We start from the raw sequence: 56,942 nt of genomic DNA on the forward strand, positions 1-56,942 counted from the left end.
GCTTCACGCGTCGCCCCTGTGCGGGGCGGCACCTACTTTTCTTTGCCGCCGCAAAGAAAAGTAGGCAAAAGAAAGCGGCTCACACCGCCAGTTCTTGTTCCTGCCTGAGGGCCCCCAACGGTTCTTACGCTTCAAACGGCGGCGTCTCCGTCCAGCGCACGTTGCCAACGCTCCGAATGAGCGCCTCACCCGCTTCAAATACCCGTACACGTGTTAGCGGCAGCGAATGGTATGTGCCGCCCAGGTGGCAAACTGTGTGCAGGTTGTCGCGGCGTATAGCTTGGCGCTCGTACAAGGTGGGACGCGTGTGCTATTGGTCCGAAGTGAGGCGTGTGGAGCACAAGGGGCCGACACACAGTTTGCCACCTGGGCGGCGGAGGAATATCTGGCGTGGCATACAGTACTGCGGGAGCTCGAAGCGGGTGAGGCGCCATTTAAGAGCGCTGGCAACGAGCATGAGTCATGTGGTTGCCGTGTGAAGCGTAAGAACCTTCGGGGGCCCTCAGGCAGGAAGAAGAATTGGCGGTGTTAGCCGCTTTCTTTTGCCTACTTTTCTTTGCGGCGGCAAAGAAAAGTAGGTGCCGCCCCGCACAGGGGCGACGCTTGAAGCAAGCTAACAAAACGCGGATGCCAGCGCAAAGGCAAAAACATCAAACCGCTTGCGCGGCAAACACAGCCACCCGGATGCCAGCGAAAACCCAAGCAAACCAAACCGCTCGCGCAGCAAAAACCCTCACCTTAACCCAGCCGCGACCCGCCCCATCTGCTCAATCCCACTCTCAAACAACCGGGCAAAGAAAGGCATCATATTAGGCAACATCAACTGAATCAGCAGCAACCCAGTAATAACGGTAACAGGCAGCCCAACCTGAAAAACCCCAATCTGCGGCGCAGCCCGATTAAGAATCCCAAGCGCAAGATTAGTGATAAGCAGCGCAGTGACAATCGGCAGAGACAGCAGCAGTGCTGCACTGATCACAGTGCTCCCCCACCCGGCGAGTACTCGCCATCCGTTAGCCCCAAGCACATTCGCCGACACAGGCAGCGCCTGAAACGTCTGAATCAACGCAGAGATAACCTGCAAATGCCCATCAAACGCGAGAAAAGTCAAAATCGCGAGCATATTCATGTAGCGCGACATGACATCCGTGGCCCCCGCAGCATGCGGATCGAAAAACGTCGCGAACCCGAGCCCCATGCTCATGCCCATAATGTCGCCGGCGGCCTGAATCGCACCAAACACGAGCTGCATCGTAAAACCAAGCGCCGCACCGATCAAAAACTGGTTGACGATGATCCACACGCCCTGCGCGGAAAACACAGTAACCTGCGGCAACGCACCGATAGTCGGCGCAACGATCAGCGTAATAAAACCCGCCAGAGCGACCTTCACGCGAGTCGGCAACGACTTGTCGCCGAACGCGGGCGCCGTCGCCATCAGCGCAAGAATCCGCACGAACGGCCACAGGAACGCGGTCAGCCAGACGTTCAGCTGTTCGTAGGTGACGGAGAACATCGCGCGTCGAAAGAAGGAAAGAGAAGGGCGCTCAGTTCGCGAGCGTCGGAATGCTGGTGAACATGTGACGCATGTAATCGAGCATCTTCGCGAGCATCCACGGACCGATCAGCACCAGCGTCACGGCGATCGCGAATAGCTTCGGAATGAACGACAGCGTCGCTTCGTTGATCTGCGTCGCGGCCTGAAACAGGCTCACGATCAGACCGACGACCAGCCCCACGAAAAGCGGCGGCGCAGCCAGCAGCAATGCAATGTACATCGCTTCGTGCGCGAGCGTGGTGACGGTTTCCGGCGTCATGGCGTGATTCTCCCTGCAGAATTCAGACGAAGCTCTGCGCAAGCGAGCCGATGATCAACTGCCAGCCATCGACCAGCACGAACAGCATCAGCTTGAACGGCAGCGATATGGTCGCGGGCGAAATCATCATCATGCCCATCGACATCAGCACGCTCGCCACCACCATGTCGATGATCACAAACGGAATGAACACGGTGAAGCCAATCTGAAAACCCGTCTTCAGTTCGCTCGTCACGAACGACGGCACCAGCAGCGACAGCGGCACGTCTTCCGGACCCTGCATCGGCGCCGCGTGCGAGATGCGCGCGAACAGTGCGAGATCGCTTTCGCGGGTCTGCTTCAGCATGAAGGCCTTGAAGGGCGCAACGCCGCGCTTCACCGCCTCGTCCATCTGGATCGTGCCTTCGGAGAAGGGCTTGTAGCCATCGGTGTAGGCCTTGTCGAGCACGGGCGTCATCACGAACAGCGTGAGAAACAGCGCGAGACCGACCATCACCTGGTTGGGCGGCGTGGTCGGCGTGCCGATCGCCTGACGCAACAGCGACAACACGATGATGATGCGCGTGAAGCTCGTCATCATCAACACCATCGCGGGCAGGAACGACAGCATCGTGAGCAGCAGCATCGTCTGCACGCTCAGCGAGTACGTCGTGCCGCCGTTCGGTCCGGGGCTCGTGTTGAAGGCGGGCAGACCGTTGGCCTGCGCATGCGACAGCGTCGGCAGCGCGAGCAGCAGCGCGGGCACGGCGAGCGGCGCAACCAGCGCGGCGCCCTTCAGGATGCGCTTTTTCATCGAAGCGGAAGCCTGCGAGGAAGGCTGGGTAAGGACGTGGGAAGTCACAGCGCAGCCGCGCTGCGCGTCAGATCGGTCGTACTGCATTACTGTTCTCCGCTCGCGCGTCGCTGGAAACGTTTGGCCGCTTCGTTTTTGAGCGCGTCGCGAAAGCGTTGTCCGAAGGTGCCGCTCAACTGGACCGGGCCGCCGGGATTGGATGCGCCGGGCACCGAAAAGGACGTGCCGGTGGGAAGGTTCGAGCCCGTGGCCGAGCCGGCGGGCATGGTATGCAACAGGCGCACGTTGCCGGGTGCAGCACCGAGCACGAGCCACGTATCGCCGATCTCGACGACGGCCACGCGTTCCTTGCCGCCAAGCGACGTGCCGCCGATCGTCTTCACGATCCCGCCGCGCTGGCCCGGTTGCAGGCCGAAGCGGCGCGCGAGCCATGCGAAGCCGAACACGAGGCCGATCACGACAGCAAGACCTACGATCGTCTGCAACACGGCGCCGACGCCGAGCGACGGCACTGCCGTTCCCGCGCCGACGCTCGAGGCGATCTTCGCGGCGTTGTTGACGGCATTCATGTCGGCGGCGTGGGCGAGATGGAATACGCTGGCGCAGAGCATGAGCCCAGCCACAACCACCGTCGACATGAAACGGGCGCGGCGCGGCAGCGGCATGCCGCTCCCGTGGGACGCGGCCCGGGTTACTGCGTGTTTCATCGGTTCAGCTTCCGGATACGCTCGGACGGCGTGATGATGTCGGTCAGGCGAATACCGAACTTGTCGTTCACGACCACCACTTCGCCCTGCGCGATCAGGCAGCCGTTGACGAGCACGTCCATCGGCTCGCCCGCGAGACCATCCAGCTCGACGACGGAACCCTGCGCGAGTTGCAGCAGGTTGCGAATCGCGATCTTCGTGCGGCCCAGCTCGACCGTCATCTGAACGGGAATGTCCAGAATCATGTCGATGTCGTTGCGCGTCGTGGACGGCTCGACCTTCGACAGCGGCTGGAACACGCCAGCCGTGGTTGCGCTGACCGACGTGTTGTCGTTCTGCTCGGCGAGCGCGCTCGCCCAATCGTCGAGGGCCGCTTCTTCGGCGCCCGAGCCGGGCAACGGATCATTCACCTTCGACTCTTCCGGCATGTCCATATCGGGTGTCGAGTTCAACTCAGTCATATCCCGCTTCCTTCATCTGTTCCGCTGCGCTGATCATCTTCTGCACGCGCAATGCGTATTGACCATTGAAAATTCCGTAGCCGCATTCCATCACCGGCACGCCGTCGACCTTCGCCGTGATGTGCTCGGGAATGTTGATGGGCAGCACGTCGCCCGCCTTCATGTTGAGAATGTCCTGGAACGTCACGGGGACCTGCGCGAGATCCGCCGTCAGTTCCACTTCGGCTGCCTGCACCTGCTGCGACAGCACGCGCACCCAGCGGCGGTCCACTTCGAGCGCTTCGCCCTGGATCGGCGAGGACAGCACGTCGCGGATCGGCTCGATCATCGAGTACGGCATGCAGATATGCAGCGTGCCGCCCGTCGGCCCGAATTCGATCGAGAACTGCGTGACGATCACGATTTCGTTCGGGGTCGCGACGTTGGCGAACTGCGTGTGCATTTCCGAGCGCACGTATTCGAACTGCATCGGCCGCACGCTCTTCCATGCCGTCGTGTAGTGCTCGAACACGAGGCCAAGCAGCTTGCTGATGATGCGCTGCTCGGTCTGCGTGAAGTCGCGGCCTTCGACGCGCGTATGGAAACGCCCGTCGCCGCCGAACAGGTTGTCGACCACGAAGAACACGAGGTTCGGATCGAACACGAACAGCGACGTGCCGCGCAGAGGCTTCACGTGGACGAGGTTCAGGTTCGTCGGGATCGGCAGGTTGCGCGTGAACTCGCTGTACTTCTGCACCTTCACCGGGCCGACGGAAATTTCCGCCGTGCGCCGCATGAAGTTGAATATGCCGACGCGCAACAGACGCGCGAACCGGTCGTTGATGATTTCGAGGCCGGGCATCCGGCCGCGAACGATGCGTTCCTGCGTCGCAATGTTGTACGGGCGGACGCCGGACCGATCGCCCTGATCGGATTGCGAGTCGGACTCGCCGGTGACGCCCTTCAGGAGGGCATCGACCTCCTCCTGGGACATGAACTCTTCGTGGCCCATTCCTATTCCTCGTACGTCCCTTCAATGGCGCGGTGGAAGATCAAATCAGTCGGCACAAGGCGCCGTTACTGGACGACGAATTCGGTGAACAGCACGTCGGAAACGTGCACGGGTTGACCGTTGGCCTCGGTCGGCTCTTCGATCAGTTTTTCGAGTTCCACGGCGAGTGCTTTCTTGCCGTCGAGCGTCGCGAGTTCTTCGGGATGCTTGTTCGACAGCGCGAGCAGCACGCGGCTGCGGACTTCGGGCATATGTTCGGTCAAATGTTCCTGCACCTTCTGGTCGTTCAGCTTCAGCGTCAGACCGATACGCAGGTAGTGCTGCTGGCCGTCGTCGGACTGCAGGTTCACCGTCATCGATTCGAGCGGAAAGAAGATGGGTGCAGGCGCGGGCGCCGGCGCTGCTGCCGTCGCGGCGGCGGGCGCACGCTTCGACATGAAGAACCAGGTGGCGGCGCCGGCTGCGCCTGCCGCGACCAGTACGATCAGCAGGATCACCAATATGCGCTTGACGAGGCCCGGAGAGGAGGGCTTCGCGTTGGCTTGCTGGTTTGCGGTCGTGGTTGCCATGGAATTGATTGCCTCAATGCTGTAGGTTGAATTTTCAGGTGTCCGACGCTGCTGCGATGGGTCGAAAAGAAGGGATATTCAGGGTTAGCTCGTGTGTTTGCCTGCTCGGGGGTGGTTTTGTTTTTTGCTGTGCAGGCGTCCTGCGGTTTGCCGTTGCGCTGGCATCCGGCGGTTTGTCGTTGCGCTGGCATCCGCGTGATGTTTTCGTTGTTCATGCGTTGCCCCTGTGCGGGGCGGCACCTACTTTTCTTTGCTGCTGCAAAGAAAAGTAGGCAAAAGAAAGCAGCTCACACCGAGCCGCTTGACGATTGCTCCAGAGCTTCCAGCGCCCTATTTGCGGCAAACTGTGTGTAGGCCGTCGTGCCGCACACGCGAGCACTCCGGACCTGGTCCGAAGTGCTCGCGCTTATGGCGAGAAAACCTACACACAGTTTGCCGCAGCTTGGGCCGTTCCTAGTCCCTGGCGATGGTCAAGCGGCTCGGTGTGAGCCGCTTTCTTTGGTTACTTTCTTTGCGGCGGCAAAGAAAGTGACTGCCGCCCCGCACAGGGGCAACGCATGAAAACCGAAAACATCACGCGGATGCCAGCGCTGCAACCCGCACAACATCACGCGAACGTGTCCACCAACCCAACCGTGCGTCGCACAGGCATGCTCACCGTCGTCGCGCCGCTATCCGCCATCTCGATCCCCGCATCGCCACGGCCGCTGCTGCGGCCACCGCGCGCGCCGCTGCCTTGTTCCTGGCCCTGCTGGCTGCTCTGGCGGGCAAAGCCGTCGGTGACGCTGGCGCTGCCCAGCCCAATGCCGCCTTGCTCCATCGCTTCACGCAGTTTCGGTAGCGCGGCTTCGACCGCCTCCCGCACCTGCTGATGCTGCGAAACAAAAAGGGCATGTGCATGGTTATCGGCAACCTGGAGGACGACCTGTAGCGGGCCGAGGTCGCGCGGATTGAGCGTGAGTTCCGCCGTCTGCTGATGCGCGTTGGTGAGGAACACAACCTTCTGGCTGAACGCGTCTTCCCAATCGTGCGCGCCGACTTGCGGCGCGATCGCGTTCGCCATCGCGGCCGTTGCCGGGTTGGAACCCTGCGTCACCGTCGTCGTCGCGCTCGCAGCCGCTGCCGCCGATGCGGCCTGGGTCGCGGCAAGCGCGGCGCTCGTGTCGGTATTCGCGGCGGGCACGGCGCTCGCCTGCGGGACGCTCGCGCTGGCAGCGGCAAGCGTTTCGGCGGGGCTCGGCTGCGCGGCGGCTGCAGCGGCCGGTGTCGTGGCGGCGGTGGCATTCGTACCGTTCGCCGTCGCGTCGCCCTTCATGTTGCGCAAGTCGCCGAGCGTCAGGCCCTTGCCGGCACCTGCGCCAGCGCCGCCGAGCGTCGCGTCGCCCGTGGCCGACGTGCCCGAGCCGGTGGATGCGTTCATGCCCGTCGCAGGCGTTGCGCCCTGGCCGTTCGCCATCGCGGCGAAGGCGGCCTGCAATGCGTCTTGAGTCGCTTTCGGATCGAGCGATGCGATCTTCTTCGACGGTGTCTGGATCACGGGCGTCGTCGTGTTGCCGGCGACCGGGGGCGAAGCGGGTGTCGACGGCTGTGCGTCGGCCGTCGCCGCATTCGCTGCATCGGCCGCGCCGCTCGCCTGTGCCTGAGCTTGCACCGCGGCGGCTGCGGCCGCAGCGGCTGCTGCCGTCTCTGCGGCTGCGGCGTCCTTGGTCGGCGCGCCGTCGTCCGGCTTCGAGGCCGTGTCGGTCTTGTCCTTGCCGTTCGCGCCATTCGTGCCGTCTGCACCGTTGGCGCCGTTCGACGCGCTGCTTTGCTGCGTGTTGTCGCTCTGGCTTGTGGACTTGGTGCTGTCGGTGTCGTTCGAACTGTCGGCGGCGCTCGTGTTGTTCGAGCTGTTATCGGCGGGCGGCACGTCATGCACGCTGGAACCATTCGATGCGGACGGCGCAGGCGTCGGTGCCGGCGCCGGCGCGGGAGCAGGCGAGGGCGCGACGATCTGGTTCTGCGCGGCGATGCTTTGCTGCAGCGTCGTCGAGAAAGGCAGCGTGCTGTTGTTGACGCCGTTCGACGCGCTGCTGCCCGATGTGCCGCTCGTCGAGCCGAGCAGCGAGTTGATCAGTGAAAGAGGCGACATGCTGGATCTCGTGTGGTCGTGTCAGTCCCGTTGCGCGCCGCAGCGCTTCGCGGCGTCAGGCGTCTTCATGCGCCTTCCGCGCGCATCCGGAGAATTCGTGCGCCGAACTCGTCGGCGTCCCGTTGCTCGCGGCGCGCCGCGACTTTTGCTTCAGCGGCGATGCCGCGTGCTTCCAGTACTTCGTATGAACCGAGCTTCTGCTTGCTGTGCTGCCATTCGGGCTTGGCGGCTTCGACACGCGCCGTCGCCGTGGCCAGCAAGCCGCGCTGCTGTTCGATGGCGGCGTCGAGCGTGTCGATGAACGCCTGAAAGTTGCGCATGTTGCCGGCGGGCATGCCCGCCTTGGCGGTTTCCGTGAAGCGGCGGTGATACTCGTCGCGGTATTCGATGAGCGCGGTCAGCTGCGCTTCGACATCGTTGCGCTCGCGCTGCACGCGGCCGAGCTTGCGCGCGGCGGCGTCGACGTCGTCCTGTGCGAGGCCAATCAGCGTCTTGATCGGAAAGTGCTTGCTCATTCAGTCTCTCCTGGCTTGCTAGCCGAACAGCGAATCGAGGTGCGCGATGCTGGCGTCGAAGCCGGCGCTCTCGCGAAAACCTTGCTGCAGGAACGCTTCCATCCGCGGATACAGCGCGATGGCCTTGTCGAGTACGGCGTCGCGTCCCGACGAATACGCGCCGACGTTGATCAGATCGCGGTTGCGCTGGTAGCGCGACAGCATCTGCTTGAACTGACGCGTGCGATCGAGATGCGCGTCGCTGATGAGCGAGGTCATCGCGCGGCTGATCGACGCTTCGATGTCGATGGCAGGGTAATGGCCCGCTTCGGCGAGCGCGCGCGACAGCACGATATGGCCGTCGAGAATCGCACGCGCCGAGTCGGCGATCGGGTCCTGCTGGTCGTCGCCTTCCGTCAGCACCGTATAGAACGCGGTAATCGAACCGCCGCCTTCCGGGCCGTTGCCCGTGCGCTCGACGAGCGCCGGCAGCTTCGCGAACACGGACGGCGGATAGCCCTTGGTCGCGGGCGGCTCGCCGATCGCCAGCGCGATCTCGCGCTGCGCCATCGCGTAACGCGTGAGCGAGTCCATCAGCAACAGCACGTGCTTGCCCTGATCGCGGAAATATTCGGCGAGCGAGGTCGTGTAGGCGGCGGCCTGCATCCGCAGCAGCGGCGACACGTCGGCGGGCGCGGCCACGACGACGGAGCGCGCGAGACCTTCCTCGCCGAGAATCTGCTCGATGAATTCCTTCACTTCGCGGCCACGTTCGCCGATCAGGCCGATCACGATCACTTCGGCGCTGGTGTAGCGCGCCATCGTGCCGAGCAGCACCGATTTACCGACGCCCGAACCGGCGAACAGGCCCATGCGCTGGCCGCGTCCGACGGTGAGCAACGCGTTGATCGCGCGCACGCCGACGTCGAGCACCTTGTGAATCGGCTCGCGATGCAGCGGGTTGATGGTCGGTGCCGTGAGCGGCGCGTCGTTGCGCGCGTTGAGCGGGCCGAAGCCGTCGAGCGGCTTGCCCGATGCATCGACCACGCGGCCGAGCAGTTCCCAGCCGACGGGCAGACGCTTCGCGCCCGCCATCGGATCGGCGATAGGCGCCACTTCCAGCGGGTAGACACGCGCACCGGGCAGCAAACCGGCAACTTCCGTCGTCGGCATCAGAAAGAGCTTGTCGCCGTGAAAACCGACCACTTCGGCTTCGGCCATCGTGCGCGAACTGCCGGGCGGCAGCTCGATCATCACTTCCGAGCCGACGGCCAGCCGCAGGCCGACGGCTTCGAGCACCAGCCCGGCGGCACGCGTCAGGCGGCCGCAGGCGCGCAGTGGGCGCGCTATCTGGTTGCGCTCGCGCAGGCCATTCAAACGATTGCGCCACGCTTGCAGATGCGGATTGGATGCGAGTGCGGGATCGGGCGCGCGCTTTTGCGCAGCCGCCGATTCGCGGCTCGCGGGCGCGGCAGCGGGATGTGCGCCGCTGGCGTTGTCGCGTGCGTCGTCGTGCGTTTCATCGCAGGATTGGCCCGCCGAATGCGCGTCAGAAATCGCGGACTCCAACGCGGCGAGCGACTCTTCCATCTGCGCGACGGTGAGCGCTTCCGCGCCGAACGACGCCAGCGCCAGCTCGCGCTCGAGCGGCGTGAGGTCGCTGTGCTGAATGTCTTCGATGGTCGGCTTTACCATGTGCTTGCCTTGCCGAGCGCAGCCGTCACGCGCTCCCAGCGCGTGCCGATGCCGGCGTCCACTTCGCCCGTGGTGGAGACCGCGCGGCAGCCGCCGCGTTCGATCGCGGGGTCGGTGCGCACGGTCCAGCCGCGCGTCTGCAGTTCTTCCAGCAGATACGCTTCGACAACGGGCAGATCGGCAGGACTCACGATCAGAGCCGGCGCGCCGACCAGCGCCGGTTCAGTCGCCATCACCTCACGCGCGGCGGCAAGCAGCGCCGTCGGATCGTGCTGGACATGCTGGCGAACCACTTGTTGCGCGATGTCGAGCGCGAGCGCGACGATCGTTTCGGACAATTCGTGCTGCACGTTGTCGAGCGCGGCCTTGAACGTTTCGGCGAGCGCGGCAAGCTGCGCGGCTTCCGAGTGCGCTTCCGCCTGTCCCTGCTCGAAGCCTTGCGCGCGGCCCTGTTCGTAGCCGGCCTGATAGCCGAGCGCCTGGCCGGCCACATGGCCGGACGCGACGCCCTGCGCATGCGCGGTGTCGCGCAGGCGTTGCAGTTCGGCTTCGAACGCGCCGTCGTCGTCGACCTCGGGTTCCGGCTCGGGCACCGGGTCGAACGAGGCCATCTCCCAGCGCTGGTAGGCCGAGAGGCTTTCCTTGCGCACGGGATCGTGGTCAGACATATGCATCTTCCGCCTTGCCGCCGATCACAATTGCACCAGACTCGGCGAGGTTGCGCACGACCTGAAGGATCTTGCGCTGTTGCGTTTCCACTTCCGACACACGGACCGGGCCGCGTGCGTCGAGGTCTTCCGCGAGCAGCTCGGCTGCACGCTGCGACATGTTCGACAGGAACTTCTGGCGCAGCGCGGGCTGCGCGCCCTTCAGCGAGATGATCAGCGTTTCCGACTCGACTTCCTTCAGCAGCAGCTGGATGCCGCGGTCTTCCAGGTCGAGCAGGTTGTCGAACACGAACATCTGGTCGATGATCTTCTGCGCCAGCTCCGCGTCGTACTGGCGAACGTTGTCGATGACCGACTCTTCGTGATTGCCCGGCAGGAAGTTGAGAATTTCCGCCGCCGTGCGGATGCCGCCCATCGGGCTGCGCTTCAGGTTGTCGCTGCCCGACAGCAGGCCCGTCAGCACGTCGTCGAGTTCGCGCAGCGCGGCGGGCTGAATCCCGTCGAGCGTCGCGATACGCAGCAGCACGTCGTTGCGCAGGCGCTCCGTGAAGCACGCGACGATTTCCGACGCCTGATCGCGGTCCAGGTGGACGAGAATCGTCGCGATGATCTGCGGGTGCTCGTTCTTGATGAGTTCCGCGACAGCCGCCGAATCCATCCACTTCAAGCCTTCGATGCCGCTCGTATCGCTGCCTTGCAGGATACGGTCGATGATCGCGCCCGCCTTGTCGTCGCCGAGCGCCTTGGTCAGCACGGAGCGGATGTAATCGTTCGAGTCGAGCGAGAGGGCAGTGTGCTTGTCCGCCTCGGAGACGAACTCGTGCAGCACCTCGTCGATCTGCTCGCGGGTGATGTTCTTCAGCGACGCCATCGCGACGCCGATCTTCTGGACCTCACGCGGCCCCAGAAACTTGAATACCTGTGCCGCCTCTTCCTCGCCGATCGACATCAGCAGGAGCGCGCTCTTCAATACGCCTTCAGTGCTCATCGGACACCCAGCTCTTCACGACGGTTGCAACGATCTTCGGATCCTGACGCGCGATCTGACGCGCATATTCGAGGTTCCGCTCATATTTGGCCTTGTCGCTTTCCAGCGACACCAGCGATCCTTCGACTTCCTCTTCGGCGGCGATGGCGGCTGCGCTCGGCAGACCGTCGAGCACCGGCTCGTCCGGCGACATCAGCGCGGCGACAGCGGGCTCCGGCGGCGGGAAGGCGCGGCGCAGCGCCGGCTTGACCATCACGAAGTAGAGGAACAGGGCGACTGCGCCGATGCCCACGTACGTCGCGATCTGCTTGTACATCGCGATCATGTCCTTGGTGCGCCACCACGGCAGATCGGCATCGGGGTCGACGATCTGCGTGAACGCGCTGGTCTCGACGTTGACCGAGTCGCCGCGTGCCTTGTCGTAGCCCATCGCGTCGCTGACCAGCAGCTTGACCTGCGCGAGCTTGTCGGCGGGAACCGGCTGCATCGTCGCGTGGCCCTTCGCGTCGACGACGCGCATGTAGTTCACCACCACGGCCACCGACAGACGCTTGATGCCGCCAACCGCCTGCTCCGTGTGGCTCACGGTCTTGCTCAGCTCGTAGTTGGTGGTCGCATCCTTGCGGTCGCTGATCGGCGTCGTCGTCACGCCGCTGGCGCCATTCGCGCTGGCGACGATGGGCGCGGACGCCGGCTGCGGCGGCTGGTTCGACAGCGCGCCCGGCACGCCCGAGGCGCCGCCCTGCGACATTTCCGTCGCGGTGCTGGTCTGCTGGCTGCGGACGGCGGCCTGCTGCGGGTCGTTGTTCGGGGCGTAGGCCTCCGAGGTCGACTCGTGCCGGGAGAAATCGATGTCCGCGCTCACCGACGAATGCGCGTTGCCGGCGCCGAACATCGGTCCAAGGATCGCGTCGATGCGTTGCTGTGTGTTGCGCTCGATCTGCTGCACATACTTCAGTTGCGTCGCGTCGAGGCCGCTGCCGCTGACGCCTGCCTGCGTGAGCAGGTTGCCGTCCTGGTCGATGATCGTCACGTTGCGCACGGGCAGGTCGGGCACGGCGGAGGCGACCATATGCGTGATCGCCACGACCTGGCCTTCGTCGAGCATGCGGCCCGGGTACAGGTTGACCATCACGGATGCCGACGGCGCCTCGCGGTCGCGCACGAACACGGTCGGCTTCGGAATCGCCAGATGGACACGCGCCGACTTGACCGTCGAGATGGATTCGATCGTGCGCTGCAGCTCGCCTTCGAGCGCGCGCTGATAGTTGATCTGCTCGGCGAACTGGCTGATGCCGAACTTCTGGTTGTCCATCAGTTCGAAGCCGACCGAGCCGCTCTTCGGCAGACCCTGCGACGCGAGGCGCAGACGCATTTCATGCACCTGATCGGCGGGGATCAGGATGGCGCCGCCCGCATCGGAAAACTTGTACGGCACGTTCGCCTGCTGGAGCGCGGCAACGATTGCGCCGCCGTCCTGATCGGAGACATTGCTATACAGGACCTTATAGTCCGGTGCGCGCGACCAGAGGATCAGCCCCGCGACCACGGCGACCAGCAACGCGACGGCGAAGATCAGCGGTGCGCGCGGGTTGCCGCGCATCTGCGACAGCGACGTCGGAAGGCCCGGGAAGCGCGTGGCGAAGCCACCGCCCGTGCCGCCGAGGTCGAGGCCTGCAGCGCCGCCGGCTGCTCCCGCTGTGCCCGGCTGCGCGCCGGCGAGGCCCATGCGGGCATCGGGGTTGATCAAAGAGTTGGCTGACGAATCCATGCGTCGGGTTTCTCCGGAATGCTTTTGCGTTCTGCGGCTTACGGCGCCTTACCTTGCCTGCCGACAGAGACTTTCACGCTAGGGATTATCCGCATGGGTAAGCAACCCGATGCGCCGAATAGCGGGGGGTTTCCCCCTTACTTTCACGGCTTTCGCAAAAGGGCCGCTGCTATGCTTCCTGTCCAATCGGTGTATGGCGCGAACGCTCGCCTGCATCTCACCCAGGAGAGAACATGACGGCACTCATCAATCCGATCCAGTCGGCCTTGCAGCAGATGCAGGAGATGGCGGCCCAGGCCACGGGCGGCAGCGCCCCGGTTGGGAACGACAATGGCGCGGCCACGGCAGGTGGCTTCGCGTCGGCCCTGAAAGCCTCGATCGACAAGATCAGCGGCGACCAGAAGAGCGCGATTGGCGAGGCCCATGCTTTCGAACTCGGCGCGCCGAACGTGTCGCTGAACGACGTGATGGTCGACATGCAGAAGGCCAACGTCGGCTTCCAGTTCGGACTGCAGGTGCGCAACAAGCTCGTGTCGGCCTACAACGACATCATGCAGATGGCCGTCTGAGACGCCTGCGACGCATGTCGCCTGCGACCGCGCCCAGCCGTCGGCCTCTGGGCGGCGGAGCGCAGTCTATGCAGGCGGCATCGCGTCTGTCGCAAGCGTGCGCAGCGTCCCGTCGCCCGCCTCGCCGGGCGGCCATGCGCGCCGGTTCCCTGCACCGTGCCGGTGCGGCGACCCGCCGTTCGCAGCCAACCCCGCGCCCGCGCGGCGCCCGGTGCCGTGCGGCGTATCTTTCCTGACGCTTCCTTCCAGCGGGCTAAAGCTTTATTCGTATGAACCGATAACCTTGATACAAGGGCTGGCGGGAGGCGTGCGGCAAGATCGCGCAGCGCTCCGGCGGGCCGTCCGCTGTCAGTCTGATCTGATTGTCATCTGTAATACAGGAGGAGCGCCGATGTTTTCCCCGGGACACTCTGGAGCCAATGCCTACGCTCGCGTCGGCGTGGAGACAGGGGTGATGGGCGCCAGTCCACATCGCCTGATCGTGATGCTCTACCAGGGGGCACGCAAGGCCGTTGCGCAGGCGCGCATGCATCTGCAACAGGGCGACATCGCGGCACGCGGCGAGGCGATCGGCAAGGCTATTCAGATCATCGGCGACGGGTTGCAGCAGGCGCTCAACGTCGAAGCCGGCGGTGAAATCGCGGAGCGTCTTCATGCGCTCTATAGCTATATGACTCGGCGACTGCTCGAGGCGAACCTCAAACAAAGCGATGCGATGCTCGTCGAAGTCGACGGCTTGCTGGCTACGCTCGAGGAAGCCTGGATTGGAATCGCGCCGGAGATTGCGCGGATGGCGATGCAGTCGTCCGCGGAAAGCATGAGATGAGTTCGAACGCAGAATATTTCGCCCGCTACGAGGCGATCGCAGCGATTTCGGTCCGGATGGTGATGGCAGCGCGAGACGCGCTCTGGAACGATCTCGTCCTGTTGCAGGACGAGTACCGGCATCTCGTCGACGCGCTGAAGCACGCGGAAGACGGCGTACGCCTGTCCGACGACGAACGCTCGCGCAAATTCGACCTGATCCGCCAGATCCTCGCGAACGACGCGACGGTCCGCGATCTCGCGAACCCGCGCATGGCCAAGCTGCAGGCGCTGTTTGCGCCGAGCCGCCCGGCCATCGTGCTGAAAGAACTTTACCAGGCGCGCTGAGCGCTTTTATAACGTCCAATACGAGCCGCTAGCGGCCACGCAGCGTCAATGCGCGAGAGGAAGCGGGGATGAACGGAATCGACACGGCGGTGGCCTCGCTGCTGGCTAGCCGCATCGACAGCCTGCTTCCCCTCGGCTCGCGATCCAGCGCGACGACCGCGCAGACCGACGCGTCCCTGAACGTCAGGCAGCCGCCCGGCGCGCCCATCGCGATGATGCCCGCGCCGTTGCCGGCGTCCGCGCAGACGGTGCTGTCGGCCGTCGCACTGACACTCGACGCGATCACGCGCTCCGGCGGCGAGGCGACGCCCGCACTGGTCGGGCAGCTCCCCGTTTGGCCCGCCGCGCCCGCCATCGACATCGCGCCTCTGCCGCTCTTCGACACGGGCGCGAACGCATCGCAGGCCGCGGCTTCCGGTAACGCCGCGGCGGGTGCCGCGACGGCGCAGAACACGGGCGGCGCGAATGCCGCGCACGGCGCGGACGCGGCGGCGAACATCGTCGCCGCGCCTCTGCCCGTCGCCGAGCTGGCGGCGGCGCTCAGGCGTACCGTCGACGAAAGCGGACTCTTCTACGAATCGCATCTCGCGCAGTGGCTGTCGGGGCAACGACCCGTCGAATCGCTTGCGGGCGAGCCACAGAATCGCCTTGCCGACGCGGCGTCGCAAACGCCGCTCGACTTGAGTCACGACGCCGACGAATCGAACTCATGGGCGCAAGGCCGCCCGTCGGGCAACACGGGTGCCGCGGCATTTGCGGCCGCCGTCGCCGCTGCGCGCGGTACACCTGAAGGCCCGCACACCCAGTCGGCGCGCTTCACGACCTTCGATCTGGCGACGCACGACATCATCGACACGCCCGATCAGCCCACGCAATCGACGCAGAACCCGGCGCCGGCCCATGCAGCAGCGGGCATGGACGATGCCAGCGCGCGCCAACAGCAATCAATGGCGGCGGCGTTGCATCCCGCGACGATTCCCCTCGTCCGCCAGCAACTCGACCTGCTCGCGACGGGGCAATTCCGCTGGACGGGCGAAGCGTGGCCGGGCGCCCGCCTCGACTGGACGATCGAGCAGGAAGGTGATGAATGGCGGCGCAGCGGCAACGGCGCCGCATCCGCCGACGACGAATACCCTTGGCGCACGCGCCTCACGCTGTCGCTGCCTTCGCTCGGCACCGTCGACGCCGACCTCACGCTGACGGGCTCGCGGCTCGTCGCGCGCGTGCAGGCGAGCCCCGGCGGCGCGGCGCGGCTCGCGGCGCAGGGCGAGACCTTCCGCCAGCGCCTCGCGCAGGCGGGCATCGAGCTGAGCGGCCTGTCGATCCTCGAAATCGGCGGAAGCACGCCGGCGGGCAACGCTGCGGCGGCTGCCGCTGCGGCATCGGCGTATGCGCGCACGACGGCGGACAAGTCCGCGCAGCACGACGCCGCCGACAACCTCGATTTCGACTGGGACATGCAATGAGCCGCACCAGTCGCAGGAGCGCAGCCGCGCTGGTCTACGATTCGCACGGTCACGACGACGCGCCGCGCATCGTCGCGAAAGGCTACGGGATCGTCGCCGAGATGATCGTGCAGCGCGCGAAGGAAGCGGGCCTGTACGTGCATCAATCGCCCGAAATGGTGTCGCTGCTGATGCAGGTCGACGTCGACTCGCGCATTCCGCCGCGCCTGTATCAGGCCGTCGCGGAATTGCTCGCGTGGCTGCATCGGCTGGAGAGCGGTGCTGGCGATGATTCACCCGTCATCGACGTGGTTGCCACCGACATTCCCCCCGACACGTCCAGCGAGCTTTGACGCCCGGCGTCAGAACCGCATCATCAGACTGAGCAGCGCCCGCACGCGTCTGCCGTACGGCGGCGCGATCAGGCCGCGCGCGTTGAAGCGCGCCTGCGTCAACACCGGCTTCATCTTCGAGAACGTGGCGAAGCCTTCGTACCCGTGATACGCGCCCATCCCGCTTGCGCCGACGCCGCCGAACGGCAAGCTTTCGCACGCAAGATGCATCAGCGTTTCGTTGACGGACATCCCGCCCGCGATGGTTTCATGCGTGACGCGCGCGATCGCCGCCTTGTCGTCGTCGTACAGATAGAGCGACAACGGACGAGGGCGCGCGTTGACATAGGCGATGGCGTCGTCGAGCGAATCGTAGGGAATCACGGGTAGTAACGGCCCGAAAATCTCCTCCTGCATCAGCGTGGATGTGTCGGGCGCTTGCGTCACGGCGACGAGCGGAAAGCGGCGCGCGCTCGCATCGGGTGCGGCATCGGTGAGCGCGTGCAGTTGTGCGCCCTGTTCGCGTGCTTCGTCGGCGAGACGCTGCAGGCGCTCAAAATGACGCGGCGAAATGATCGACGTGTAATCGGGGTTGCGCGCGAAATCCGGATACAGCCGCGCCATGCGCAAGCGTGCCCGCTCGATGAACGCCTGCTCCTTGCCGCGCGGCACGAGCACGTAGTCCGGCGCGATGCAGGTTTGTCCCGCGTTGAGCGTTTTGCCCGCGACGATGCTGTCGACGGCGTAGTCGAAGCGCGCCTGCGGCCCGACGATGGCGGGCGACTTGCCGCCGAGTTCGAGCGTCACGGGCGTCAGATGCGCGGCGGCGGCGCGCATCACTTCATGGCCGACCTTCGTCGAGCCCGTGAACAGCAGATGATCGAATGGCTGTGCGCTGAATGCGGCTGCGAGCGCGGCGTCGCCGTTCACGACGGCGACGTGATCGCGGGCGAAGGTCTGTGAGATGAGTTGCTCGAAGAGCAGCGACGTGCGCGGCGTGAGCTCCGACATCTTGATGATCGCGCGATTGCCGGCCGTGAGTGCGCTGATGAGCGGCCCGGCCGCCAGCAGCACCGGATAATTCCACGGCACGATAATCCCGACGACGCCGAGCGGCTGCGGTACGACCTTCGCGCGGGCAGGCAGGAGCCACTTGTTGGTCGCGCGACGCTGCGCTTTCATCCAGCGCTTGCCGTGACGCAGCGCGCCGTCGATTTCCTCTTTCACGAGCAGAAATTCGGCCAGCAGGATTTCTTCTTTCGCGCGATTGCCGAAGTCGGCGTGCATCGCATCGGCGAGCATGTCGCGATTGTCGAGCAGCACTTCGCGCAATGCCTTCAGATGCGCGGCGCGCTGATCCCATGTCGGATACGGGGCGCGCAGATACGCGGCGCGCTGTTCGCGCAAAAGCTCTTCCAGGGCCGCGATATCCGGCCGGTCGTTCTTCATTTCGTTGTGTCTCCCTATGTTGTTGTGTACTGCGTGAAGTCAGCCGGTGAACGCGCGATCGACGATCGCCTTGTGGTCGAACGAGGCGGGCAGCGTACCGTACACGCGGCCGCTTTCGCCGCAGCCATCGCCGAGCCGCGTCGCGATGAACGCATCGGCGACGAAGGCAGGCGCATGCTGCGCGAGCAGCACCGCTTGCGCGATCAGCACGATCTGTTGCGCGATGCGGCGCGCGGAAGCCTCGCGCGTTTCAGGTGCCGACGTCAGCGCGCGCATCAGACCTTCGAGCGCCGCGTTCAGCGCGGGATGGGTTTGCGCCACGTCGCGCCACGCGGCGAGCAAAGCCTGTGCGGCATCGGGCTCGCGTTCCATCGCGCGCAGCACGTCGAGACACATCACGTTGCCCGAGCCTTCCCAGATCGAGTTCACGGGCGCTTCGCGGTAAAAGCGCGCCATCGGCCCTTCTTCGACGTAGCCGTTGCCGCCCCAGACTTCCATCGCTTCGCCTGTGAATTCGAGCGTGCGCTTGCAAACCCAGTACTTCGCAGCGGGCGTGACCAGACGCCGCCACGCGCGTTCTTCGGGGGCGTTCGTGGTGTCTTCAAACGCGCGCGCGAGGCGCATGAACAACACCGTTGCCGCTTCCGTTTCGAGCGACAGATCGGCGAGCACGTTGCGCATCAACGGCTGATCGGCGAGATGCCGGCCGAATGCGCTGCGATGCCGCGCATGGTGGATCGCCTGCACAAGCGCCGCGCGCATCAGCGCCGCGCTGCCGATCACGCAGTCGAGCCGCGTGTAGTTCGCCATTTCGATGATGGTCGGCACGCCGCGCCCTTCGTCGCCGATCATCACGCCGTGGGCGTCGAAGAATTCGACTTCGCTGCTGGCGTTCGAACGGTTGCCGAGCTTGTCCTTCAGGCGCTGCACGCGCACGGCGTTCTTGCTGCCGTCAGGCGCGAAGCGCGGTACGAAGAAGCATGACAGCGCTTCCTGATCTTCGGTGCGTGCGAGCACCAGATGCGCGTCGCACTGCGGCGCGGAAAAGAACCACTTGTGGCCGACCAGCCGATACGCCGCGCCGCGTCCGCCGCCGTTCGCCGCGAACGCTTGCGTGCGGTTGCTTCGCACGTCGGAACCGCCTTGCTTCTCGGTCATGCCCATGCCGATCATCATCGAAATCTTCTGATCGAGCGGGACGTCGCGCGGATCGTACACGCGTGAATACAACTTGTCGCGAAGCGTCGCGAATAGTGCCGGCTCACGTTGCAGCACGGGAATGCTGGCGAAGGTCATCGTCAACGGACATAGCGAGCCGGATTCGAGTTGCGCGTGCAGAAAGTAGCCCGCGCAGCGCGCGACCATCGCGCCAGGCTGCGGATCGGAAAAGGGCAACGCGTGCAGTCCTTCGCGGCGCAGCAGGCTCAGCAACGTATGCCACGCAGGATGAAACTCGAGCGCGTCGATGCGCTCGCCGCGCGGGCTGAAGCTCGTGAGTTCGGGCGCGTGGCGATTCGCCAGATCCGCGAGCGCGAGCACATCAGGTTGTGTCAGCGCGGCGCCGTCGCGCGCGAGCGCCTCGCGATGCCACGTCGCGCCTTCGCGCTCGACGGCGGCGGCCAGCGCGGCATCGCTTGCAAACAGGTTGTAGTTCGCAAGCGGCGGGACCTGATTGGTCACTTCATGCGTGTTGCCGGGGCCGAACCGTTCCATCTGATGTCTCCATTCGATGCACGCGCGCCAGCCGTTGTGTAGTGCGCTGTTTTATTGGCGCGCGCAAGCCATATGCGTATAAGACGATGCGCGAAAGACCGTGTTTGAATGAGGTCCACACGCGGTGCCGGGCGCGGACAGCACCTTTCATCATAGGGGTGCGTCGCGGGTTCCGTTTAGAGTGATCGCTCTGACGCCGGCAACACGCGAACGTCTGGTGCTCCCTACAATGCGCAGACAAACGCACGTAGACAAGTGTGCATGAGACAGATGCCGCCAGCAATTCAGCGCGGTCGATAGGAGGAGCGGATGCAATACGACTACGTCATCGTCGGCGCAGGCTCGGGCGGCTGTTCGCTCGCCGGGCGTCTCGCGGAGCAATGTCCCGATGCGACCATCGCGCTCATCGAAGCCGGCCCGCACACCGAGCGGAATCTGTTCGTCAACATGCCGCTCGGCGTCGCGGCCGTCGTGCCGTTCCGGCGCAAGACCAACTACGGCTATCTGACGACGCCGCAACCCGGCCTCGGTGGCAGGCGCGGTTATCAGCCGCGCGGACGCGGCTTCGGCGGATCGAGCGCGATCAACGCGATGGTGTACACGCGCGGCCATCCGCTCGATTACGACGACTGGGCGCGTCTTGGCTGCGATGGCTGGGCGTTCGACGACGTGCTGCCGTATTTCCGCCGCGCCGAGGGCAACGAACGCGGCGCCGATGCGCTGCATGGCGCGGACGGTCCGCTCAACGTGTCGAACCTGCGTTTTCAGAATCCGTTTTCGCATCGCTTCGTGAGAGCCGCCGTCGAAGCGGGCTTCCCGCGCAACGACGACTTCAACGGTACGCAGCAGGAAGGCGTCGGCTTCTATCAGGTGACGCAGCGCGACGGGCAGCGCTGGAGCGTTGCGCGCGCTTATATCTACGGCCGCTCGCGTCCGAACCTGCACACGATCGCCGACGCGGCAGTGCTGCGCGTGGTGTTCGACGGCAAGCGCGCGAAGGGCGTCGAAGTGATCCGAGGCGGTGTCACGCAGACGATCGAGGCGCGCGCGGAAGTCGTGCTGTCGGCGGGGACGTTCAACTCGCCGCAACTGCTGATGTGCTCGGGCATTGGCCCCGCCGATCATCTGCGCGCGCTCGGCATTCCCGTACTGCACGACGCGCCCGAGGTCGGGCGCAATCTCACGGATCACGTCGATTTCACGATCAACAAGCGCGTGTCGTCGGCACAAACGATCGGCTTCTCGCTGCGCGGTTTCGCGAAGATGGTGCCGGGCTTTGTCTCGTATCTGCGCAGCGGGCGCGGCATGCTGACCAGCAACGTTGCGGAAGCGGGCGGCTTTCTAAAAAGCCGGCCGACGCTCGACCGGCCCGATCTGCAACTGCACTTCTGCACCGCGCTCGTCGACGATCACAACCGCCACATGCATTGGGGGCACGGCTATTCGTTGCACGTGTGCGTGCTGCGTCCGCATAGCCGTGGCTCCGTCACGCTGGCGAGCAGCGATGCGCGCGAAGCACCTGTCATCGATCCGGCGTTTCTCAGCGATCCACGCGATCTCGACCTGCTGGTCGAAGGCGTGCATCTGTCACGGCGCATTCTCGACGCACCGTCGCTCGCGCTGTGCGGCGGCCGCGAGCTTTATACGCGGCATGGCCAGACGGACGCCGAATTGCGCGCGACGATCGTCGCGCATGCCGATACGATCTATCACCCCGTTTCGACATGCCGCATGGGCGGCGACGAGCGGTCCGTCGTCGATACGCAATTGCGCGTGCGCGGCGTGACGGGTCTGCGCGTGGTCGATGCTTCCGTGATGCCGACGCTGATCGGCGGCAACACGAATGCGCCGACGGTGATGATCGGCGAGCGTGCCGCCGATTTCATCGCCGCCACGCGCCGTGGTACGCCGATTCCGGCAACCGCCGACGAGCCGGCGCGCACCACGTGAAGCGACGTGATTCCAGCGATGCACGCCGTCGATTGTGATAAAGCGCAAAAAGCGCCGTAAGAGAATTCCGATAAAGTTTGAAAAACATTGATCGCTTCAATTCTGAGATTTCCCCGCTCCTATAATCGCGGCCCAACGAAGGGCGCATGGGCGCGCGTTCGAAATTCAGGGAAACGAATCGATGAGTGTCAATGTGATTCAACTGGTCCGGTCTGCGTTGCCGGACACCGTGGTTCAACAGCTGTCGAACTGCCTCGGATTGCCGCCGGAAGCAACGACAAAAGTCGTGGACGTCACCACGCCTGCGCTAGTCGCCGGCCTGCTGAACAAGTGCGCAACGCTCGATGGCGCGCGTGCGCTGTTCGCGACGATCCTCGGTCAGGAAGTCAACGCGGATGTCGCCGAACAGCTGCCTCGCCTCTTCGCTAGCACGACGGGTGTCACGCAACTGTCGTCGACGGGACGTCAGTTGCTGGAGCATTCGTTCGAGCGCCGCATCGACGGACTGAGCGACACCGTGTCGATGCAAACAGGCGTGCCCGCGCACGCGACGCATGCCGTATCGGGCATTGCGGGCAGCATTCTGATGGGCGTGCTCAAGCGCCACATTCTCGAGCATCGCGGCAACATCGGTCAGTTGCCGACCTTGCTCGGCCAGCAGTTGCAGACCATTGCGCCGTTTCTGAACGACGGCCTCACGACCGTTCTGGGCCTGGGCGGCGCGGCTGCCTTCGCGCAGACGATCGGCTCGCAGGTGCGCGCCGTGTCGTCGCATTTCGAGCATCCCGCCGCGGCGCCCATGCCGACGACCGCGCGCGCTCCCGCCGAACCCGCGTTGTCCGCCACGGCGATCTCCGTTGCGCCGCCCGCGCGCGAAGTGCGCCATGTCGGCCCGAAGGCGAAGCACTGGTTTGGCATGGCCGCGTTGTCCGCGCTGATCGGCGCGATCGCTGCGATGCTGACGTGGGTGGCGTTGGCCTTGTGTCCGGCGGCGACCAGTTTCCTCGGTCAGCATGCCGCCGCAGCTACGGTTGAAGCGCCGGGCGCCGCGACGCAAGCAGATGCGCAGCCCGCGTCGCAAGCACCGCGGGACGACGCGGCCAGCGCCGTCGGCAAGGTCGAAGCTGAAGCGGCACCCGCCGTCGCGAAGGACTCGCAGCTGATCGTCGCTGTAGACGGGAAGGGCAAGCCGACGCTTACCGCGATCGTCCAGAACGTTGCCGAAAAATCGGCGCTGCTGAACGCGCTGACGAAGAAGTTCGGCGCCGGCAACTTCAACGCCGACATCACCGTCGACGAAAACCGTAAGGCTGCCGACTGGCTCGCGCAGATCGACGCGCTGATGCCGCTGCTGTCGACGCCGGGTGCGGAGATGAAGATCGACGGCACGCGCGTCGAACTGAGCGGCACGGTCGCCGATGCGAAATCGGGCTGGCTCGATCGTCTGAAGTCGCTGTTCGGCGCGCCATATCAGGTGAGCGCATTCGATGCGGCGCAAGCTGTTGCGAACGCCGCGCAGTCGTTCAAGAACGCGGCGAAGTCGCTGGGCGCGTCGTGCGCAGGCGCGGATGTCGTCAAGACGCTGAACCTGCAGGTCGTCAATTTCGCATCGCGAGACGCGCACGTGCCGCAGTCCGCACTCGACGATCTGAACCAGTCCGCGCAACTGCTCAAGTCGTGTGCGACGAGCGGCCACGCGCTGAAGCTCGAAGTGGCGGGCTTCTCGGATAACCTCGGCAGCGAAGCGGCGAATCTGGAGCTGTCGAAGGAACGTGCCGACGCCGTGCGCGCCGTCCTCGTGAAGGCCGGCGTGCCCGCCGATGCACTCGTCGCGCAGGGCTACGGCAACGTCCGTCCTGTGGCGAGCAACGCGACGGAAAGCGGACGCTTCGCGAATCGCCGGATCGAATTCAGCGAGGTGCAAGCTCAGACGACGCAGGCTCAAGCGCAGGTTCAGACCAAGTAAGGCGTTGCCTTTAAGCGCAAAGACTCAAAACACGATGCCGCCCGGTGCAAACCGGGCGGCATTTTTCATTTCAGTGGCGGTTTCACGCGATCCGGCGTAGTCGTGGGCGAATCGAAGGTCAGCGGGTGCGTGAAGTTGTCGGTGGTCAGTCCCGGCAGCGTTTCACGCGCGACCTCGAGCCATGCGCGCGCCGCATGCGACAGATAACCCTTGCGCCGCCAGCCGATCGCCATTTCCCACGGAATCTCCGGCGCGACGACGGGCCGGCAGGTGAATTGCGCCGCGTCGAGCCGCCGGCAATACGGCGCGGGCAGAAGCGCAATGCCGACGCCTGCCAGCACCAGCGCCGCCATGAAATCCCAATGCCCGCTGCGTCCGACGATGGTCGGCGCGAAACCGGCCGTGCGGCACGCCGTCAGCACGACGTCGTTGAGCGCGAGGCTTTCGCCGTAGAAGACGAACGGCTCGCTGGCGAGATCGGCGAGCGGCACTTCCTGCAGTTCATCCCAGCGCGAGCCTTGACGCGCGACGAGCCACAGCACCTGGCGGCTCATCGGCAGCACGTCGATCATGTCGTCGACGGGTTGCAGCACGCCGCCCAGTTCCAGTTCGCCGGAAATCAGCGCGGCTTCGATGGCCTTCGAGCCCTGTTCGAAGAGTTTCAGCTCGATCTTCGGATGACGCTGACGGAACGCAGCGATGGCGGGCGTGAACAGCGACCCGCCCATCGGCGGAATGCCGATCGTCAGCTCGCCGCGCCCGAGTTTGTCGAGGTCGTGCAGTTCGGCCTGCAACTGCGCGTAGGCGGCGAGCACGTCCTGGCCGCGCTGATAAACGATGCGTCCGGCATCCGTCAGCACCATTTGCCGGCCGTCGCGCAGCAGCAGCGGCGAGCCGGTTTCGTCCTCCAGCGACTTCACCATCTTGCTGATGGTCGGCTGCGTGACGAACATCTGCTCGGCGGCGACGGTGAAGCTCTGTTGCCGCACGACTTCAACGAAATAGCGGAGCGCGCGCAGTTCCATGTTCGTAGCCCTCGGAATTCCAATTTGGAATGAAGTAGATAATTCTAAGTCATTATATTTATGTTGCACCGCACCCTATACTGAATCTCATCCAAATGTCACCTAGGGTTTGCCATGATCTCGCCGCTGATCGCCCGTCTTGCCGCTACTGTCCGCCTCGATGCGACGTCGCCCGTCGCGAAGATCGGCCGGATCGCCGTGCAGAGCGCCGGGATCGCCGCAGTCTGGTTCGCCGCCGACTACGTCGTGCGCCGCTTTGGCTTGCCGGTGCCGGGCGGCGTCGTGGGCCTCGTCGCGCTGCTCGCGCTGTTGTTCTGCGGCGGCGTCGCGCCGCGCTGGGTGAAGGCGGGCGCCGATTGGCTGCTGTCGGACATGCTGCTGTTCTTCATTCCCGCTGCGGTCGCGGCGGTCCAGTACGGTGGCTTGTTCCGCGAAGACGGCTGGCGTCTCGCGATCGTCGTGGTCGCGGGCACGCTGATGGTGATGGTGGCCGTTGCATTCGCCGTCGAACAGGCCGCGCGGCTCGAACGCCGTCTCGCGCTGCGCCGCGTGATGGTTCATCGCTCGCCCGTCGAACGTCGTCCTGTTAGCCGCAACTTCCTCTAATCCACGTTCCGGACCGTTCCGCCGATGAGCGCCTTCTACACGTCCCTTTTCGCCGACGACGCTTCCCGGCTCATCGCCGCCGGCTGTTTCGTGCTGACGGTGGCGCTCTATTTCGCGTCGAAGGCGCTGTATGCGCGCTTCAGATCGCCGTGGCTGACGCCGCTTCTCGCCGTGCCCGCGGTGCTGGCCGCGATTGTCGTTATCGCGCGGATTCCGTACGCTGTCTACTTTCAGGACACGCGCTGGCTGATGTGGCTGCTCGGCCCGGCCACAGTCGCATTCGCGGTGCCTATCTACGAATACCGCGATCTGCTGCGGCGGCACTGGATTTCACTCACCGTCGGCGTGACGGTCGGCATCGTGGTTGCCGTGGGCGGCTCGCTCGCGCTGTCGAAGCTGCTGCATCTGTCGCCGGAACTGCAGCGCAGCCTGATGACGCGCTCGGTGTCGACGCCTTTCGCGCTCGCCGTCTCCGACAAGATTCACGCGCCGAAGGACCTGACTGCGCTGTTCGTGATCGCGACGGGCGTCTGCGGGATGCTGTTCGGTGAACTCGTGCTCGCGCTCGTGCCGCTGCGCACACGGCTCGCGCGCGGCGCGCTGTTCGGCGCGGCGGCGCATGGCGTCGGCACCGCGAAGGCGCGCGAACTGGGCAGCGAAGAGGGCGTCGTCGCGAGCCTGACAATGATGATCGCCGGTGTAGTGATGGTGCTGCTCGCCCCGCTGTTTGGGATGCTTCCGCTTTGACGTAGCGGGGATCGGCAACTAATTTGGGATGAACGGCGGCGCGCTCGCTCTATGATTGCCGGTGTCGTTGATTCTAGAGACCGGTCCAGGCGATGCTTCCCATTTCCGTCATCATTCCCTGCTTCAACGCTGAACGGACGCTCGCGCGCACGCTCGATAGCTGCATCGCGCAGCCCGAAGCCGCGCAGATTCTCGTGATCGACGACGGCTCGCGTGACGCTTCGCCCGACATCGCTGCCCAATACGCGCAGCAGTATCCGCAGATCGAACTGCTGCGCATGCCGCAAAACGGCGGTGCAGCACGCGCGCGGAACTGGGGCGCGATGCATGCGTCGCACCCGCTGCTGGCTTTCATCGACGCCGACGACGAATACATGCCGCACGCGCTCGCTGCGGCCGCCGCCTTCCTGCACGATCATCCGGGTCAGCCCTCGATTCGCCTCGACGTCGAATATTGCGGCTTTCCCGCTGACATCACGGATCATCCGCAATTCGACATTCACGCGGCGACGCTGAGCAACACGGTGCCGAGCAGCCTTGTGATCCGCCGCTCCGTCTATGCTGCGTTCGGCGGATTTCCGCTCGATGACGTGTTTCGGCGTCACGGCGGCGAGGACGGCGCGTTTTCGCTGGCGCTACTGAATATCTTCGGCAATCCCCGGCTCGACGACCACAAGCGCGTGCGCATGCACTACCACCCGAATATCCACGCAGAACGGTATTTCCGCATTTCGATGGGCATGCTCCAGGCGTCGGACGAACTCGTCAACTCGACCCGCGAAGCGTCCTGGCGCTTCGTACGCCGCGCGTATGAAGCGATCAAGGAATTACGCGGTGTCGAACTCGCACCACATCTGAGTGCGCAACCGGGCGCAGATTCACCGCCAGATCAATCGGCATAAGCTGAATCGTCATACCGCAAGCCATCTCGTTTTGCTACAATCGCCGTTCGTCTTCGAGGAGCGTTGCGACGGGTTCGACCCGCCAGGCTCGAAGGCTTTCAATCGGAAGGATTGGACGCGCGCCGCGCCAACAAACCAACCGCATCGAACGGCGCTCACGTCAAATTTCTAGTCATTTTTAGAAAGGAGGGCGTGATGAACGCCGCAGTTATGGATTCCAAAAATTCCCAGGATTTCGTTGTTGCCGACCTGTCGCTGGCTGACTGGGGCCGCAAGGAACTCACCATCGCCGAGACTGAAATGCCCGGTCTCATGCAAACCCGCGAAGAGTACAAGACGCAGCAGCCGCTGAAGGGCGCGCGCGTCGCGGGCTCGCTGCACATGACCATTCAAACGGGCGTGCTGATCGAGACGCTGACCGCGCTGGGCGCGGACGTTCGCTGGGCATCGTGCAACATTTTCTCGACGCAAGATCACGCCGCCGCCGCCATCGCGAAGGCCGGCACGCCCGTGTTCGCGTTCAAGGGCGAATCGCTCGACGAATACTGGGAATTCTCGCACCGCATTTTCGAATGGCCGAACGGTGAGTTCGCCAACATGATCCTCGACGACGGCGGCGACGCAACGCTGCTGCTGATCCTCGGTTCGAAGGCCGAGAAGGATCGCTCGGTGATCTCGAAGCCGACCAACGAAGAAGAAGTCGCGCTGTACAAGTCGATTGCTGCGCATCTCGAAGTCGACCCGACGTGGTACTCGAAGCGCCTCGCGCACATCAAGGGCGTCACGGAAGAAACGACGACGGGCGTGCATCGCCTGTATCAGATGGAGAAGGAAGGCCGTCTGCCGTTCCCCGCGATCAACGTGAACGATTCCGTCACGAAGTCGAAGTTCGACAACCTGTATGGCTGCCGCGAGTCGCTCGTCGACGGTATCAAGCGCGCAACCGACGTGATGATCGCCGGCAAGATCGCGGTTGTGGCGGGTTACGGCGACGTGGGCAAGGGCTGCGCGCAATCGCTGCGCGGTCTGGGCGCTACGGTGTGGGTCACGGAAATCGATCCGATCTGCGCGCTGCAAGCCGCGATGGAAGGCTACCGCGTCGTGACGATGGAAGCCGCTGCGCCGCACGCCGACATCTTCGTGACGGCAACGGGCAACTACCACGTGATCAACCACGATCACATGAAGGCGATGCGCAACAACGCGATCGTCTGCAACATCGGCCACTTCGACTCGGAAATCGACGTTGCGTCGACGCGCCAGTACCAGTGGGAAAACATCAAGCCGCAAGTCGACCACATCATTTTCCCGGACGGCAAGCGCGTGATCCTGCTGGCTGAAGGCCGCCTCGTGAACCTGGGCTGCGCGACGGGCCACCCGTCGTTCGTGATGTCGAACTCGTTCACGAACCAGACGCTCGCGCAGATCGAACTGTTCGTCGACGGCGCGAAGTACGAGAACAAGGTTTATGTTCTGCCGAAGCAGCTCGACGAGAAGGTCGCGCGCCTGCACCTCGCGCGCATCGGCGCGAACCTGACGGAGCTGTCGACGGAACAGGCTGGCTACATCGGCGTCGACAAGAACGGTCCGTTCAAGCCGAACCACTACCGTTATTAAGCCGCAAAAAGCGGCATGACAGGTGCAGCCGCTTGCTTCGGCACGCGGCTGCACCGGACGAAGCGCACGCCCATGCGACGCATTGCATCGGCTGATGCTTCTCGCGTGCCTTCGAGTTCAATCCGGACTTCACGCCCACAGACGACCAGGAGCCGTTCATGACTGTATTGCTGACCTGGGTGATCAATGCGCTCGCGCTGCTGATCATCACCTACCTCGTGCCGTCGATCCACATTCGCAGTTTCGGCACTGCGCTGATCGTCGCGCTCGTGCTGGGGCTCATCAATGCCGTCTTGCGGCCGGTGCTGATCCTGCTGACGTTGCCCGTCACGATTCTCACGCTTGGGCTCTTCATTCTGGTGGTGAATGCGCTGTGCTTCTGGCTGTGCGCGTCGCTGCTGAAGGGCTTCGAAGTGTCGGGATTCTGGTCGGCGTTCTTCGGCTCGATCCTGTACAGCATCGTTTCGTGGCTGCTGTCCGCGCTCATCTTCGGCAACCGCGGCCTGAGCTGACAGGTGCCAACAGAACCATGAATCCCATCGAACTTTCATTCGAATTCTTCCCGCCGAAGACACAGGAAGGGCTCGACAAGCTGCGTGCGACGCGCGCGGAGCTGTTGCCGCTCAAGCCCAAGTTCGTGTCCGTCACGTTCGGCGCCGGCGGTTCGACCCAGCAAGGCACGCTCGACACGGTGCTCGACATGGCGAAGGACGGCCTCGAAGCCGCGCCGCACCTGTCGTGCATCGGCTCGTCGAGGGAAAGCTTGCGGGCTATTCTCAATGAATATCGCTCGCATGGCATTCGCCATATTGTCGCGTTGCGTGGCGATTTGCCGTCGGGCATGGGCGCAGTCGGCGAGTTGCGCTACGCGTCGGAACTGGTGAGTTTTATTCGCGCCGAATTCGGCGACTGGTTCCGTATCGAGGTTGCGGGCTATCCCGAGTATCATCCGCAGTCGCGTTCGCCGAAGCACGATCTTGAGAACTTCGCTCGCAAGGTGAAGGCGGGTGCCAATTCGGCGATCACGCAGTACTTCTTCAACGCTGACGCGTATTTCCGCTTCGTCGATGATGCGCACAAGCTCGGTGTTGATGTGCCTATCGTGCCGGGCATCATGCCTATTACGAACTTCTCGCAGTTGATGCGGTTCTCTGAAATGTGTGGTGCGGAAGTGCCGCGGTGGGTGGCGCGACGGCTCGAAAGCTTCGGTGATGATCGCGAGTCGATTCGCGCGTTCGGTCTCGATGTGGTGGCGGATCTTTGCCGCCGTCTCGTTGAGGCGAAAGTGCCGGGGCTGCATTTCTATACCCTTAACGGGTCGGCTGCGACGAAGGCTATTTGCGAGCGGCTCGTTGGCTGACAGGTTTTCTGTTTTTCTGGTTTTTGCAAAGTCGGTGTGCGTGTGAGCGTGCGCCGATTTTTTTTGCTTGTCTGCGATGGTGTTTGCTGCGCAAGGTTTGGTTTTTGGGCTTTGCGTTGGCATCCGCGTATTGCCTTCGCGGCGCGGTCGGTTTGGTTGTTCTAGCCTTTTCGCTGGCATCCGCGTGTTGCCTTCGTGCTTCAGGCGTCGCCCCTGTGCGGGGCGGCACCTACTTTTCTTTGCCGCCGCAAAGAAAAGTAGGCAAAAGAAAGCGGCTAACACCGCCAACATTTCTTCTTGCCTGAGGGCCCCCAACGGGTCTTACGCTTCACACGGCAATCACGTGACCCATGTTCGTTGCCAACGCTCTTGCGCTGCCCCTCACCCACTTCATATGTCCGCGTCGCACCACGCCATGTCAGACAGTCCACAGCCGCCCAGGTGGCAAACTGTGTGTCGGCCCCTTGTACTCCACACGCATCACTTCGGACCGATAGCGCATGCGCCCCACCCTGTAAGAGCGCCGAGCTATACGTTGCGACAACCTACACACAGTTTGCCACCTGGGCGGCACATACCATTCTCTGCCGCTGGCCTGAGTACGGGTATTCGAAGCGGGTGAGGCGTTCATTCGAAGCGTTGGCAACGCACGCAAAGAGAAAGGCTGCCGTGCGAAGCATAAGACCGGTTGGGGGCCATCAGGCAAACACAAGAGCTGGCGGTGTTAGCCGCTTTCTTTTGCCTACTTTTCTTTGCGGCGGCAAAGAAAAGTAGGTGCCGCCCCGCACAGGGGCGACGCTTGAAGCAGGCTAACAAATCGCGGATGCCAGCGAAAAGGCTAGAACAACCAAACCGACCGCGCCGCGAAGGCAAAACGCGGATGCCACCACAAACACAAGCAAACCAAACCTACCCCGCCACGAAGCGAAGCGGAGTGAAAACCCATATTGAATCTGAATATTGGCTGACTATGATCCAAAGGCACTCGCCCCTAGCTGCCTCGCGGAGAACGCCATGCCCATGTCATCGACGCTGTCTGCAGTTCGCAAGTCTTGCCTGCCTGTGCTGTCCGCTGTAGCCGTAATTACCGCATGCATTGCACCTGAACTGTCCGCGGCGGCCTCGCTGCCCGACAAGACGGTCGTCTTCTGTTCCGAAGGCAGTCCCGCCGGATTCGACACCGCGCAGTACACGACCAGCGTCGAGTTCAGCGCCGGCTCCTACACCGTCTATAACCGGCTCGTAGAGTTCGGCCACGGCAGCACGGACATCGAGCCGGGGCTCGCCGACAAGTGGGATGTCTCCAGCGACGGCCTGCAATACACGTTTCACCTGCGCAAAGGCGTGAAATTCCAGACGACGTCGTTCTTCAAGCCGACGCGCGACTTCAACGCCGACGACGTCGTATTCACGTATACGCGCATGCTCGATCCCGAACAGCCGTTCCGCAAGGCCTACAACGTGCCGTTCCCATACTTCACCGATCTCGGCCTCGCGAAGAACATCACCAAGGTCGAGGCGCTCGACCCGTACACCGTGCGCTTCACGCTAAAAGAAGTCGACGCACCGTTCCTGCAGCAGATCGCGATGCCGTTCGCATCGATCCTCTCGGCCGAGTATGCGGACCAGTTGTTGAAGGCAGGCAAGGCGTCGGACATCAACCTGTTCCCCGTCGGCACGGGCCCGTTCATTTTCCGTAGCTATACGAAGGACGATTCGATCCGCTTCGACGGTAACCCGAACTACTGGAAACCCGGCGTGGTGAAGGTGAGCAAGCTGATCTTCGCGATCACCGTCGACCCATCCGTGCGTCTGCAGAAGCTCAAACGCAACGAATGCCAGGTGATGAGCTATCCGAAGCCCGCCGACATTGCGCAGATCGAGGCGGATTCGTCGATCGCGCTGCCGCATCAGGTGGGCTTCAATCTGGGCTTCATCGCGTACAACACGACGAAAAAGCCACTCGACAACGTGCTCGTGCGCCGCGCGCTCGACATGGCCGTCAACAAGAAGGCGATCATCGATTCGGTCTACCAGGGCGCGGGCCAGGCGGCGACCAATCCGATGCCGCCCACCCAATGGGGCTACGACAAGAGCCTGAAGGACGCACCGTACGACGTCGACAAGGCCAAAGGGCTGCTCAAGCAGGCGGGCTACCCGGATGGCTTCGACCTGACGCTTTGGGCGATGCCCGTTTCGCGTCCGTACAACCCGAACGCGCGTCTGATGGCCGAAATGCTGCAGGCGGACTGGGCGAAGATCGGTGTGAAGACGAAAATCGTCACCTTCGAGTGGGGTGAGTACATCCGCCGCGGGCACAGCGGCGAGCACGAGGCGATGCTGATCGGCTGGACGGGCGACTACGGCGACCCGGACAACTGGCTCGGTGTGCTGCTCGGCTGCGATGCCGTGAACGGCAGCAATTTCTCCAAATGGTGTTACAAGCCGTTCGACGACCTCATCAAGGCGGCCCGCAGCACCACCGATACGGCCACGCGCACCAAGGACTACACCGAAGCCCAACAGATCTTCAAGGATCAGGTGCCGTTCACGCCGATCGCGCATTCAACCGTTTATCAGCCGCTGTCGAAGGCGGTCACCGGCTTCAAGATCGACCCGTTTGGCCCGACTCAGTTCTGGAACGTCGGTCTCAAGTAGATAATTTACCGCTTCTCTCCCCAATTCCGCTGAAATTCGGGACGGTTGCCGCGCCAGGCGCGGCAACCTGGATGAAAGCTGTTTCCTATCGTCAACAAAGTTAATTTCCTCCAATTGCGGCCCCTGGCAAAGCTCAGTAATATCGCGCTACGCTGGTTTTAGCCGGCGATGATCCTGGAGGAAACATGAAGCAAAACAAACTGTTGCGCGCGGCACGGCTCACGATGCTGGCCGCGACGGCAGCGGCATCGATGGCGGGGACCCAACTGGCAAACGCCGCCGATATCCCGAACAAAACCCTCGTCTACTGCTCGGAAGGCAGCCCGGCGGGTTTTGATCCGGCGCAATACACCACGGGCGTGGATTTCACGGCCAATACGTTCACGGTTTATAACCGCCTCGTCGAATTCGAACGCGGCGGCACGAAGGTCGAGCCGGGCCTCGCAGAAAAGTGGGATGTCTCGCCGGACGGCAAGACGTACACGTTCCATCTGCGCCACGGCGTCAAGTTCCACACCACTTCCTGGTTCAAGCCGACCCGCGAATTCAACGCGGACGACGTCGTGTTCACGTTCCAGCGCATGCTGGACACGAACCAGCCGTTCCGTAAGGCTTACCCGGTGCAGTTCCCGTACTTCACCGACATGGGCCTCGACAAGCTGATCGACAAGGTCGAAAAGGTCGACCCGTACACGGTCAAGTTCACGCTGAAGGAAGTCAACGCGCCGTTCATCCAGAATCTGGCAATGGAATACGCGTCGGTCCTGTCGGCTGAATATGCGGATTCGCTGCTGAAGTCCGGCAACGCGGCTGACATCAACCAGAAGCCGGTCGGCACGGGCCCGTTCATTTTCCGCAGCTACACGAAGGACGCGACGATCCGTTTCGACGGCAATCCGGACTACTGGAAGCCGAACACGGTCAAGATCTCGAAGCTGATCTTCTCGATCACGCCTGATGCGGGCGTGCGCGTGCAGAAGCTGAAGCGCGACGAATGCCAGGTGATGAGCTATCCGCGTCCCGCCGACATCGCGCCGCTGAAGGCCGATTCGAACATCGACATGCCGTCGCAGCCGGGCTTCAACCTGGGTTACCTGGCGTACAACGTTTCGCACAAGCCGGTCGACAAGCTCGAAGTGCGTCAGGCGCTCGACATGGCGATCAACAAGAAAGCGATCATCGATTCCGTGTATCAAGGCGCAGGACAGGCCGCGACGAACCCGATGCCGCCGACTCAGTGGTCGTACGACAAGAACCTGAAGATGCCGGCATACGACACGGAAAAGGCCAAGGCGCTGCTCGCCAAGGCTGGCTTCCCGAACGGTTTCGACATCACGCTGTGGGCAATGCCCGTGCAGCGCGCGTACAACCCGAACGGCAAGCTGATGGCGGAAATGATCCAGGCCGACTGGGCGAAGATCGGCGTGAAGGCGAAGATCGTCACGTACGAATGGGGTGAGTACATCAAGCGCGCGCACGCGGGCGAAGACGACACGATGCTGATCGGCTGGACGGGCGACAATGGCGACCCGGACAACTGGCTCGGTACGCTGCTCGGCTGCGACGCTGTGAACGGCAACAACTTCTCGAAGTGGTGCTACAAGCCGTTCGACGAACTCGTGCAGAAGGGCCGTGAAACGACGGGCCAGGCTGATCGCACGAAGGCGTATGTGCAGGCGCAGCAGATCTTCGCGCAGCAACTGCCGTTCTCGCCGATTGCTCACTCGACGGTGTATCAGCCGGTCAGCAAGAAGGTTGTCGACATGCGCATCGAGCCGCTCGGCTACGCGCGCTTCGACGGCGTCAGCATGAAGTAAATCACGTGATGCGGTGGGCTTAGTTGCCTGCTGCATCCCATACGCAGTACGCTTTTCGTTCGGTTAGAAGACTGGTCGAAATGGTCCGGCGACCGGGGTCACGAGCCCTCGTCGCCGGTTGCGTTTTTTCTCACCAAGACCATAGGGACGAACCATGTTCCGATTCGTTTTGCGCCGCATCGGGATGGTCATACCGACTTTCATCGGTATCACGATCCTCGCGTTTGCGCTCATTCACCTGATTCCGGGCGACCCCATCGAAGTCATGATGGGCGAGCGCGGCGTCGATCCGGCCATGCACGCGGCTGCGATGCATCGCCTCGGGCTCGACGAACCGCTGCCCATCCAGTACATCCATTACGTGGGCCACGCGCTGCAGGGGAACCTCGGCACGTCGATCATCACCAATACCAGCGTGATGGACGAATTCACGGCCCGTTTCCCCGCCACCGTCGAACTGTCGATCTGCGCGATGCTGTTTGCGCTGATCGTGGGTCTCCCGGCGGGCGTGTTCGCTGCGCTGCGGCGTGGCACGGCCGTCGATCACGGCGTGATGGGCACGGCGCTCACCGGTTATTCGATGCCGATTTTCTGGTGGGGCTTGATCCTCATCATGTTCTTCTCGTCGAAGCTCGGCTGGACGCCCGTGTCGGGCCGCATCGCGGTCGAGTACGACATTCCACACGTGACAGGCTTCCTGCTGATCGACTCGCTGCTGCCCGGCACGGACGAAGGCTCGTTCCGCTCGGCGCTGTCGCATCTGATCCTGCCGTCGATCGTGCTCGGCACGATTCCGCTCGCGGTCGTCGCGCGGATGACGCGTTCGTCGATGCTCGAAGTGCTGCGCGAAGACTACATTCGCACGGCGCGTGCGAAGGGTCTGTCGCCGGGACGCGTGATCGTCGTGCATGCGCTGCGTAACGCGCTGATTCCCGTCGTGACGGTGATCGGTTTGCAGGTCGGCACGCTGCTCGCGGGCGCGGTGCTGACGGAAACGCTGTTCTCGTGGCCGGGCATCGGCAAATGGCTGATCGACGCGATCGGCCGGCGCGACTATCCCGTCGTGCAGGGCGGTATCCTGATGATCGCGACGCTCGTGATCGTCGTGAACCTCGTCGTCGACCTGTTGTACGGCGTGCTCAACCCACGCATCCGCCATACGAGGTAATACCGTGGCAGACATTCAAAATACAGTCCCCCAGGCAGTCACTCCCCCGAGCGGCCGCGCACTGGCCGCCCGTGAATTCTGGTCCAACTTCTCCCGCAACCGCGGCGCAGTCAGCGCGGGCATCATCGTGCTGGTGCTGGTCTTCATCGCGATCTTCGCGCCGCTGATCGCGCCGCACAGCCCGATCGAGCAATACCGCGATTCCGTGAAGATTCCGCCCGCATGGCTCGACGGCGGCAACTGGAAGTTCGTTCTCGGCACCGACGAAGCCGGCCGCGACATTCTTTCGCGCCTGATGTACGGCGCGCGGCTGTCGTTCTGGATCGGCTTTGTTTCGGTGGTGCTCGCGCTGATTCCCGGCATCGTGCTTGGCCTGATCGCCGCGTTCTTCGAGAAGTGGGCGGACACGCCCATCATGCGCATCATGGACGTGCTGCTCGCGCTGCCGTCGCTGCTGCTCGCGGTGGCCGTGGTTGCCATCATCGGTCCGGGCCTGGTCAACACGATGCTCGCCATCGCGATCGTCGCGCTGCCGGGTTATGTGCGTCTGACGCGCGCATCGGCGCTCGGCGAGTTGCACAAGGAGTACGTGATGGCCTCGCGCGTCGCGGGTGCGGGCACGGCTCGACTGATGTTCTCGCAGGTGCTGCCGAACTGCACGGCGCCGTTGATCGTGCAGGCCACGCTGGGTTTTTCGTCGGCGATTCTCGATGCCGCCGCGCTCGGCTTCCTCGGCCTCGGCGTGCAGCCGCCGTCGGCGGAGTGGGGCGCGATGCTCGCATCGGCACGCGACTACATCGACAGCGCATGGTGGATCGTCACCATGCCCGGTCTCGCCATCCTGATCTCGGTGCTCGCGATCAACCTGCTCGGCGACGGGCTGCGCGACGCACTCGACCCGAAACTCAAAAGGCTGGCCTGACATGAGCAACGGTAACCTATTGACCATCCGCAATCTTGCGGTGAACTTCAGCGGCCTGCCCGCTGTCGATCGAATCAACCTGAACGTGGCGCCGGGCGAAGTGGTCGGCGTGGTCGGCGAATCGGGCTCGGGCAAGAGCGTGACGATGATGGCGCTGATGGGCCTGATCGACGCGCCCGGCAAGGTCACGGCCGACGAAGTCACCTTCGACGGCAAGGACCTGCTGAACGCGACGCCCACGCAACGCCGCAAGATCATCGGCAAAGACGTGGCGATGGTGTTTCAGGACGCGCTGACGAGCCTGAACCCGAGCTACACCGTCGGCTATCAGATCAAGGAAGTGCTGAAGCTGCACGAAGGCCTGCGCGGCGACGCATTGCACAAACGCGCGCTCGAACTGCTCGATCAGGTCGGCATTCCCGACGCGAAGAACCGCATCAACACGTTCCCGCATCAGATGTCGGGCGGCATGAACCAGCGCGTGATGATCGCGATGGCGGTTGCGTGCAACCCGAAGCTGCTGATCGCCGACGAGCCGACCACCGCGCTCGACGTGACCATTCAGGCGCAGATCATGCAACTGCTCGTGCAGTTGCAGAAAGATCGCGGCATGGCGCTCGTGCTGATTTCGCACGATCTGGCCGTGGTGTCGCAAGTCGCGCAGCGCGTGGCCGTGATGTACGCGGGCGAGGTCATCGAAATGAACCGCGTGCCCGATATCTTCAAGGCGCCGCATCATCCGTACACGGAAGCGCTGCTGGCGGCGATTCCCGAGCACAACGTCGGCGCGGTGCGGCTGGCCGCGCTGCCGGGCATGGTGCCGGGACGCGACGACCGTCCTAAAGGGTGTCTGTTCGCGCCGCGCTGCAAGTACGTCATCGACGATTGCAACAAGGCGCGGCCCGCGCTTTCGCCGCTGGCCGATCACGATCCCGCCGCCCAGGTTCGCTGCATCAAGCCGCTGAACCTGGTTCGCGATGCCATTCACCCGGGAGGCGCACGATGAATGCAGTACCCGAAACGCGGCGCCCCGATGGTGACAGGCCCGGCAAGCCCGCAGGCGATCACGTGCTGATCGCCGATAACCTCGCGCGTCACTACGACGTGAAGCGCGGCATGTTCGGCCACGGCACCGTCAAGGCGCTGAACGGCGTGTCGTTTCATCTGGAGCGCGGCAAGACGCTTGCCGTGGTCGGCGAATCCGGCTGCGGCAAGTCGACGCTCGCGCGTCAGCTGACGATGATCGAAGCGCCTTCGGGCGGACGTTTGCTGATCGACGGTGAAGATGTCGCGGGCGCGAGCCACGAGAAAATCGCGCAGTTGCGCCGCCGCGTGCAGATGGTGTTCCAGAACCCGTTTGCGTCGCTCAATCCGCGCAAGACCGTCGAGCAGACGCTGGGTGAACCGCTCGCGATCAACACGCAATTGAGCGCGAGCGAGCGCGGCGAACGCATTGCACACATGATGCGCACCGTCGGCCTGCGGCCCGAGCATGCGAAGCGTTATCCGCATATGTTCTCGGGCGGCCAGCGCCAGCGTGTCGCGATTGCGCGCGCGATGATTCTGGACCCGCAGATCGTCGTCGCCGATGAACCGGTTTCCGCGCTCGACGTGTCGATCCAGGCGCAGATCCTGAACCTGTTCATGGACCTGCAGGATCAGTTCAAGACGAGCTATGTGTTTATCTCGCACAATCTGTCGGTGGTCGAGCATATCGCCGACGACGTGATGGTGATGTACTTCGGCGGCGTTGCCGAGCTCGGCGACAAGAAGCGCATCTTCAGCAAGCCGCGTCATCCGTATACGCGCGCGCTGATGTCGGCGACACCGTCGATCTTCGAAGCCGACCGCCGCATCCAGATCAAGCTGCAAGGTGAAATGCCGTCGCCGCTCAATCCGCCGTCGGGCTGTACGTTCCATCAGCGTTGCCCGTATGCTATCGAGCGTTGCCGCAAAGAAGAGCCGAAGTTGCGTGAAGTGGATGGTCGCCAGGTGTCGTGTCACCGCGCCGAGGAGGTGGGGGACGACGCGAATGCATGATGGGGTGGCGGCGCGTGATGTTGCGCGCCGTCATGCGCGTCGTTAGCATGTGAAGCCTATGAAACATGCGGGCGGCGCGCGCGCTGCGTCTTCACATCGGCGGGTTGCGCGCGTCCTGATGGGCGCGCTGCTCGTCGTGGCGGCGCAATGTCCGTTGCTGCCGTTTCATCCGTTCGCTGTGATCGCCTCCGCGCATGCCGCAGGGGCTTCGGCGAATACGCCTGTGCAGGTCGCGCAGGCCAATCAGGTCGGCCGGCCGGCCGTTCCCGTGCCGCACACCCCGTCGCAACCGCGCGCGACGCTGCCCGGCTTCAATCCGCCGCCTTCGTATGCGAGCGGCACCACGGCGAGCGGTCCCGTGCGCGCGCAACCAGCGCGCATGCCTTTCTATGTCGCGACACGCGGCAAGACCACGATTTATCTTCTGGGCACGCTGCATGTCGGCGATCCGAACGACTATCCGCCGAACCAGCCATTCCGCGCACCGATTCTCGGTGCGCTAGCCGCATCGCCCACTCTGGCGCTCGAACTGTCGCCCGACGATCTGCTCGTCTCGCAGGACGATGTGTCGAAGTACGGCATCTGCTCGTATGAATGTCTGCCGAAGCTGTTGCCCGAGCCGCTGTGGCACAAGCTCGCGATGCGTCTGCGCGCCAATCCCGCCGCGCTCGATGAAATTCGCAAGATGCGGCCGTGGCTCGCGTCCTTGCTGGTCGAAACTTACGATTCGCTGAGCGCCGGGCTGCAAACCGAATTCGGCACGGAAGCGCAGTTGCAGAACGTGTATCTGCGGCAGAAGGGAAAGATTGTCGGGCTGGAGACGCTCGGCGAACAGATGCGCGCGTTCACGGGGCTCACGCTGGCGCAGCAGCGCGAAATGCTCGCGCAGGATCTCGTGCAGACGCCCGCCGAGAATGTCGCCGACGTGCGAACCTTGCACCGGCTATGGCGCGTCGGCGACGCGGATGCGATTACCGCGTGGGAAGCGGCGAAGTCGGAGAAGCTCGCGCGCGACAAGCGTATTTCAGCGCAGGTGGATAACAAGATCCTGTTCGATCGCAACCGGCGCTTCGTCAACCGGATGCTGTTGATCGCGGCGCCGAACAAGCCGGTATTCGTCGCGATCGGCGCGCTGCATCTGGGCGGGCAGAAGGGCGTGCTGCAGTTGTTGCGGCAGCGGGGGTTTGTTGTCGAGTCGTATTGATGAGCGCGCTGCCTGCGCGCTCAACGTGAGCGACGGTTAAACGCTTGCGCCTACCGCGCCGAAGGCGCCGTTGGCGACACGTCCACGGCCCGTTTGCGAAGCGAGCTTTAGCGCTGCTTCCAGTGCATCGAGCGACTGTTCTTTCGAATCCCTCGTCTTCAGACAGACATTGACCGTGCGCGCATTCAGCGACAGCAACGCGCGATAGTGCTCGTCGGCATCGTCGAATCGCATCAGGCGGTCGAGCGCCGAGCCGAGATTGAGATGCACGTCGGCGAGCGTCGGGTCGATCTTCAGCGCCTCGCGATAGTGATGCACCGCTTCTCCGAGCTTGCCTTCGGCTTCGAGCGCAACGGCGATGTTGTTGTGCGCATCGGGCGAGCGCGGATCGAGCGCCAGCGACACACGATAGCAGCGCAGTGCGAGCGCTTTGTCGCCGAGGGCATCGGCCACGAAGCCACGGTCGTTCCAGCACTCCGCGTTGTCCGGTTCGAGTTCTAGCGAAAGGTCGATGTAATCGAGCGCCAGCATATGCTGTCCGCGCTGATGCAGCAGCACGCCGTAGTAATGCAGCACATCCGGCTGTTCCGGGCAAATCGCGAGGGCTTCGTGGTACAGCGACTCGGCTTCGATGAAGCGGCACGCGCGATGCGCTTCGAGCGCGAACGCGAGCGTGACCGGGAAAAGCTGGGTGGAAGAAGTAGAAGCGGAGGAAGTAGAAACGGCGGATTGCGCTTGCATGGCGATGCTCTCCAGACTCTCGAAAGAGCCGGCGCAGACCTGTCGATGCGCCGGACTATGAACGATGGAACATTCACAGGTTAGGTCCGGGGCCTCGGCCAAACTATCAGAGGCATCCTAAAAATGGCGGCGCGCCTTTTGAAACAAGCCGCGCGGGCGGACCGCTTATCCTGGAAATAGGATTCGGCGAACCGCCCACAGCCGGCAACCGCACAAAGGCGCTACAGGAACATCAGGAAGTTGAGCAGGAAGATATTCACGACGAGCAGCGTGAGCGCCGTCGGAACCTGCACCTTGATCACCGCGTTCTTGTCCGGGAGTTCAAGCAGCGCGGCGGGCACCATGTTGAAGTTCGCGGCCATCGGCGTCATCAGCGTGCCGCAGTAGCCGGAGAACATGCCGATCGCGACCATCACCGCCGGGTTGCCGTGAAACACGTTGACGAGGATCGGCACGCCGACGCCGCCCGTCATCACCGGGAACGCGGCGAAGCCGTTGCCCATCACCATCGTGAAGAGCGCCATGCCGATGCAGTAGACGGCCACCGCGATCAGCCGGTAGTCGAGGCTGATGTAGGCCGTCGTCACGTGAGCGACTGCCTTGCCGACGCCCGCGTCCGAGAACACGAGGCCAAGCATGCCGAGCATCTGCGGCAGCACGGCCGCCCACGACAGCGCATCGACGAGACGTCGCGCTTCCTTCATCGACTGGCCGACGGTGTCGCGCGTCATGATGCAGGCGATCGCCAGCGCGATCACGCAGCCGATACCGAAGCCGATCAGCGTGACATTCTTCTGCTCGACCAGCGGCGTGCCGCCGAACACCAGATGGCTCGCCGACAACGTGATGATCACCGTGACGACGGGAATCGTCAGCGCGGGGACGAACAGCTTGTTGCCGAGGCGCGCGGCGCTCGCCTTGCGCGCTGCTTCGGACAGCACCTTGGGTTTGCCCGCCGTCACGCCGCCGAAGCCCGCGATCAGCGCCATCGCGATGACGAGCACGCCGACCAGTTCAGCCGGCAGCTTGTCGCCGACCAGGAAGATCAGCGCGTAGATGATCCAGAAGCCACCCGCCGTGAAGCGGCGCGGATGATCCTTATCGGTGGCGATCATGCCGCCGATCACCAGCAGCACGATGCCGAGCAGCCAGAACAGATAGTTGATGGTGAGTGTCATGCTTCGTCCCCGGTCGTGCGCGGCGCGTTGTTGTTCGTATTGACGTTCGTGGTCCCTTGCGATGCCGCGTTGCCGCGCAACTCGCGTTCGAGCTTGCGATCGAGCAGCCAGAGCCGGAAGCCGTGGATCAGGAAGGCGCTGATGGCCGTCGGAATGCCCCACAGCGCGACATGCATCGGCTCGACCGTGATGCCCGCTTCTTTCAGGAACGTGACCATCAGCACGATCGCGCCGAACGCCACGAAGATGTCCTCGCCGAAGAACAGACCGACGTTGTCCGTGGCCGCCGAGTACGCGCGCAGCTTGTAGCGCACGGCATCGCTGAGCTTGCCGAAGCGCGTTTCCGTGGCGCCTTCGGCCATCGGCGCGATCAGCGGACGCACCATTTGCGGATGCCCGCCGAGACCCGTCAGGCCGACGGCTGCCGTCAGCTCGCGCACGAGCAGATAGACGATCAGCAGACGCCCGGCCGTCGCGGCCTTGATGCTGGCGATCCACGTCTGCGCGCGCTCGCGCAGGCCGTGCCGTTCGAGCAGGCCGATCACCGCGAGCGGCAACAGGATGATGAGGGGGATATTGCGTGTCTTGATGAAGCCGCTGCCGATCGCGGCCAGGATTCTGTCCAGCGGAAAGTGCGCGGCGATGGCGGTGATGACCGCGGCGGCGGCCACGATCAGCATCGGGTTGAAGCGCAACACAAACCCGACGATGATGACCGCGACTCCAATGAGCGGCCATAGGTTGACGGTTGACTGCATCTAGATCTCCAGAGGTGGTCCTGCATTGGGACACCGCTCGTGGCGGCGAACTTTAATGACGCCGGGCCTTGGTTTTTTTGGGGTCCGACTTTCCTCGTTGCCCTGCGGCTCTTTGGTGGCCACACAGGCTGCACTGCCCTGTCGTTGCTGCGGGTACTGCTCTACGGTTGCTGCACAAACTTGTGCTGCTTCAAAAAGCCGTTGGCAACTGGCGATGTTGCTTTCTGGCTTACGTTCTGGAAAACGCCCCGCGAAAAGCGGGGCGTCGACTGCTGTGTGATGGCCTTTAATCAGAGGCGTAAGCGCTGAAAATCAGACGCGCGCTGCGCCGGCCGCATGCACGCCGATGCCGGCCTCCTGGAGCGCCGTGCGGATGCGGCGCGCGAATGCGAGCGCATGCGGGCCGTCGCCATGCAGGCAGATGGTCTGCGCGTTCAGCGGCACCCATTCGCCGCTCACGGCCTGTACGCGCTGCTCGCGCACCATCGCCAGCGTGCGTTGCAGCACTTCTTCTTCGTCGTCGAGCAGCGCGCCCGGCTCCTTGCGCGGCACGAGCGAGCCGTCCGCGCGATAGCCGCGATCGGCGAACACTTCTTCGATGGCGACGAGCCCCGCGTTGCGCGCGGCCGTCACGAGCCCGCTGTTGGCGAGCGCGAACACCGCCACGGACGGATCGAAATCATGCACGGCGGAGACGATTGCGTCGGCGATCTTCGGATCGCGCGCGGCCTGGTTGTAGAGCGCGCCGTGCGGCTTCACGTGCGCGATGCGCCCGCCCTCGGCCTGCGCGATCGCCGACAGCGCGCCGAGCTGATACAGCACGCCCGCGTAGATCTCGCCCGCGGGCAAGTCCATTTCCTTGCGGCCGAAGTTTTCCGGGTCGTTGAAACTCGGATGCGCGCCGATCGATACGCCTTTTTCCACCGCCCAGCGCACGCATTCGCGCATCGCGTTGGGTCCGCCTGCATGCCAGCCGCAGGCGATGTTCGCCGAGCTGACGAGATCGAGCAGCGCCTCGTCGGAGCCGCATCCTTCGCCGAGATCGGCGTTCAAATCGATTTCCATGATGTCCTCGTAGGTCTTACATCGCGGCGGGCGCGGCAAGGCGCGCGCAGCGTTCTTCATGCATGCCGATTGCGGCATCGATCTGCCGCAGGTACTTGCGTTCTTCGATCAGCGCCTGGCGGGCCTCGTAAGGCGTGGTCGGAATGAAGCGAACCGCGCCGTTCAGGCGCACCTGCGCGAGCTTCCATAAATCCGCGTGAATCACCGCGCCGATCTTCGGATAGCCGCCCGTGGTCTGCGCGTCGCTCATCAGGATGATCGGCTGGCCGTTCGGCGGCACCTGGATCGTGCCGGGCATCACGGCGTGCGACAGCAGATCGCTCTTGTGCGTGCGCTTCAGTTCGGTGCCCGCCAGCCGGAAGCCCATGCGGTTGCTGTTCGGCGTGACGAGCCACTCGTCGTTCCAGAAGGCGTTTTGCGCGTCGGCGGTGAAGCTGTCGTACTCGGGACCGGCCAGCACGCGGATGGGCGGCGCCCACGCGACGCCCGACGGATGACGGCCGCGCCGCACCGGCTCGTCGACGAGCACGAACTTGCACCAGGCGGGCGCCTTCACGCCGAACTCGGGCGCATCGGGCGAAAAGCCAGACCCCGCGCCGGCGCGCGGCACGCCGACGGGCAGGCGGTCGCCGTCGCGCAGCGCGCGGCCGCCCAGGCCGCCGAAGCCCGCCTGCAGGTCGGTGCTGCGCGAGCCGAGCATCGGCAGCACATCGACGCCGCCTGCGATGCACACGTAGCCGCGCATGCCGCGCTTCGCCGCGTTCAGCGTCAGTTCCTGGCCGGCCTGCACGGGCAGGCTCCAGTACGAATAGACCGGTTTGCCGTCGAGCGTCGCGCCGAACTCGGTGCCCGTGATCGCGACGCGCGTCGGGCGCAGAAAACGCAGCACGGTCGGGCCGAAGGTGATTTCGAGCCCGGCGGCATCCGGCCGGTTGCCGACCAGGCGATTGCCCACTTCGAGCGACAGCCTGTCGAGCGCGCCGCCCATCGCGACGCCGAGATGCCGGAATCCATGCCGGCCGAGGTCCTGGATCGTGGTCAACAGACCCGCGCGTATCACGTCGATCATGCGTGCAACCCCGCGATGGTGAAGCGGACGCGATCGCCCGGTTGCAGAAGCGTGGGCGGCGTGCGCGACGGGTCGAAGAGCTTCAGCGCCGTGCGGCCGATCAGTTGCCAGCCGCCTGGCGAAGTGGCCGGATAGATGCCCGTCTGCGCGCCGCCGATGCCAACCGAGCCGGCGGGCACTTCGAGACGCGGCTCGGCGCGGCGCGGCGTGTGCAGTGCCTCTTCGAGCCCGCCCATGTACGCGAAACCGGGCTGGAAGCCGAGGAAGAACACGATGTACTCGCCGCCCGCATGCCGTTCGACGACTTCCTTCACCGTGAGGCCCGCGTGATCGGCCACCGTCTTCAGGTCCGGGCCGAACTCGCCGCCGTACTGCACGGGGATTTCCACCTCGCGGCCCAGGTCCTGCGCGCTGCCTGGCTGCGCCCACGCGGCCTTGAGCCGGGCCGTCAGATCGTCGGGATCGGCTGCGAGGGGATCGAAGATCACGGTCAGGTTGTTCATGCCGGGCACCACTTCGAGCACGTGCGGCCAGTCGCGCGCGACCTGCGCAGCCGACCACACGCGGCGCTGGCAATCCAGCGTGGCAGGGGGCGGCGCTTCGCAGACCAGCGCGGTATCGCCAAACGGAAAGATGCGGGGTTCAGTCATCAATATCCTGGGTCAAGTAGAGAAGCAGCAGATTCGTCCGACGATGCATGCTAACTTCTCACGACAGAGCTAGCCTACATTCTCAATAAAATATCGACAATTTATCAATAAGCGATGTCCCCAGGCTCGCCCGTATAGGAGGGAAGTCGTACACTTCGGTCAACCACCACGCTTCGCTTTAGAAAAATCACCATGGCGCGTCATCCGACCAAAATCGTCTCATCGGAACATCTTGTGTCTGAATTTAGTGCGGAGTTATCCGAACTCGAGTACGGGCTGATCATGGCGAGTAACGCGTTCAACCGGTGGATGGTCCGTTGCATGGCGGCGGCGGGCGACAAGGACATGACGGCGATCGAAGTTTCGCTGCTGCACCATGTGAGCCACCGCGAGCGGCGCAAGAAGATTGCCGATATCTGCTTCGTGCTGAATATCGAGGACACGCACGTTGCGACTTACGCGCTGAAGAAGCTCGTAGCTAGAGGGTATGTAAAAAGCGAAAAGACCGGCAAGGAAGTGTTTTTTTCTGCTACGCAGGCGGGGCGTGATCTTTGCATGAAGTACCGCGAGGTGCGGGAGAGTTGTCTGATCGCGACGCTGAAGGAAAGTGGGCTCACCAATGAGCAGATTGGGGAGGCGGCGCAGCTGATGCGGAATGCTTCCGGGCTTTATGACACCGCGGCGCGGGCGGCTGCATCGTTGTAGGGGGTTTTTTGCTGTCTGCCGACGGGTTGGTTTTTTTGCCTTTTCGCTGGCATCCGCGTGTTGCCTTCGTGCTTCAAGCGTTGCCCCTGTGCGGGGCGGCACCTACTTTTCTTTGCCGCCGCAAAGAAAAGTAGGCAAAAGAAAGCGGCTAACACCGCCAGTTCTAGTCTTTGCCTGAGGGCCCCCACAGGGTCTTACACTTCACACGGCAATCACGTGACCCACATTCGTTGCCAGCGCTCTAAATGAGCGCCTCACCCGCTTCACGCACCCGCGTCGGAGCACGCCGTGCCAGATATTCCGCCGCCGCCCAGTTGGCAAACTGTGTGTAGGCGTTCGCACCATAAACGCATCACTCCGGACCGAGAGCGCACGCGTACCACCCTGTAAGAGCGCCACGCTATACGACGCGACAACCTACACACAGTTTGCCACCTGGGCGGCATTAATCATTCGCTGCCGCTGGCCCGTGCATGGGTATTCGAAGCGGGTGAGGCGCTCATTTAGAGCGTTGGCAACGCACGCAAACAGGAACGTTGCCGTGTGAAGCATAAGACCGGTTGGGGGCCCTCAGGCAGGAAGAAATGTTGGCGGTGTTAGCCGCTTTCTTTTGCCTACTTTTCTTTGCGGCGGCAAAGAAAAGTAGGTGCCGCCCCGCACAGGGGCGACGCGTGAAGCACGCTAACGAAGCGCGGATGCCAGCGAAAAGGCTAGAACAACCAAACCGACCGCGCCGCGAAGGCAAAAACGCGGGTACCAACGCAAAGGCAAAAAGCCAAACCACCCACAAAAGGCGCTACGCCAATACCAGCGCTAGCAGCAAAAAACCATCACTACAAATCCAGCTTCCCTTCCGGATAACAAGAACCCTCAGTAACAACAACATCAAGCGGAACATCATGCACTTCCCGCTGCAAAGTGCCAACCCGGCACACCTCATACGCGACACCGACTGTCACAGGCACCTTCCCAGCCTCGCGAAACGCGGCAAGCGTACGGTCGTAATATCCACCCCCATACCCAAGCCGATACCCATCGACATCAAACCCAACACACGGCACAAACAGCAAATCAGGCGTAATCACTTCGCCGGAAGTCGGTTCATGAATCCGATGAGCCCCGACCTGCATCGGCATATCAGGCGTCCAGACATGAAATTCCAGTGGCCGATCACGCCCGGTAATCACAGGCAAACTCGCGCGCCGCGCGCTATCGCCAGCGAGCCACGAGGCAATCACAGCCCGAATGTCGAACTCCCCTGACAAAGGCCAGTACAACCCTACACTTGCCGGCGAATAAACCGTTAACACATCCAGAACCCGACGCCTCAGGGCATCATTGCCCGCCGCATCGAGAGCCGCATGCAGACGTGCTTCCAGCAGCGCGGCACGCAGTTCCTTTTTCGATTTTGCGGTGGGGTTGCATGCTATGCTTGAGTTCAATTCGCGCTCCAGAAACGCTCTAGAAATAACGATGTCCAAACGCCTCTTCCGAGTATATCGCGCGGCCAGTCTGGCGCTCGCCGCGGCGGCACTCGTCGCGTGCAGCACGGCCTCCGCCGTCAAGCCGATCCCGCTTTCCCAACTCACCAACGACGACCAGACTTTCGTGCAATTGCGTGAGGCAGCGCGCAATAACGATGCAGGCCGCGCCGCGCAGCTCGCGGCGATGATTCCGGATTACCCGGCGCCGTCGTATCTGGAATATTTCCAGTTGAAACCGCAGTTGTTCGACGGCTCGGGTCATCCGCGCATCGACGCGCCCGACGCACCCGTGCTGTCGTTCCTGCAACGCTACGACGGCCAGGCCATCGCCGACCGCCTGCGCAACGACTACCTCGTCGTGCTCGGCGCACGCCACGACTGGAAAAACTTCGACCAGCAATACGCGCGCTTCGTGCTGAACGACGACACGCAAGTCAAGTGCTACGCGCTCGAATCGCGCGCGGCCAAAGGTGAGAACGTGGTCGAACCGGCGCGCGCGCTGCTCGTCGATCCGCGCAACTATGGCGACGGCTGTGTCGATCTGATTACATCGCTGGCGATCAACCAGCAGTTCACTACCGACGACGTCTGGCAGCAGATCCGTCTCGCGTACGAACAGAACCAGACCAGCACGGGCGCCAAGCTCGTCGATGCGCTCGGCAACAACCGTCCCGATCCAACGCTGTTCGATCAGGCCACGACCACGCCGCCGCTTCTGCTCGCGCGTGGCGTAGGCGCCGATCCGCAATCGCATCAGCTCGCGCTGCTCGCTATCACGCGCATGGCACGCAACGATCCCGCCATGGCCGCCGCAACCTTCGGTTCCGTCGCGCCGTCGCTGGCTTCGCCCGAGCGTGCAATCGGCTGGGGCACGATCGCCTACCAGGCGGCCGCCAAGCAGATGCCGGGCGCCGTCGACTGGTACCGGCTGTCGGCGAATGCGCAGCTGTCGAATCCCGCATACGAATGGCGCACGCGCCTCGCGCTGCTCAACGGCGACTGGACGATGGTGCGCTGGTCGGTCGAACAGATGCCGCCTGCGCTGCGCAGCCAACCCACTTGGGTCTACTGGCACGCGCGCGCTTTGAAGCAGGCGGGCGACGTCGTCACGGCGAACCAGGAATTCGAATCGATCTCGCAGCAGTTCAATTTCTACGGCCAGCTTGCCGCGGAAGAACTCGGCCAGAAGATCGTCGTTCCGCCGAAGACCACGGTGACTGACGCCGAAGTCGAGCAGGCGGGTAACACGCCGGGCTTCGCGCTTGCACAGAAGTTCTATCAGCTGAATCTGCGTCTGGAAGGCAACCGCGAATGGAACTGGCCGCTGCGCAGCATGACGGACCGCCAACTGATCGCGACAGCCGAATACGCGCGCCGTATCGAACTGTATGACCGCGCCGTGAACACGGCCGACCGTACGAAGACCGAGCATGACTTTTCGCTGCGCTACCTGTCGCCGTTCCGCGATATCGTCGAGCGTGACGCGCAGTCGAACGGGCTCGACGTCGAATGGGCGTATGGCCTGATCCGTCAGGAGTCGCGCTTCATCATGAACGCACGCTCGGAAGTCGGCGCGAGCGGCCTGATGCAGTTGATGCCGGGCACCGCGCAACTGGTCGCGAAGAAGATTGGTCTCGGCACGATTTCGCGCGCGCAGATGAACGACATCAACACGAACATCCTGCTCGGCACGAACTATCTGTCGATGATCTACAATGAGTTCGACGGGTCCGCCGTGCTTGCCACGGCAGGTTACAACGCAGGTCCGGGCCGTCCGCGCAACTGGCGCTCAACGTTGCCGCGCGGTGTCGAAGGCGCGATTTTCGCGGAAGCCATTCCGTTCCAGGAAACGCGTGACTACGTGAAGAACGTGCTGTCGAACACGGTCTACTATGCAGCGTTGTTCGAAGGCCGTCCGCAATCGCTGAAGGCGCGTCTGGGTTATATCCAGCCGTTGCAGTAACGATGCGCCATGCCGCCGCCGCGTGATCCGTCACGCACGCGGCGGAGCACGACCTCAGCCGTTGCCGCGGCTTCCATCAGGGAGTCGAAAAATGCGACATCAAACCATCGCAATCGTCGGCGGTTCCGGGTTTATCGGCAGTCATCTCGTCAACGCGCTCGTCGAACTCGGCAAGACGGTACGCATTGCCACCCGCCGCCGCTATAACGCGCGGCATCTCACACTGCTTCCCATCGATGTGATCGAAACCGATGTATTCGATCCCATCCAGCTTGCGCGCTTCGTCGAGGGCGCGGATGCCGTCGTCAATCTCGTCGGCATATTGCATGGTCATCGCGGCGACCCGTACGGACCCGAGTTCGCGAAAGCCCATGTCGAACTGCCGACGAAGATCGTCTCCGCGTGCGAAGGCAAGGGCGTACACAGGCTGATCCACATGAGCGCGATCGGCGCCGACCCGCGCGGGCCGAGCATGTATCTGCGCTCGAAGGGCGACGGCGAGCGTGCGGTGCATGCCTCATCGATGCTTGCCTCGACCATCTTTCGTCCGTCCGTCGTGTTCGGCCCCGAAGACGCGTTCCTCAACAAGTTCGCGTTCCTGCAGCGCATGTTCCCCGTCATTCCGCTTGCGAAACCCAACGCCCGCTTTCAGCCGATCTTTGTCGGCGATGTCGCGAAGGCGATCGTCAACGTGCTGGATCTCGACGCATCGACTGGCCGCACGTACGAGCTTGGCGGGCCGTCGGTGTACACGCTCGAAGCGCTCGTCGAGTACTGCGGCGACGTGATCGGCAAGCATGCGCGCATCATTCGCTTGCCGGATTCGCTGGCGCGCTTGCAGGCGCTTTCGTTCGAGCTGGCGCCCGGCGAACCCGTCATTTCGCGCGACAATCTCGATTCGATGAAAATCGACGCCGTGTTGAGCGCGCCGCTCGCGCCCGAACTCGATATCGAACCGGCCAGCATCGAGACGATCGCGCCCGTGTATCTGACGGGTTCGTCGTTCCGCTCGCGCTTCAACGCGTTCCGCGCGAGCGCGGGCCGCTAAACTTTCTGTCGTTCAATCCACTTTCTGGCGAAGCATGAAACTCGTTATCGGTGACAAGAACTATTCGTCGTGGTCGATGCGGCCGTGGCTCGTGCTCAAACACTTCGGCATTGCATTTGAAGAGGTGATGGTTCTGCTCAATGAGGCAGAGTCGAAAGCGTCGATCCTCGAGCATTCGCCTTCGGGCAAAGTACCGTGCCTGATTGCCGACGACGGCGTCACCGTGTGGGATTCACTCGCAATCTGCGAGACGCTCGCCGAACGCTATCCGCAACACGCGATGTGGCCGCGCGACGCCGTCGCACGTGGCCACGCGCGCAGCGTCAGCGCCGAGATGCACTCCGGTTTCGGGGCACTGCGCAACAACATGTGGATGAACATTCGCGCTTCGTTTCCGGGCAAGGGCGCGACGCCCGAAGCGCTGGCCGACATCGCGCGCATCGACGAAATATGGAGCGAGTGCCTGCAAACGTACGGCGGCCCATTCCTGTTCGGTGAATTTACGATTGCCGATGCGATGTATGCGCCCGTCGTGATGCGCTTCAATACGTGGCAACCGAAGCTGTCGGAAGCGGCGCTCGCCTACTCGCGCCGTGTGACGGCACAGCCCGCGGTCAAGGCGTGGATCGACGACGCATTGCAAGAGACACATCGCATCCCCTATCAAGACACCTGCGCATGAATATCTACGCAGTAGGCGGCGCGATCCGCGATGAGCTGCTTGGGATGCCCGTGCAGGACCGCGATTACGTCGTGGTGGGCGCCACGCCCGAGCAGATGGTTGCAAAGGGCTTTCGCCCGGTCGGCAAGGACTTCCCGGTTTTTCTGCATCCCGACACGCATGAGGAATACGCGCTTGCGCGGACCGAACGCAAAACGTCGGCGGGCTATCACGGCTTCCAGTTTTTCTATGCGCCCGACGTGACGCTCGAAGAAGACCTCGCGCGGCGTGACCTCACGGTCAATGCGATGGCGCGCGAAGTCACGCCGGACGGCGAGCTGATCGGCCCCGTGATCGATCCGTTCAACGGCCAGGACGATCTGAAGCAACGCGTATTCCGGCATGTCAGCGATGCGTTTCTCGAAGACCCGGTGCGGATTCTGCGCGTCGCGCGTTTCTCGGCGCGCTTCACTAGCTTCACCGTCGCGCCCGACACGTTGGCGTTGATGCGCAAGATGGTCGAAGCGGGCGAAGTCGATGCGCTCGTGCCCGAGCGCGTGTGGCAGGAACTGTCGCGCGGACTGATGGAGAAGAAGCCGTCGCGGATGTTCGACGTGCTCCGCGAATGCGGCGCGCTCGCGCGCATTCTGCCGGAAATCGACGCGCTCTACGGCGTGCCGCAGCGCGCCGACTATCACCCGGAAGTGGATACGGGCGTACATGTGATGATGGTCGTCGATCACGCCGCCGCGCAGAACTATGCGCTCGCGGTGCGCTTCGCCGCGCTCACGCACGATCTCGGCAAGGCGACCACGCCTGAAGATGTGTTGCCGCGTCATATCGGGCACGAAGGGCGCAGTGTCGATCTGCTGAAGCCTTTGTGCGAACGTCTGCGCGTGCCCAACGAATGCCGCGATCTCGCGCTGCTGGTGGCGCGCGAGCACGGCAATATTCATCGTGTGATGGAGACGAAGGCTGCGGGCATCGTGCGGCTTTTCGAGCGCAGCGACGCGCTGCGCAAGCCTGCGCGTTTCGCTGAAGCGCTGCAGGCTTGTGAAGCCGACGCGCGTGGTCGGCTCGGCTTCGAAGCGAAGGCCTATCCGCAGGCGGAGCGTCTGCGCCAGGCTCTGGTCGCCGCGCGTGCCGTCGATGCGGGCGCAGTCGCGAAGACCTACGAAAGCGATCCGTCGAAGATCAAGGATGCCGTGCATCGCGAGCGGGTGCGGGCGGTCGCGAAGGCGTTGAGCGAAACGGCGTCGGACTGATCAGATCAGGTTCGGCGTTTCCTGAACGCGTCCCAACCTGCCATCTCGCAGTAGTAGCCACTGGATTCTCGTCAACTGATGTCTGTCTTTTACACTCGCAAGCAAATCGATAAATGGCTGGATGCCTTCACGATAGCCAAGGCCGGCGGCTACACGAACCTTGTCTCTGACGTGAGCTGGTCTTCGGATGACTTACTCACGGGTATCGTGCAGGGCACTCGCATCGCGCCGTACCGCGTGCGGGTGTATTTCAACAATCACGGCAAGGTCTTGCGGATCGACGGCCAATGCTCTTGCCCGGTAGGAAACAGATGCAAGCACGTTGCTGCATTGCTGATTGCGGCCCTGCCGCTTCAACCGGAACCGGCGGCTCGCGGGGTGCGTCCGGAAGTGATCCGCTGGCTCAACGACTTTCGCACAAAACACGTATCCGCCTCGCCCGACAACGGCAAGAAGCCCGCGTCCACGAAAGCGTCGCAGGTACTGGCCTATGTGATCTGCGAATCGCTCATCGGAAAGCCCGAAGTCAGAATTTTCAAGGCGCGCAAGAGTGCCGACGGCTCGATCCGCACGCTGGATGAGCCTTGGCACAACGTCGAGAAGGCGCTCGTTCAACCGCCGAAGTTCGTCACCGAGGAAGACCTGACGATCTTGCGTGGGTTGTGGCTGGGCCGCTCGCGAACCTATCTGAGCAGCTTTAGTCTGGACGGCGCGACAGGAGGCGAGATCGTGCAAAAGCTCATCGCGACGGGCCGCGCGTTCGTCTCGCCGACAACAAGCACGAGACGCTCGGCTCTGCCTTGCTCCTTGAGCGCCGGCCGCTCGCGCACGGGTCGCATCGAATGGCGCACACAGGCAGACGCGAGTATGCGCCCAGCGCTCCAGACCGAGCCGCCCGCGACGATTCTCATCACGACAACCCAACCATTCTGGTATCTGGACGCACGCACCGGCGAAGCAGGCATCGTCGACGCGCCGTGGCGGGCTGACCAGCTCAATGAATATCTGTCGATGCCGTCCATCACGGCTGACGAAGCCGTGCTCGTCGGCAAGATGCTGCAAGAGATCGCGCCGGGCTTGCCATCGCCGCCTGTGCATGACCAGACCGACTTGCGCGTCATCGAGACAGCGCCGATTCCAGTGCTGAAACTCGACTCGCTGGCGACTTGGGGGCGAGCCCCAAATAACATGTTCGACTTTGCGACTGTCGCTTTCGACTATGACGGCGAGCGCGTCGATGCGCACAGCGACGTCACGCTCGTTCGCGATTCGAAGGGCGATGTGGTTCAGATCACACGTCGGGAGGACGTTGAGGCGCGATGTCTGAAGGAACTGGGCAAGGCGGGTCTCAAGGAGGTTTCGACGAAGTATGCGTCTGGCGCGAGTTCCTTTCCTGAGCACATGCTGGCGCCGTCAAATCCCGCCGACTGGGGAGACTTCATCAACCGTGCTGTGCCGTTGCTGCGCGAAGGTGGCTGGCAGGTGTCGATGAGCGAGGCGTGCCGTTTGAACTTCGTCGAAATCGATGCCATCGACGGCGAAATTCGTGAAGCCGGCGAAGGCTGGTTCGACGTCGAAATGGGCGTGACCGTCAACGGCCGCACCGTGCGGCTCGAACCGCTGCTGGTCAGCCTGTTCCGACGTGAGCCGCGTTGGCTTTCAAGCAGGCGCGATACCATCGCCGATAACGAAGTTATCGAACTCATGACTGATCGCAACGAACGGCTGCATATCCGCGCGGAGCGTCTGAAGCCGGTCATGCGTGTGTTGGTCGATCTGTTCGATTTCGTGACGGAGCACAAGCTGCGCGTTTCGAAATGGGATGCAGCCAAATTCGACGCACTCGACAAAAGCGGGCGCTGGCAGTTTCACGGTGACACGTCCGTGCGAGAACTGGCAATGCGGCTTGTCGCCGGGCCGGGCGTGAGCGATGCGCCCGTGCCGCGTGGGCTGCAGGCGGAACTGCGCACTTACCAGCGGCAAGGTCTCAGCTGGATGCAGTTTCTGCGTGAGCAAAACCTCGCAGGCGTGCTTGCCGACGACATGGGCCTGGGCAAAACCGTCCAGACGCTAGCCCACATCCTCGCTGAAAAGGAGGCGGGCAGACTCGACCGTCCCGCGCTGATCGTCATGCCCACCACGCTGATGCACAACTGGTGCGAGGAAGCGCGGCGTTTCACGCCGGACCTGCGCGTGCTCGACCTGCACGGGCCGCAGCGTCATGAGCGTTTCGATGAAATCGGCCGCTACGACGTGATCCTCACCACGTATGCGCTGCTGTGGCGCGACCAGGCAGTGCTAGCGCAACACAGCTATCACCTGCTGATCCTGGACGAAGCGCAGTACGTGAAGAATGCCGCCACCAAGGCCGCCACCACGATTCGCGAATTGCGGGCGACGCATCGGCTGTGCCTGACGGGTACACCGCTGGAGAATCACCTCGGTGAGCTATGGGCGCAATTCGATTTCCTGCTGCCCGGCTTTCTCGGCACGCGACAGGACTTTACCCGGCGCTGGCGCACGCCGATCGAAAAGGGCGGCGACATAGCGCGGCGCGAACTGCTCGCGCGGCGCATCCGCCCATTCATGCTGCGTCGGCGGAAAGACGAAGTGGCGAAGGAACTGCCGTCGAAGACGATCATCGTGCGCAATATCGAACTCGAGGGCGCGCAGCGCGATCTCTACGAAACTGTTCGGTCGGCGATGCAGGAGAAAGTCCGCGTAGCCGTCGCGGAGAAGGGGCTCGCACGCAGTCACATCGTCGTGCTCGAGGCGCTTCTCAAGCTGCGCCAGGTCTGTTGCGATCCGCGACTCGTGAAGAACACCCGGAGCGCTCGCGTCGCAGAGTCGGCCAAACTGGAACTGCTGCTGGATATGTTGCCCGAACTGATCGAGGAAGGCCGCCGTATCCTGCTGTTCTCCCAGTTCACAGGCATGCTGGATCTGATAGCTGCTGCGCTCGACGAGGCGCAGATTCCGTACGTGACGCTGACGGGCGAGACGACCAACCGCGTCACGCCCGTCAAGCGCTTCACAAAAGGTGAAGTTCCACTGTTCCTCATCAGTCTGAAGGCGGGCGGCGTCGGCCTGAACCTGACAGCAGCCGATACGGTGATTCACTACGACCCGTGGTGGAATCCCGCCGCCGAGAACCAGGCCACTGACCGCGCGCATCGTATCGGACAGGAGCGGCCGGTGTTCGTCTACAAGCTGATCACGGCAGGTAGCGTGGAAGAGAAAATCGTCGCGATGCAGGGACGGAAGGCGGCGCTGGCAGACGCTATTCTTTCTGAGGACGGTGCGGGCGCCGTCAAGTTCTCCGAAGATGATCTTGCGGCGCTGTTCGAACCCATTCCCGCAGCGGGAACGACCGCGCCTTCAACGAAGCCACGCACAAAGAGGACAACCGCCAAACAGGAAAGGTGACGGCAGCGGGGTCTAAAGCAGCCGCGCGATGATGGACAGCAGCATCGACAGCACCAGCGTCGACATGAACGGGAACGGATACTCCTTCCCGAACAGCCGCAGCGTGACATCGCCCGGCATCCTGCCGATGCCGAGCTTGCGCAGCCACGGCCAGCACGCCGACAGCACGGCCACCGCGATGAAAGTAGTCAGCAGCCAGCGGATCATCGTGTGGGCCTCGGCTTAAAGCTCAGAGCGTATGCGAGCGGTCGCCGCGCGCGAACGCGTCGAGCGTGCCGTCGATGCCGCGTGAAAACGCGATCACCTTGAACAGCTCGCCCATCTCGGCTTCTGACAGCAGCTTCTGCACCGCGTTGGCGGCGGGCAGGAAGTTGGGAATATCGGATGGATCGATCGTGCTCAACGCTTCCGTGATACCCGCGTTCATCAGAAAACGCGCGTGCGACGTATAGCCGAGCAGGTCCGCGCCCGCATCGACGCCCGCTTCGGCGATACCGGTAAACTCGACGTGCGCGGTAATGTCCTGCAAACCAGGATAGAGAAACGGATCACCGTGCGCGCGGTGCCGATAGTGGCACATCAGCGTGCCCTGCGCGCGCTGCGCATGATAGAACTCGTGGCGCGGAAAGCCGTAGTCGATCAGCAGCACCGCGCCGCGCGTGAGCATCGTGCAGATGGTGCGCGTGAAGGCGAGGGCGGCGTCGTGCGTTTCCGTCACATAGTCGTGATCGCTTTCGATCTCCAGATCGCGCAGAAAGGCGGCATCGTGCGTCGACCGAATTGCGCGGTCTTCGAATTGCAGCGCGCCGTCTTTCACCGTGACGCCGCGCTCGAACCACTCATCGCCGATGCGCGCGAACAGCCGCACGGGCATCGCGTCGAGCACTTCGTTGCCGACCACGACGCCTTCAAACTGCTCGGGCAACGCGTCGAGCCAGCGCACACGGGCGGCCAGGCCGGGCGCTTGCGCTTCGATCGTTTCGCGCTGACGCTCGCGCAATTCGCCGGACAGATCGACGATCGAATACGTGTCGAACTGCGTGTCCAACTCATCCAGAGCGTTGAGCAGACCGGCAGCCAGCTTGCCTGTGCCCGCGCCGAACTCCATCACGTGCCGCGTGCCGCTCATTTCCAGCGCCTGCGCGACGGGCCGCGCGAGCGTCTGTGCGAACAGCGGCGACAGTTCCGGCGCCGTCACGAAG

General features: G+C 63.5%; 51 protein-coding genes and 1 riboswitch (1 of these 52 running past the window's edge). Of the genes, 26 read left to right on the forward strand and 25 right to left on the reverse strand.

Annotated elements, in window-relative coordinates:
- Positions 1-733 precede the first annotated feature (733 nt).
- The 13 genes from fliR to fliF all read right to left on the reverse strand — a co-directional run bounded on the left by fliR (position 734) and on the right by fliF (position 13,085).
- The gene (gene fliR / locus BLT65_RS15430; RefSeq protein ID WP_091778874.1) at positions 734-1,516 is read right to left on the reverse strand and encodes a flagellar biosynthetic protein FliR; all 783 of its coding nucleotides are present in this window, start codon (positions 1,514-1,516) and stop codon (positions 734-736) included.
- Positions 1,517-1,547: 31 nt separating this feature from the next.
- Positions 1,548-1,817, reverse strand: coding sequence for a flagellar biosynthesis protein FliQ (gene fliQ, locus BLT65_RS15435; RefSeq protein WP_007577083.1), 270 nt, complete (start codon positions 1,815-1,817; stop codon positions 1,548-1,550).
- A gap of 22 nt (positions 1,818-1,839) precedes the next feature.
- Positions 1,840-2,610: a flagellar type III secretion system pore protein FliP gene (gene fliP, locus BLT65_RS15440; RefSeq protein ID WP_091778877.1), complete on the reverse strand. Its 771-nt coding sequence runs from the start codon at positions 2,608-2,610 to the stop codon at positions 1,840-1,842.
- A gap of 86 nt (positions 2,611-2,696) precedes the next feature.
- Positions 2,697-3,317 carry a flagellar biosynthetic protein FliO gene (fliO, locus tag BLT65_RS15445; RefSeq protein ID WP_091778879.1) on the reverse strand — a complete coding sequence of 207 codons (621 nt, stop codon included), beginning with the start codon at positions 3,315-3,317 and terminating at the stop codon, positions 2,697-2,699.
- On the reverse strand, positions 3,314-3,778 hold the full coding sequence (gene fliN / locus BLT65_RS15450) for a flagellar motor switch protein FliN (RefSeq protein WP_035991507.1): 465 nt from the start codon (positions 3,776-3,778) through the stop codon (positions 3,314-3,316). Before fliN ends, fliO begins: the two co-directional genes overlap by 4 nt.
- A complete protein-coding gene (gene fliM / locus BLT65_RS15455) occupies positions 3,771-4,769 on the reverse strand; it encodes a flagellar motor switch protein FliM (protein ID WP_042315511.1) in 999 nt (332 codons plus the stop codon). The genes fliN and fliM overlap by 8 nt, the downstream gene beginning before the upstream one ends.
- A 65-nt stretch (positions 4,770-4,834) precedes the next feature.
- Positions 4,835-5,338, reverse strand: coding sequence for a flagellar basal body-associated protein FliL (gene fliL, locus BLT65_RS15460; protein WP_042315512.1), 504 nt, complete (start codon positions 5,336-5,338; stop codon positions 4,835-4,837).
- A 607-nt stretch (positions 5,339-5,945) separates the two neighbouring features.
- Positions 5,946-7,469 carry a flagellar hook-length control protein FliK gene (locus tag BLT65_RS15465; protein ID WP_091778881.1) on the reverse strand — a complete coding sequence of 508 codons (1,524 nt, stop codon included), beginning with the start codon at positions 7,467-7,469 and terminating at the stop codon, positions 5,946-5,948.
- A 65-nt stretch (positions 7,470-7,534) separates the two neighbouring features.
- Positions 7,535-7,984, reverse strand: coding sequence for a flagellar export protein FliJ (gene fliJ / locus BLT65_RS15470; RefSeq protein ID WP_007734698.1), 450 nt, complete (start codon positions 7,982-7,984; stop codon positions 7,535-7,537).
- 18 nt (positions 7,985-8,002) lie between these two features.
- Positions 8,003-9,658, reverse strand: coding sequence for a flagellar protein export ATPase FliI (gene fliI, locus BLT65_RS15475; RefSeq protein WP_091778883.1), 1,656 nt, complete (start codon positions 9,656-9,658; stop codon positions 8,003-8,005).
- On the reverse strand, positions 9,652-10,332 hold the full coding sequence (gene fliH / locus BLT65_RS15480; RefSeq protein WP_079483720.1) for a flagellar assembly protein FliH: 681 nt from the start codon (positions 10,330-10,332) through the stop codon (positions 9,652-9,654). Before fliH ends, fliI begins: the two co-directional genes overlap by 7 nt.
- The gene (gene fliG, locus BLT65_RS15485) at positions 10,319-11,314 is read right to left on the reverse strand and encodes a flagellar motor switch protein FliG (protein WP_042315518.1); all 996 of its coding nucleotides are present in this window, start codon (positions 11,312-11,314) and stop codon (positions 10,319-10,321) included. The genes fliH and fliG overlap by 14 nt, the downstream gene beginning before the upstream one ends.
- Positions 11,304-13,085: a flagellar basal-body MS-ring/collar protein FliF gene (gene fliF / locus BLT65_RS15490; protein WP_042315519.1), complete on the reverse strand. Its 1,782-nt coding sequence runs from the start codon at positions 13,083-13,085 to the stop codon at positions 11,304-11,306. Before fliF ends, fliG begins: the two co-directional genes overlap by 11 nt.
- Positions 13,086-13,318: 233 nt before the next feature.
- Between fliF and fliE the strand changes: the two genes are divergently transcribed.
- The 5 genes from fliE (at position 13,319) to BLT65_RS15515 (ending at position 16,604) form a co-directional block, all read left to right on the forward strand.
- Entirely contained in the window at positions 13,319-13,654 is a 336-nt protein-coding gene (gene fliE / locus BLT65_RS15495) for a flagellar hook-basal body complex protein FliE (protein ID WP_091778885.1), read from the forward strand.
- Positions 13,655-14,045: 391 nt separating this feature from the next.
- A complete protein-coding gene (gene fliS / locus BLT65_RS15500; protein ID WP_007577111.1) occupies positions 14,046-14,480 on the forward strand; it encodes a flagellar export chaperone FliS in 435 nt (144 codons plus the stop codon).
- Positions 14,477-14,806: a flagellar protein FliT gene (locus tag BLT65_RS15505; RefSeq protein WP_035991528.1), complete on the forward strand. Its 330-nt coding sequence runs from the start codon at positions 14,477-14,479 to the stop codon at positions 14,804-14,806. The genes fliS and BLT65_RS15505 overlap by 4 nt, the downstream gene beginning before the upstream one ends.
- 68 nt (positions 14,807-14,874) lie before the next feature.
- The gene (gene fliK, locus BLT65_RS15510) at positions 14,875-16,272 is read left to right on the forward strand and encodes a flagellar hook-length control protein FliK (protein ID WP_091778887.1); all 1,398 of its coding nucleotides are present in this window, start codon (positions 14,875-14,877) and stop codon (positions 16,270-16,272) included.
- A complete protein-coding gene (locus BLT65_RS15515) occupies positions 16,269-16,604 on the forward strand; it encodes an EscU/YscU/HrcU family type III secretion system export apparatus switch protein (protein WP_091778889.1) in 336 nt (111 codons plus the stop codon). The genes fliK and BLT65_RS15515 overlap by 4 nt, the downstream gene beginning before the upstream one ends.
- 9 nt (positions 16,605-16,613) lie before the next feature.
- Here BLT65_RS15515 and BLT65_RS15520 read toward each other — a convergent pair whose 3' ends face one another.
- On the reverse strand, positions 16,614-18,032 hold the full coding sequence (locus tag BLT65_RS15520) for a coniferyl aldehyde dehydrogenase (RefSeq protein WP_091778891.1): 1,419 nt from the start codon (positions 18,030-18,032) through the stop codon (positions 16,614-16,616).
- 39 nt (positions 18,033-18,071) lie between these two features.
- Positions 18,072-19,745: an isovaleryl-CoA dehydrogenase gene (locus BLT65_RS15525; RefSeq protein ID WP_091778893.1), complete on the reverse strand. Its 1,674-nt coding sequence runs from the start codon at positions 19,743-19,745 to the stop codon at positions 18,072-18,074.
- Between the two features lie 309 nt (positions 19,746-20,054).
- Here BLT65_RS15525 and BLT65_RS15530 point away from each other — a divergent pair, with 309 nt between their 5' ends.
- Both BLT65_RS15530 and BLT65_RS15535 read left to right on the forward strand, forming a co-directional pair.
- The gene (locus tag BLT65_RS15530) at positions 20,055-21,695 is read left to right on the forward strand and encodes a GMC family oxidoreductase (protein WP_091778895.1); all 1,641 of its coding nucleotides are present in this window, start codon (positions 20,055-20,057) and stop codon (positions 21,693-21,695) included.
- A 181-nt stretch (positions 21,696-21,876) separates the two neighbouring features.
- Positions 21,877-23,661 (forward strand): OmpA family protein, encoded by a 1,785-nt coding sequence (locus BLT65_RS15535; RefSeq protein WP_091778897.1) that lies wholly within the window; start codon positions 21,877-21,879, stop codon positions 23,659-23,661.
- Positions 23,662-23,726: 65 nt separating this feature from the next.
- Here the strand turns inward: BLT65_RS15535 and BLT65_RS15540 are convergent, their stop codons facing one another.
- Positions 23,727-24,686, reverse strand: a complete 960-nt coding sequence (locus BLT65_RS15540) for a LysR family transcriptional regulator (RefSeq protein WP_091778899.1) — start codon at positions 24,684-24,686, stop codon at positions 23,727-23,729.
- A 114-nt stretch (positions 24,687-24,800) separates the two neighbouring features.
- Here BLT65_RS15540 and BLT65_RS15545 point away from each other — a divergent pair, with 114 nt between their 5' ends.
- From BLT65_RS15545 to BLT65_RS15605, 13 genes are all read left to right on the forward strand, one after another.
- The gene (locus tag BLT65_RS15545; protein WP_091778901.1) at positions 24,801-25,292 is read left to right on the forward strand and encodes a CidA/LrgA family protein; all 492 of its coding nucleotides are present in this window, start codon (positions 24,801-24,803) and stop codon (positions 25,290-25,292) included.
- A 24-nt stretch (positions 25,293-25,316) separates the two neighbouring features.
- A complete protein-coding gene (locus BLT65_RS15550; RefSeq protein WP_091778903.1) occupies positions 25,317-26,039 on the forward strand; it encodes an LrgB family protein in 723 nt (240 codons plus the stop codon).
- Between the two features lie 92 nt (positions 26,040-26,131).
- Positions 26,132-26,941 carry a glycosyltransferase family 2 protein gene (locus BLT65_RS15555; RefSeq protein ID WP_091778905.1) on the forward strand — a complete coding sequence of 270 codons (810 nt, stop codon included), beginning with the start codon at positions 26,132-26,134 and terminating at the stop codon, positions 26,939-26,941.
- 49 nt (positions 26,942-26,990) lie between these two features.
- A riboswitch (S-adenosyl-L-homocysteine riboswitch) is annotated at positions 26,991-27,105 on the forward strand.
- A gap of 31 nt (positions 27,106-27,136) precedes the next feature.
- Positions 27,137-28,558: an adenosylhomocysteinase gene (gene ahcY, locus BLT65_RS15560; protein ID WP_042315540.1), complete on the forward strand. Its 1,422-nt coding sequence runs from the start codon at positions 27,137-27,139 to the stop codon at positions 28,556-28,558.
- A gap of 158 nt (positions 28,559-28,716) precedes the next feature.
- Positions 28,717-29,070, forward strand: coding sequence for a phage holin family protein (locus BLT65_RS15565; RefSeq protein WP_007577130.1), 354 nt, complete (start codon positions 28,717-28,719; stop codon positions 29,068-29,070).
- Positions 29,071-29,087: 17 nt separating this feature from the next.
- On the forward strand, positions 29,088-29,918 hold the full coding sequence (metF, locus tag BLT65_RS15570; protein WP_007577131.1) for a methylenetetrahydrofolate reductase [NAD(P)H]: 831 nt from the start codon (positions 29,088-29,090) through the stop codon (positions 29,916-29,918).
- A 1,014-nt stretch (positions 29,919-30,932) separates the two neighbouring features.
- Positions 30,933-32,576 carry an ABC transporter substrate-binding protein gene (locus BLT65_RS15575; protein WP_091778907.1) on the forward strand — a complete coding sequence of 548 codons (1,644 nt, stop codon included), beginning with the start codon at positions 30,933-30,935 and terminating at the stop codon, positions 32,574-32,576.
- 185 nt (positions 32,577-32,761) lie between these two features.
- Positions 32,762-34,393, forward strand: coding sequence for an ABC transporter substrate-binding protein (locus BLT65_RS15580; protein WP_091778908.1), 1,632 nt, complete (start codon positions 32,762-32,764; stop codon positions 34,391-34,393).
- A gap of 154 nt (positions 34,394-34,547) precedes the next feature.
- Positions 34,548-35,561: an ABC transporter permease subunit gene (locus BLT65_RS15585; protein WP_042316481.1), complete on the forward strand. Its 1,014-nt coding sequence runs from the start codon at positions 34,548-34,550 to the stop codon at positions 35,559-35,561.
- Positions 35,562-35,565: 4 nt separating this feature from the next.
- Positions 35,566-36,483 carry an ABC transporter permease subunit gene (locus tag BLT65_RS15590; RefSeq protein ID WP_042316484.1) on the forward strand — a complete coding sequence of 306 codons (918 nt, stop codon included), beginning with the start codon at positions 35,566-35,568 and terminating at the stop codon, positions 36,481-36,483.
- A 1-nt stretch (position 36,484) separates the two neighbouring features.
- The gene (locus BLT65_RS15595; protein ID WP_091778910.1) at positions 36,485-37,489 is read left to right on the forward strand and encodes an ABC transporter ATP-binding protein; all 1,005 of its coding nucleotides are present in this window, start codon (positions 36,485-36,487) and stop codon (positions 37,487-37,489) included.
- Complete coding sequence (locus tag BLT65_RS15600; protein WP_042316491.1) at positions 37,486-38,523, forward strand: peptide ABC transporter ATP-binding protein; 1,038 nt, start codon at positions 37,486-37,488, stop codon at positions 38,521-38,523. Before BLT65_RS15595 ends, BLT65_RS15600 begins: the two co-directional genes overlap by 4 nt.
- A gap of 58 nt (positions 38,524-38,581) precedes the next feature.
- On the forward strand, positions 38,582-39,727 hold the full coding sequence (locus tag BLT65_RS15605) for a TraB/GumN family protein (protein ID WP_091778912.1): 1,146 nt from the start codon (positions 38,582-38,584) through the stop codon (positions 39,725-39,727).
- Positions 39,728-39,763: 36 nt separating this feature from the next.
- Here the strand turns inward: BLT65_RS15605 and BLT65_RS15610 are convergent, their stop codons facing one another.
- The 6 genes from BLT65_RS15610 to pxpB form a co-directional block, all read right to left on the reverse strand.
- Positions 39,764-40,468 carry a tetratricopeptide repeat protein gene (locus BLT65_RS15610; protein ID WP_091778914.1) on the reverse strand — a complete coding sequence of 235 codons (705 nt, stop codon included), beginning with the start codon at positions 40,466-40,468 and terminating at the stop codon, positions 39,764-39,766.
- A 221-nt stretch (positions 40,469-40,689) separates the two neighbouring features.
- Positions 40,690-41,646, reverse strand: a complete 957-nt coding sequence (locus tag BLT65_RS15615; RefSeq protein ID WP_091778916.1) for a DUF979 domain-containing protein — start codon at positions 41,644-41,646, stop codon at positions 40,690-40,692.
- Positions 41,643-42,404, reverse strand: a complete 762-nt coding sequence (locus BLT65_RS15620) for a DUF969 domain-containing protein (RefSeq protein ID WP_042316498.1) — start codon at positions 42,402-42,404, stop codon at positions 41,643-41,645. Before BLT65_RS15620 ends, BLT65_RS15615 begins: the two co-directional genes overlap by 4 nt.
- 312 nt (positions 42,405-42,716) lie before the next feature.
- Complete coding sequence (gene pxpA / locus BLT65_RS15625; RefSeq protein WP_091778918.1) at positions 42,717-43,469, reverse strand: 5-oxoprolinase subunit PxpA; 753 nt, start codon at positions 43,467-43,469, stop codon at positions 42,717-42,719.
- A 16-nt stretch (positions 43,470-43,485) separates the two neighbouring features.
- Positions 43,486-44,538, reverse strand: a complete 1,053-nt coding sequence (locus BLT65_RS15630; protein WP_091778920.1) for a 5-oxoprolinase subunit C family protein — start codon at positions 44,536-44,538, stop codon at positions 43,486-43,488.
- A complete protein-coding gene (gene pxpB, locus BLT65_RS15635; protein WP_091778922.1) occupies positions 44,535-45,188 on the reverse strand; it encodes a 5-oxoprolinase subunit PxpB in 654 nt (217 codons plus the stop codon). Before pxpB ends, BLT65_RS15630 begins: the two co-directional genes overlap by 4 nt.
- 192 nt (positions 45,189-45,380) lie before the next feature.
- Between pxpB and BLT65_RS15640 the strand changes: the two genes are divergently transcribed.
- The gene (locus tag BLT65_RS15640; protein WP_007577159.1) at positions 45,381-45,893 is read left to right on the forward strand and encodes a winged helix DNA-binding protein; all 513 of its coding nucleotides are present in this window, start codon (positions 45,381-45,383) and stop codon (positions 45,891-45,893) included.
- An 833-nt stretch (positions 45,894-46,726) separates the two neighbouring features.
- Here BLT65_RS15640 and BLT65_RS15645 read toward each other — a convergent pair.
- Positions 46,727-47,335, reverse strand: a complete 609-nt coding sequence (locus BLT65_RS15645; protein ID WP_091778992.1) for a 5-formyltetrahydrofolate cyclo-ligase — start codon at positions 47,333-47,335, stop codon at positions 46,727-46,729.
- 31 nt (positions 47,336-47,366) lie between these two features.
- Here BLT65_RS15645 and BLT65_RS15650 point away from each other — a divergent pair, with 31 nt between their 5' ends.
- The 5 genes from BLT65_RS15650 (at position 47,367) to BLT65_RS15670 (ending at position 55,740) form a co-directional block, all read left to right on the forward strand.
- The gene (locus BLT65_RS15650; RefSeq protein WP_091778924.1) at positions 47,367-49,340 is read left to right on the forward strand and encodes a lytic transglycosylase domain-containing protein; all 1,974 of its coding nucleotides are present in this window, start codon (positions 47,367-47,369) and stop codon (positions 49,338-49,340) included.
- 91 nt (positions 49,341-49,431) lie between these two features.
- Positions 49,432-50,388: a complex I NDUFA9 subunit family protein gene (locus BLT65_RS15655; protein WP_042314054.1), complete on the forward strand. Its 957-nt coding sequence runs from the start codon at positions 49,432-49,434 to the stop codon at positions 50,386-50,388.
- Between the two features lie 34 nt (positions 50,389-50,422).
- On the forward strand, positions 50,423-51,070 hold the full coding sequence (locus BLT65_RS15660) for a glutathione S-transferase family protein (protein WP_091778926.1): 648 nt from the start codon (positions 50,423-50,425) through the stop codon (positions 51,068-51,070).
- Positions 51,067-52,314, forward strand: coding sequence for a multifunctional CCA addition/repair protein (locus BLT65_RS15665; protein WP_091778928.1), 1,248 nt, complete (start codon positions 51,067-51,069; stop codon positions 52,312-52,314). The genes BLT65_RS15660 and BLT65_RS15665 overlap by 4 nt, the downstream gene beginning before the upstream one ends.
- Positions 52,315-52,392: 78 nt before the next feature.
- Positions 52,393-55,740, forward strand: coding sequence for a DEAD/DEAH box helicase (locus BLT65_RS15670; RefSeq protein WP_091778930.1), 3,348 nt, complete (start codon positions 52,393-52,395; stop codon positions 55,738-55,740).
- A 12-nt stretch (positions 55,741-55,752) separates the two neighbouring features.
- Here BLT65_RS15670 and BLT65_RS15675 read toward each other — a convergent pair whose 3' ends face one another.
- Both BLT65_RS15675 and BLT65_RS15680 read right to left on the reverse strand, forming a co-directional pair.
- Entirely contained in the window at positions 55,753-55,947 is a 195-nt protein-coding gene (locus tag BLT65_RS15675; protein ID WP_042314063.1) for a DUF2905 domain-containing protein, read from the reverse strand.
- Positions 55,948-55,969: 22 nt separating this feature from the next.
- Positions 55,970-56,942, reverse strand: the 3' portion of a protein-coding gene (locus tag BLT65_RS15680; RefSeq protein WP_091778993.1) for a class I SAM-dependent methyltransferase. Its footprint extends 221 nt past the window's final position; 973 of the gene's 1,194 nt are visible here — the last part of the coding sequence; its start codon lies off the right edge, out of view; its stop codon occupies positions 55,970-55,972.

Origin of the sequence: Paraburkholderia steynii (genome assembly GCF_900100565.1) — a bacterium.
In the GTDB taxonomy this organism is placed as follows: Bacteria; Pseudomonadota; Gammaproteobacteria; order Burkholderiales; family Burkholderiaceae; genus Paraburkholderia; species Paraburkholderia terrae.

Excerpts from the sequence above, each read along its gene's own strand:
- fliR (WP_091778874.1), bottom strand. The coding sequence starts at position 1,516 with ATGTTCTCCGTCACCTACGAACAGCTGAACGTCTGGCTGACCGCGTTC.
- fliQ (WP_007577083.1), bottom strand. The coding sequence starts at position 1,817 with ATGACGCCGGAAACCGTCACCACGCTCGCGCACGAAGCGATGTACATT.
- fliP (WP_091778877.1), bottom strand. The coding sequence starts at position 2,610 with ATGAAAAAGCGCATCCTGAAGGGCGCCGCGCTGGTTGCGCCGCTCGCC.
- fliO (WP_091778879.1), bottom strand. The coding sequence starts at position 3,317 with ATGAAACACGCAGTAACCCGGGCCGCGTCCCACGGGAGCGGCATGCCG.
- fliN (WP_035991507.1), bottom strand. The coding sequence starts at position 3,778 with ATGACTGAGTTGAACTCGACACCCGATATGGACATGCCGGAAGAGTCG.
- fliM (WP_042315511.1), bottom strand. The coding sequence starts at position 4,769 with ATGGGCCACGAAGAGTTCATGTCCCAGGAGGAGGTCGATGCCCTCCTG.
- fliL (WP_042315512.1), bottom strand. The coding sequence starts at position 5,338 with ATGGCAACCACGACCGCAAACCAGCAAGCCAACGCGAAGCCCTCCTCT.
- BLT65_RS15465 (WP_091778881.1), bottom strand. The coding sequence starts at position 7,469 with ATGTCGCCTCTTTCACTGATCAACTCGCTGCTCGGCTCGACGAGCGGC.
- fliJ (WP_007734698.1), bottom strand. The coding sequence starts at position 7,984 with ATGAGCAAGCACTTTCCGATCAAGACGCTGATTGGCCTCGCACAGGAC.
- fliI (WP_091778883.1), bottom strand. The coding sequence starts at position 9,658 with ATGGTAAAGCCGACCATCGAAGACATTCAGCACAGCGACCTCACGCCG.
- fliH (WP_079483720.1), bottom strand. The coding sequence starts at position 10,332 with ATGCATATGTCTGACCACGATCCCGTGCGCAAGGAAAGCCTCTCGGCC.
- fliG (WP_042315518.1), bottom strand. The coding sequence starts at position 11,314 with ATGAGCACTGAAGGCGTATTGAAGAGCGCGCTCCTGCTGATGTCGATC.
- fliF (WP_042315519.1), bottom strand. The coding sequence starts at position 13,085 with ATGGATTCGTCAGCCAACTCTTTGATCAACCCCGATGCCCGCATGGGC.
- fliE (WP_091778885.1), top strand. The coding sequence starts at position 13,319 with ATGACGGCACTCATCAATCCGATCCAGTCGGCCTTGCAGCAGATGCAG.
- fliS (WP_007577111.1), top strand. The coding sequence starts at position 14,046 with ATGTTTTCCCCGGGACACTCTGGAGCCAATGCCTACGCTCGCGTCGGC.
- BLT65_RS15505 (WP_035991528.1), top strand. The coding sequence starts at position 14,477 with ATGAGTTCGAACGCAGAATATTTCGCCCGCTACGAGGCGATCGCAGCG.
- fliK (WP_091778887.1), top strand. The coding sequence starts at position 14,875 with ATGAACGGAATCGACACGGCGGTGGCCTCGCTGCTGGCTAGCCGCATC.
- BLT65_RS15515 (WP_091778889.1), top strand. The coding sequence starts at position 16,269 with ATGAGCCGCACCAGTCGCAGGAGCGCAGCCGCGCTGGTCTACGATTCG.
- BLT65_RS15520 (WP_091778891.1), bottom strand. The coding sequence starts at position 18,032 with ATGAAGAACGACCGGCCGGATATCGCGGCCCTGGAAGAGCTTTTGCGC.
- BLT65_RS15525 (WP_091778893.1), bottom strand. The coding sequence starts at position 19,745 with ATGGAACGGTTCGGCCCCGGCAACACGCATGAAGTGACCAATCAGGTC.
- BLT65_RS15530 (WP_091778895.1), top strand. The coding sequence starts at position 20,055 with ATGCAATACGACTACGTCATCGTCGGCGCAGGCTCGGGCGGCTGTTCG.
- BLT65_RS15535 (WP_091778897.1), top strand. The coding sequence starts at position 21,877 with ATGAGTGTCAATGTGATTCAACTGGTCCGGTCTGCGTTGCCGGACACC.
- BLT65_RS15540 (WP_091778899.1), bottom strand. The coding sequence starts at position 24,686 with ATGGAACTGCGCGCGCTCCGCTATTTCGTTGAAGTCGTGCGGCAACAG.
- BLT65_RS15545 (WP_091778901.1), top strand. The coding sequence starts at position 24,801 with ATGATCTCGCCGCTGATCGCCCGTCTTGCCGCTACTGTCCGCCTCGAT.
- BLT65_RS15550 (WP_091778903.1), top strand. The coding sequence starts at position 25,317 with ATGAGCGCCTTCTACACGTCCCTTTTCGCCGACGACGCTTCCCGGCTC.
- BLT65_RS15555 (WP_091778905.1), top strand. The coding sequence starts at position 26,132 with ATGCTTCCCATTTCCGTCATCATTCCCTGCTTCAACGCTGAACGGACG.
- ahcY (WP_042315540.1), top strand. The coding sequence starts at position 27,137 with ATGAACGCCGCAGTTATGGATTCCAAAAATTCCCAGGATTTCGTTGTT.
- BLT65_RS15565 (WP_007577130.1), top strand. The coding sequence starts at position 28,717 with ATGACTGTATTGCTGACCTGGGTGATCAATGCGCTCGCGCTGCTGATC.
- metF (WP_007577131.1), top strand. The coding sequence starts at position 29,088 with ATGAATCCCATCGAACTTTCATTCGAATTCTTCCCGCCGAAGACACAG.
- BLT65_RS15575 (WP_091778907.1), top strand. The coding sequence starts at position 30,933 with ATGCCCATGTCATCGACGCTGTCTGCAGTTCGCAAGTCTTGCCTGCCT.
- BLT65_RS15580 (WP_091778908.1), top strand. The coding sequence starts at position 32,762 with ATGAAGCAAAACAAACTGTTGCGCGCGGCACGGCTCACGATGCTGGCC.
- BLT65_RS15585 (WP_042316481.1), top strand. The coding sequence starts at position 34,548 with ATGTTCCGATTCGTTTTGCGCCGCATCGGGATGGTCATACCGACTTTC.
- BLT65_RS15595 (WP_091778910.1), top strand. The coding sequence starts at position 36,485 with ATGAGCAACGGTAACCTATTGACCATCCGCAATCTTGCGGTGAACTTC.
- BLT65_RS15600 (WP_042316491.1), top strand. The coding sequence starts at position 37,486 with ATGAATGCAGTACCCGAAACGCGGCGCCCCGATGGTGACAGGCCCGGC.
- BLT65_RS15605 (WP_091778912.1), top strand. The coding sequence starts at position 38,582 with ATGAAACATGCGGGCGGCGCGCGCGCTGCGTCTTCACATCGGCGGGTT.
- BLT65_RS15610 (WP_091778914.1), bottom strand. The coding sequence starts at position 40,468 with ATGCAAGCGCAATCCGCCGTTTCTACTTCCTCCGCTTCTACTTCTTCC.
- BLT65_RS15615 (WP_091778916.1), bottom strand. The coding sequence starts at position 41,646 with ATGACACTCACCATCAACTATCTGTTCTGGCTGCTCGGCATCGTGCTG.
- BLT65_RS15620 (WP_042316498.1), bottom strand. The coding sequence starts at position 42,404 with ATGCAGTCAACCGTCAACCTATGGCCGCTCATTGGAGTCGCGGTCATC.
- pxpA (WP_091778918.1), bottom strand. The coding sequence starts at position 43,469 with ATGGAAATCGATTTGAACGCCGATCTCGGCGAAGGATGCGGCTCCGAC.
- BLT65_RS15630 (WP_091778920.1), bottom strand. The coding sequence starts at position 44,538 with ATGATCGACGTGATACGCGCGGGTCTGTTGACCACGATCCAGGACCTC.
- pxpB (WP_091778922.1), bottom strand. The coding sequence starts at position 45,188 with ATGACTGAACCCCGCATCTTTCCGTTTGGCGATACCGCGCTGGTCTGC.
- BLT65_RS15640 (WP_007577159.1), top strand. The coding sequence starts at position 45,381 with ATGGCGCGTCATCCGACCAAAATCGTCTCATCGGAACATCTTGTGTCT.
- BLT65_RS15650 (WP_091778924.1), top strand. The coding sequence starts at position 47,367 with ATGTCCAAACGCCTCTTCCGAGTATATCGCGCGGCCAGTCTGGCGCTC.
- BLT65_RS15655 (WP_042314054.1), top strand. The coding sequence starts at position 49,432 with ATGCGACATCAAACCATCGCAATCGTCGGCGGTTCCGGGTTTATCGGC.
- BLT65_RS15660 (WP_091778926.1), top strand. The coding sequence starts at position 50,423 with ATGAAACTCGTTATCGGTGACAAGAACTATTCGTCGTGGTCGATGCGG.
- BLT65_RS15665 (WP_091778928.1), top strand. The coding sequence starts at position 51,067 with ATGAATATCTACGCAGTAGGCGGCGCGATCCGCGATGAGCTGCTTGGG.
- BLT65_RS15670 (WP_091778930.1), top strand. The coding sequence starts at position 52,393 with ATGTCTGTCTTTTACACTCGCAAGCAAATCGATAAATGGCTGGATGCC.
- BLT65_RS15675 (WP_042314063.1), bottom strand. The coding sequence starts at position 55,947 with ATGATCCGCTGGCTGCTGACTACTTTCATCGCGGTGGCCGTGCTGTCG.